This window comes from Mycolicibacterium neworleansense (assembly GCF_001245615.1).
Lineage (GTDB): Bacteria > Actinomycetota > Actinomycetes > Mycobacteriales > Mycobacteriaceae > Mycobacterium > Mycobacterium neworleansense.
In genome coordinates, this window is record NZ_CWKH01000001.1 from 3,025,866 (window position 1) to 3,080,594 (window position 54,729).

At 67.2% G+C, this 54,729-nt stretch carries 64 protein-coding genes (1 of these 64 cut by a window edge); 23 read left to right on the plus strand and 41 right to left on the minus strand.

The window, feature by feature from the left end; genetic code table 11:
• The 4 genes from BN2156_RS14455 to BN2156_RS14470 form a co-directional block, all read left to right on the plus strand.
• On the plus strand, positions 1-348 hold the 3' portion of the coding sequence (locus BN2156_RS14455) for an LLM class F420-dependent oxidoreductase (RefSeq protein WP_090514926.1). 504 nt of this gene lie to the left of the window's left edge; only the last 348 of its 852 coding nucleotides appear in the window; its start codon lies off the left edge, out of view; its stop codon occupies positions 346-348.
• 25 nt (positions 349-373) lie between these two features.
• Positions 374-1,369, plus strand: a complete 996-nt coding sequence (gene rfbB, locus BN2156_RS14460; protein WP_090514929.1) for a dTDP-glucose 4,6-dehydratase — start codon at positions 374-376, stop codon at positions 1,367-1,369.
• Positions 1,366-1,971, plus strand: a complete 606-nt coding sequence (locus BN2156_RS14465) for a dTDP-4-dehydrorhamnose 3,5-epimerase family protein (RefSeq protein WP_090514931.1) — start codon at positions 1,366-1,368, stop codon at positions 1,969-1,971. The genes rfbB and BN2156_RS14465 overlap by 4 nt, the downstream gene beginning before the upstream one ends.
• 92 nt (positions 1,972-2,063) lie before the next feature.
• Entirely contained in the window at positions 2,064-2,414 is a 351-nt protein-coding gene (locus BN2156_RS14470) for a hypothetical protein (RefSeq protein WP_235625309.1), read from the plus strand.
• Here the strand turns inward: BN2156_RS14470 and BN2156_RS14475 are convergent.
• Positions 2,408-3,526 (minus strand): DmpA family aminopeptidase, encoded by a 1,119-nt coding sequence (locus tag BN2156_RS14475; RefSeq protein ID WP_090514932.1) that lies wholly within the window; start codon positions 3,524-3,526, stop codon positions 2,408-2,410. The genes BN2156_RS14470 and BN2156_RS14475 overlap by 7 nt on opposite strands.
• Positions 3,527-3,624: 98 nt before the next feature.
• On the opposite strand from BN2156_RS14475, the gene BN2156_RS14480 reads away from it, so the two are divergent.
• Both BN2156_RS14480 and BN2156_RS14485 read left to right on the plus strand, forming a co-directional pair.
• Positions 3,625-4,245: a TetR/AcrR family transcriptional regulator gene (locus BN2156_RS14480; protein ID WP_090514934.1), complete on the plus strand. Its 621-nt coding sequence runs from the start codon at positions 3,625-3,627 to the stop codon at positions 4,243-4,245.
• Entirely contained in the window at positions 4,242-5,111 is an 870-nt protein-coding gene (locus BN2156_RS14485; RefSeq protein ID WP_090514936.1) for an EamA family transporter, read from the plus strand. Before BN2156_RS14480 ends, BN2156_RS14485 begins: the two co-directional genes overlap by 4 nt.
• Here the strand turns inward: BN2156_RS14485 and BN2156_RS14490 are convergent.
• A complete protein-coding gene (locus tag BN2156_RS14490) occupies positions 5,108-5,800 on the minus strand; it encodes an alpha/beta hydrolase (RefSeq protein ID WP_090515937.1) in 693 nt (230 codons plus the stop codon). The genes BN2156_RS14485 and BN2156_RS14490 overlap by 4 nt on opposite strands.
• Before the next feature lie 83 nt (positions 5,801-5,883).
• Here BN2156_RS14490 and BN2156_RS14495 point away from each other — a divergent pair, with 83 nt between their 5' ends.
• On the plus strand, positions 5,884-6,873 hold the full coding sequence (locus BN2156_RS14495; protein ID WP_090514938.1) for a cupin domain-containing protein: 990 nt from the start codon (positions 5,884-5,886) through the stop codon (positions 6,871-6,873).
• Here BN2156_RS14495 and BN2156_RS14500 read toward each other — a convergent pair.
• The 4 genes from BN2156_RS14500 to BN2156_RS14515 all read right to left on the minus strand — a co-directional run bounded on the left by BN2156_RS14500 (position 6,822) and on the right by BN2156_RS14515 (position 10,731).
• Entirely contained in the window at positions 6,822-7,901 is a 1,080-nt protein-coding gene (locus BN2156_RS14500) for an AAA family ATPase (RefSeq protein WP_090514940.1), read from the minus strand. The two genes, BN2156_RS14495 and BN2156_RS14500, sit on opposite strands and share 52 nt — an antisense overlap.
• A gap of 11 nt (positions 7,902-7,912) precedes the next feature.
• Positions 7,913-8,950 (minus strand): aliphatic amidase, encoded by a 1,038-nt coding sequence (locus BN2156_RS14505; protein WP_090514942.1) that lies wholly within the window; start codon positions 8,948-8,950, stop codon positions 7,913-7,915.
• 30 nt (positions 8,951-8,980) lie between these two features.
• On the minus strand, positions 8,981-9,610 hold the full coding sequence (locus BN2156_RS14510) for an AmiS/UreI family transporter (protein ID WP_090514944.1): 630 nt from the start codon (positions 9,608-9,610) through the stop codon (positions 8,981-8,983).
• A gap of 83 nt (positions 9,611-9,693) precedes the next feature.
• Positions 9,694-10,731, minus strand: coding sequence for a substrate-binding domain-containing protein (locus tag BN2156_RS14515; RefSeq protein WP_090515938.1), 1,038 nt, complete (start codon positions 10,729-10,731; stop codon positions 9,694-9,696).
• Between the two features lie 167 nt (positions 10,732-10,898).
• Between BN2156_RS14515 and BN2156_RS14520 the strand changes: the two genes are divergently transcribed.
• Positions 10,899-11,312 carry a MarR family transcriptional regulator gene (locus BN2156_RS14520; RefSeq protein ID WP_090514947.1) on the plus strand — a complete coding sequence of 138 codons (414 nt, stop codon included), beginning with the start codon at positions 10,899-10,901 and terminating at the stop codon, positions 11,310-11,312.
• A gap of 4 nt (positions 11,313-11,316) precedes the next feature.
• On the opposite strand, the gene BN2156_RS14525 is transcribed toward BN2156_RS14520, so the two are convergent.
• From BN2156_RS14525 to BN2156_RS14535, 3 genes are read right to left on the minus strand one after another with little or no spacing between them, the layout of a single operon-like run.
• On the minus strand, positions 11,317-12,066 hold the full coding sequence (locus tag BN2156_RS14525) for an Rv2686c family ABC transporter permease subunit (protein WP_276021672.1): 750 nt from the start codon (positions 12,064-12,066) through the stop codon (positions 11,317-11,319).
• A 5-nt stretch (positions 12,067-12,071) separates the two neighbouring features.
• A complete protein-coding gene (locus BN2156_RS14530) occupies positions 12,072-12,785 on the minus strand; it encodes a fluoroquinolone export ABC transporter permease subunit (protein ID WP_090514951.1) in 714 nt (237 codons plus the stop codon).
• The gene (locus BN2156_RS14535; RefSeq protein WP_090514953.1) at positions 12,782-13,654 is read right to left on the minus strand and encodes an ABC transporter ATP-binding protein; all 873 of its coding nucleotides are present in this window, start codon (positions 13,652-13,654) and stop codon (positions 12,782-12,784) included. Before BN2156_RS14535 ends, BN2156_RS14530 begins: the two co-directional genes overlap by 4 nt.
• A gap of 138 nt (positions 13,655-13,792) precedes the next feature.
• On the opposite strand from BN2156_RS14535, the gene BN2156_RS14540 reads away from it, so the two are divergent.
• The 5 genes from BN2156_RS14540 (at position 13,793) to mmsB (ending at position 18,868) form a co-directional block, all read left to right on the plus strand.
• Positions 13,793-14,239, plus strand: coding sequence for a GbsR/MarR family transcriptional regulator (locus BN2156_RS14540; RefSeq protein WP_090515940.1), 447 nt, complete (start codon positions 13,793-13,795; stop codon positions 14,237-14,239).
• A 75-nt stretch (positions 14,240-14,314) separates the two neighbouring features.
• Positions 14,315-15,139, plus strand: coding sequence for an MOSC domain-containing protein (locus tag BN2156_RS14545; RefSeq protein WP_090514955.1), 825 nt, complete (start codon positions 14,315-14,317; stop codon positions 15,137-15,139).
• Between the two features lie 158 nt (positions 15,140-15,297).
• Positions 15,298-16,818, plus strand: coding sequence for a CoA-acylating methylmalonate-semialdehyde dehydrogenase (locus BN2156_RS14550; protein ID WP_090514957.1), 1,521 nt, complete (start codon positions 15,298-15,300; stop codon positions 16,816-16,818).
• A 7-nt stretch (positions 16,819-16,825) separates the two neighbouring features.
• The gene (locus BN2156_RS14555) at positions 16,826-17,986 is read left to right on the plus strand and encodes an isobutyryl-CoA dehydrogenase (RefSeq protein WP_090514958.1); all 1,161 of its coding nucleotides are present in this window, start codon (positions 16,826-16,828) and stop codon (positions 17,984-17,986) included.
• Positions 17,987-17,995: 9 nt separating this feature from the next.
• Entirely contained in the window at positions 17,996-18,868 is an 873-nt protein-coding gene (gene mmsB / locus BN2156_RS14560) for a 3-hydroxyisobutyrate dehydrogenase (RefSeq protein WP_090514960.1), read from the plus strand.
• 81 nt (positions 18,869-18,949) lie between these two features.
• On the opposite strand, the gene BN2156_RS14565 is transcribed toward mmsB, so the two are convergent.
• Positions 18,950-19,744 (minus strand): HAD family hydrolase, encoded by a 795-nt coding sequence (locus tag BN2156_RS14565; protein WP_162839221.1) that lies wholly within the window; start codon positions 19,742-19,744, stop codon positions 18,950-18,952.
• A gap of 115 nt (positions 19,745-19,859) precedes the next feature.
• Between BN2156_RS14565 and BN2156_RS14570 the strand changes: the two genes are divergently transcribed.
• Together BN2156_RS14570 and BN2156_RS14575 are read left to right on the plus strand one after the other, a co-directional pair.
• Positions 19,860-20,522, plus strand: a complete 663-nt coding sequence (locus BN2156_RS14570; protein WP_090514963.1) for a response regulator — start codon at positions 19,860-19,862, stop codon at positions 20,520-20,522.
• Positions 20,519-21,730, plus strand: a complete 1,212-nt coding sequence (locus BN2156_RS14575) for a GAF domain-containing sensor histidine kinase (protein ID WP_090514965.1) — start codon at positions 20,519-20,521, stop codon at positions 21,728-21,730. Before BN2156_RS14570 ends, BN2156_RS14575 begins: the two co-directional genes overlap by 4 nt.
• On the opposite strand, the gene BN2156_RS14580 is transcribed toward BN2156_RS14575, so the two are convergent.
• Positions 21,731-22,315: a TetR/AcrR family transcriptional regulator gene (locus BN2156_RS14580; protein ID WP_090514967.1), complete on the minus strand. Its 585-nt coding sequence runs from the start codon at positions 22,313-22,315 to the stop codon at positions 21,731-21,733.
• 86 nt (positions 22,316-22,401) lie between these two features.
• Between BN2156_RS14580 and BN2156_RS14585 the strand changes: the two genes are divergently transcribed.
• Positions 22,402-22,785 carry a nitroreductase family deazaflavin-dependent oxidoreductase gene (locus BN2156_RS14585; RefSeq protein WP_090514969.1) on the plus strand — a complete coding sequence of 128 codons (384 nt, stop codon included), beginning with the start codon at positions 22,402-22,404 and terminating at the stop codon, positions 22,783-22,785.
• Here BN2156_RS14585 and BN2156_RS14590 read toward each other — a convergent pair.
• The 6 genes from BN2156_RS14590 to BN2156_RS14615 all read right to left on the minus strand — a co-directional run bounded on the left by BN2156_RS14590 (position 22,782) and on the right by BN2156_RS14615 (position 28,347).
• Positions 22,782-23,213, minus strand: coding sequence for a hypothetical protein (locus BN2156_RS14590; protein ID WP_090514971.1), 432 nt, complete (start codon positions 23,211-23,213; stop codon positions 22,782-22,784). The genes BN2156_RS14585 and BN2156_RS14590 overlap by 4 nt on opposite strands.
• 65 nt (positions 23,214-23,278) lie before the next feature.
• Positions 23,279-23,782, minus strand: a complete 504-nt coding sequence (locus BN2156_RS14595; protein ID WP_090514973.1) for a MarR family transcriptional regulator — start codon at positions 23,780-23,782, stop codon at positions 23,279-23,281.
• Between the two features lie 71 nt (positions 23,783-23,853).
• Positions 23,854-24,885, minus strand: a complete 1,032-nt coding sequence (locus BN2156_RS14600; RefSeq protein WP_090514975.1) for a pyridoxal phosphate-dependent aminotransferase — start codon at positions 24,883-24,885, stop codon at positions 23,854-23,856.
• Positions 24,885-25,934, minus strand: a complete 1,050-nt coding sequence (locus BN2156_RS14605; RefSeq protein WP_090514977.1) for a 3-oxoacyl-ACP synthase III family protein — start codon at positions 25,932-25,934, stop codon at positions 24,885-24,887. The genes BN2156_RS14600 and BN2156_RS14605 overlap by 1 nt, the downstream gene beginning before the upstream one ends.
• A 9-nt stretch (positions 25,935-25,943) precedes the next feature.
• Complete coding sequence (locus tag BN2156_RS14610) at positions 25,944-26,624, minus strand: SRPBCC family protein (RefSeq protein WP_090514979.1); 681 nt, start codon at positions 26,622-26,624, stop codon at positions 25,944-25,946.
• The gene (locus BN2156_RS14615; protein WP_162490801.1) at positions 26,605-28,347 is read right to left on the minus strand and encodes a thiamine pyrophosphate-binding protein; all 1,743 of its coding nucleotides are present in this window, start codon (positions 28,345-28,347) and stop codon (positions 26,605-26,607) included. The genes BN2156_RS14610 and BN2156_RS14615 overlap by 20 nt, the downstream gene beginning before the upstream one ends.
• Before the next feature lie 181 nt (positions 28,348-28,528).
• On the opposite strand from BN2156_RS14615, the gene BN2156_RS14620 reads away from it, so the two are divergent.
• Complete coding sequence (locus BN2156_RS14620) at positions 28,529-29,191, plus strand: class I SAM-dependent methyltransferase (RefSeq protein ID WP_162490802.1); 663 nt, start codon at positions 28,529-28,531, stop codon at positions 29,189-29,191.
• A 12-nt stretch (positions 29,192-29,203) separates the two neighbouring features.
• Here BN2156_RS14620 and BN2156_RS14625 read toward each other — a convergent pair whose 3' ends face one another.
• From BN2156_RS14625 to secY, 5 genes are all read right to left on the minus strand, one after another.
• Positions 29,204-29,938, minus strand: coding sequence for an anti-sigma factor family protein (locus BN2156_RS14625; protein WP_090514983.1), 735 nt, complete (start codon positions 29,936-29,938; stop codon positions 29,204-29,206).
• Positions 29,935-30,462, minus strand: coding sequence for a sigma-70 family RNA polymerase sigma factor (locus BN2156_RS14630; protein WP_090514985.1), 528 nt, complete (start codon positions 30,460-30,462; stop codon positions 29,935-29,937). Before BN2156_RS14630 ends, BN2156_RS14625 begins: the two co-directional genes overlap by 4 nt.
• Before the next feature lie 114 nt (positions 30,463-30,576).
• Positions 30,577-31,374 (minus strand): type I methionyl aminopeptidase, encoded by a 798-nt coding sequence (map, locus tag BN2156_RS14635; protein ID WP_090514987.1) that lies wholly within the window; start codon positions 31,372-31,374, stop codon positions 30,577-30,579.
• On the minus strand, positions 31,371-31,916 hold the full coding sequence (locus BN2156_RS14640) for an adenylate kinase (RefSeq protein WP_003883414.1): 546 nt from the start codon (positions 31,914-31,916) through the stop codon (positions 31,371-31,373). The genes map and BN2156_RS14640 overlap by 4 nt, the downstream gene beginning before the upstream one ends.
• On the minus strand, positions 31,913-33,238 hold the full coding sequence (secY, locus tag BN2156_RS14645; RefSeq protein WP_090514989.1) for a preprotein translocase subunit SecY: 1,326 nt from the start codon (positions 33,236-33,238) through the stop codon (positions 31,913-31,915). The genes BN2156_RS14640 and secY overlap by 4 nt, the downstream gene beginning before the upstream one ends.
• A gap of 312 nt (positions 33,239-33,550) precedes the next feature.
• Between secY and BN2156_RS14650 the strand changes: the two genes are divergently transcribed.
• The 4 genes from BN2156_RS14650 to BN2156_RS14665 are packed head-to-tail and all read left to right on the plus strand — an operon-like array spanning position 33,551 to position 37,233.
• The gene (locus BN2156_RS14650) at positions 33,551-34,465 is read left to right on the plus strand and encodes a class I SAM-dependent methyltransferase (RefSeq protein WP_090514991.1); all 915 of its coding nucleotides are present in this window, start codon (positions 33,551-33,553) and stop codon (positions 34,463-34,465) included.
• Positions 34,466-34,477: 12 nt separating this feature from the next.
• Positions 34,478-35,383 (plus strand): class I SAM-dependent methyltransferase, encoded by a 906-nt coding sequence (locus BN2156_RS14655; RefSeq protein ID WP_090514993.1) that lies wholly within the window; start codon positions 34,478-34,480, stop codon positions 35,381-35,383.
• A 7-nt stretch (positions 35,384-35,390) separates the two neighbouring features.
• Complete coding sequence (locus BN2156_RS14660) at positions 35,391-36,296, plus strand: class I SAM-dependent methyltransferase (protein ID WP_090514995.1); 906 nt, start codon at positions 35,391-35,393, stop codon at positions 36,294-36,296.
• 16 nt (positions 36,297-36,312) lie between these two features.
• Entirely contained in the window at positions 36,313-37,233 is a 921-nt protein-coding gene (locus BN2156_RS14665; protein WP_090514997.1) for a class I SAM-dependent methyltransferase, read from the plus strand.
• 3 nt (positions 37,234-37,236) lie between these two features.
• Here BN2156_RS14665 and BN2156_RS14670 read toward each other — a convergent pair whose 3' ends face one another.
• On the minus strand, positions 37,237-38,607 hold the full coding sequence (locus tag BN2156_RS14670) for an MFS transporter (protein WP_090515945.1): 1,371 nt from the start codon (positions 38,605-38,607) through the stop codon (positions 37,237-37,239).
• Between the two features lie 249 nt (positions 38,608-38,856).
• A complete protein-coding gene (gene sppA, locus BN2156_RS14675; RefSeq protein WP_090514999.1) occupies positions 38,857-40,641 on the minus strand; it encodes a signal peptide peptidase SppA in 1,785 nt (594 codons plus the stop codon).
• A gap of 84 nt (positions 40,642-40,725) precedes the next feature.
• Between sppA and BN2156_RS14680 the strand changes: the two genes are divergently transcribed.
• On the plus strand, positions 40,726-41,652 hold the full coding sequence (locus BN2156_RS14680) for an LLM class flavin-dependent oxidoreductase (RefSeq protein WP_090515001.1): 927 nt from the start codon (positions 40,726-40,728) through the stop codon (positions 41,650-41,652).
• 74 nt (positions 41,653-41,726) lie between these two features.
• Here the strand turns inward: BN2156_RS14680 and rplO are convergent, their stop codons facing one another.
• From rplO to BN2156_RS14750, 14 genes are all read right to left on the minus strand, one after another.
• A complete protein-coding gene (gene rplO / locus BN2156_RS14685; RefSeq protein WP_090515002.1) occupies positions 41,727-42,170 on the minus strand; it encodes a 50S ribosomal protein L15 in 444 nt (147 codons plus the stop codon).
• Entirely contained in the window at positions 42,170-42,355 is a 186-nt protein-coding gene (rpmD, locus tag BN2156_RS14690) for a 50S ribosomal protein L30 (RefSeq protein WP_029106891.1), read from the minus strand. Before rpmD ends, rplO begins: the two co-directional genes overlap by 1 nt.
• Before the next feature lie 2 nt (positions 42,356-42,357).
• On the minus strand, positions 42,358-43,014 hold the full coding sequence (gene rpsE / locus BN2156_RS14695; protein WP_090515947.1) for a 30S ribosomal protein S5: 657 nt from the start codon (positions 43,012-43,014) through the stop codon (positions 42,358-42,360).
• 25 nt (positions 43,015-43,039) lie between these two features.
• Positions 43,040-43,450 (minus strand): 50S ribosomal protein L18, encoded by a 411-nt coding sequence (rplR, locus tag BN2156_RS14700; RefSeq protein WP_090515004.1) that lies wholly within the window; start codon positions 43,448-43,450, stop codon positions 43,040-43,042.
• A gap of 3 nt (positions 43,451-43,453) precedes the next feature.
• Positions 43,454-43,993 (minus strand): 50S ribosomal protein L6, encoded by a 540-nt coding sequence (rplF, locus tag BN2156_RS14705; RefSeq protein ID WP_066901384.1) that lies wholly within the window; start codon positions 43,991-43,993, stop codon positions 43,454-43,456.
• A 13-nt stretch (positions 43,994-44,006) separates the two neighbouring features.
• Positions 44,007-44,405 (minus strand): 30S ribosomal protein S8, encoded by a 399-nt coding sequence (gene rpsH / locus BN2156_RS14710; protein WP_029106887.1) that lies wholly within the window; start codon positions 44,403-44,405, stop codon positions 44,007-44,009.
• 99 nt (positions 44,406-44,504) lie between these two features.
• Positions 44,505-44,690, minus strand: a complete 186-nt coding sequence (locus tag BN2156_RS14715) for a type Z 30S ribosomal protein S14 (protein WP_003883429.1) — start codon at positions 44,688-44,690, stop codon at positions 44,505-44,507.
• Between the two features lie 4 nt (positions 44,691-44,694).
• Positions 44,695-45,258 (minus strand): 50S ribosomal protein L5, encoded by a 564-nt coding sequence (rplE, locus tag BN2156_RS14720; protein ID WP_036441172.1) that lies wholly within the window; start codon positions 45,256-45,258, stop codon positions 44,695-44,697.
• Entirely contained in the window at positions 45,258-45,575 is a 318-nt protein-coding gene (rplX, locus tag BN2156_RS14725) for a 50S ribosomal protein L24 (RefSeq protein ID WP_003883431.1), read from the minus strand. Before rplX ends, rplE begins: the two co-directional genes overlap by 1 nt.
• Entirely contained in the window at positions 45,576-45,944 is a 369-nt protein-coding gene (gene rplN / locus BN2156_RS14730; RefSeq protein ID WP_003883432.1) for a 50S ribosomal protein L14, read from the minus strand.
• 256 nt (positions 45,945-46,200) lie between these two features.
• A complete protein-coding gene (locus BN2156_RS14735) occupies positions 46,201-47,073 on the minus strand; it encodes a formylglycine-generating enzyme family protein (RefSeq protein WP_090515005.1) in 873 nt (290 codons plus the stop codon).
• A gap of 35 nt (positions 47,074-47,108) precedes the next feature.
• Complete coding sequence (locus tag BN2156_RS31165; RefSeq protein ID WP_235625311.1) at positions 47,109-47,810, minus strand: hypothetical protein; 702 nt, start codon at positions 47,808-47,810, stop codon at positions 47,109-47,111.
• 11 nt (positions 47,811-47,821) lie between these two features.
• A complete protein-coding gene (locus tag BN2156_RS14745) occupies positions 47,822-50,185 on the minus strand; it encodes an arylsulfatase (RefSeq protein WP_090515007.1) in 2,364 nt (787 codons plus the stop codon).
• A 55-nt stretch (positions 50,186-50,240) separates the two neighbouring features.
• On the minus strand, positions 50,241-51,509 hold the full coding sequence (locus tag BN2156_RS14750) for an MFS transporter (RefSeq protein WP_090515009.1): 1,269 nt from the start codon (positions 51,507-51,509) through the stop codon (positions 50,241-50,243).
• A gap of 91 nt (positions 51,510-51,600) precedes the next feature.
• Here BN2156_RS14750 and BN2156_RS14755 point away from each other — a divergent pair, with 91 nt between their 5' ends.
• Positions 51,601-52,146, plus strand: a complete 546-nt coding sequence (locus tag BN2156_RS14755; protein ID WP_090515011.1) for a TetR/AcrR family transcriptional regulator — start codon at positions 51,601-51,603, stop codon at positions 52,144-52,146.
• A gap of 19 nt (positions 52,147-52,165) precedes the next feature.
• Here the strand turns inward: BN2156_RS14755 and BN2156_RS14760 are convergent, their stop codons facing one another.
• From BN2156_RS14760 to BN2156_RS14770, 3 genes are all read right to left on the minus strand, one after another.
• Entirely contained in the window at positions 52,166-52,870 is a 705-nt protein-coding gene (locus BN2156_RS14760; RefSeq protein WP_090515013.1) for a TetR/AcrR family transcriptional regulator, read from the minus strand.
• 78 nt (positions 52,871-52,948) lie between these two features.
• On the minus strand, positions 52,949-53,299 hold the full coding sequence (locus BN2156_RS14765) for a cupin domain-containing protein (protein WP_235625312.1): 351 nt from the start codon (positions 53,297-53,299) through the stop codon (positions 52,949-52,951).
• A complete protein-coding gene (locus tag BN2156_RS14770) occupies positions 53,296-54,720 on the minus strand; it encodes an NAD(P)/FAD-dependent oxidoreductase (protein WP_090515015.1) in 1,425 nt (474 codons plus the stop codon). The genes BN2156_RS14765 and BN2156_RS14770 overlap by 4 nt, the downstream gene beginning before the upstream one ends.
• Positions 54,721-54,729 lie beyond the last annotated feature (9 nt).

The following is a 54,729-nucleotide window of genomic DNA, read 5'->3' on the forward strand; positions in this document are numbered from 1 at the left end:
CTGGGCGAGACGGTGTTCCTGGCCCCCGAGCACAAGGTGGTGCTGACCACCGACGGTGCGGCCGCCCGCGCGATCGGACGCGAAACGGTCGACTTCTATCTGAACCTCAGCAATTACCTCAACAATTGGCGCCGGCTCGGCTTCACCGAGGACGACATCGCCAAGCCGGGTAGCGACAAGCTGATCGACGCGGTCGTCGCGCACGGCACCGCCGAGAACATCGCCTCGCGGCTGAGACAACACGTCGCCAACGGCGCCGACCATGTCGCGATCCAGGTCCTGGGCGGTCCGGACAAGCTGATCCCGACGCTGACCGAATTGGCGGGGCCGCTGGGTCTGAAAGGCTGACACTCCGGCCGGTTAGGGTTGGCCCATGCGGCTACTGGTCACCGGCGGCGCCGGGTTCATCGGCGCGAACTTCGTGCGCCTCGCCGTCGGCGAGGCGTTGACGACATCGGTCACCGTGCTCGACGCGATGACGTATGCGGGCAGCCGGGAATCGCTGGCGCCGGTGGCCGACCGGATCCGGCTGGTGCAGGGTGACGTCGCCGACGCCGGCCTGGTGCACCAGTTGGTCGGCGAGGCGGACGCCGTCGTGCACTTCGCCGCCGAGACGCACGTCGACAATGCCCTGGCGAACCCGGAGCCGTTCCTGCACAGCAACGTCGTCGGCACGTTCACGGTGTTGGAGGCGGTGCGCGCGCACGGCGCCCGGCTGCACCACATCTCCACCGACGAGGTGTACGGCGACCTCGAACTCGACGATCCGGCCCGGTTCACCGAGGGCACGCCGTACAACCCCTCGAGCCCGTACTCGTCCACCAAGGCCGCCGCCGATCTTTTGGTGCGGGCCTGGGTGCGGTCGTACGGGCTGCGCGCGACGATCTCCAACTGCTCCAACAACTACGGCCCGTATCAGCATGTGGAGAAGTTCATCCCGCGCCAGATCACCAATGTCCTCACCGGCCGGCGGCCCAAGCTCTACGGCACCGGTGCCAACGTGCGCGACTGGATCCACGTCGACGATCACAACCGTGCGGTGTGGCAGATCCTCACCGGCGGCCAGATCGGACGGACGTATCTGATCGGCGCGGAATGCGAGCGCAGCAACCTCACGGTGATGCGGACGTTGCTGCGGTTGATGGACCGCGACCCGGACGATTTCGACCATGTCACCGACCGCGAAGGCCACGACCTGCGCTACGCGATCGACCCGTCGACCCTGCACGACGAACTGGGCTGGGCACCGAAGCACACCGATTTCGACGAGGGCCTGGCGGCCACCATCGACTGGTATCGCAACAACGAATCATGGTGGGGCCCGCTGAAAAACAAAGTGGAAGACACGTATTCGGAGCGCGGCCGGTGACGGCGCGCGAGCTGGGCATCCCCGGCGCCTGGGAGATCACGCCACGGCTGCACGGCGACGCCCGCGGATTGTTCTTCGAATGGTTCACCGAGGCCGGGTTCGCCGAGATGACCGGGCACCGATTCGACGTGCGCCAGGCCAACTGCTCGGTGTCGGCCGCGGGGGTGTTGCGCGGGGTGCATTTCGCGCAACTGCCGCCGAGCCAGGCCAAGTACGTGACGTGCGTGCGCGGTGCCGTGCTCGACGTGGTGGTCGACATCAGGGTGGGTTCCCCGACGTTCGGGCAGTGGGATTCGGTGCTGCTCGACGAACACAGTCGGCGTTCGGTCTATCTGTCCGAGGGGCTCGGTCACGCCTTCCTGTCACTGCAGGACGATTCGACGGTGATGTACCTGTGTTCGGCGCCGTACAGCCCGGATCGGGAACACACCATCCTGGCCACCGGCCTGGGAATCGACTGGCCGATCGAGGGCGAGCCGGTGCTGTCCGAGCGGGACGCGGCCGCCCCGACGCTGGAGCAGGTGCGCGCTGCGGGGCTGTTGCCGACATGGGACGAGGCCCGCGCATTCGCCGACGAGCTGCGCGCCCGGGTCCGGGGCTGAATTGAGGTAGTCCGCTACTGCATCCGGGGACGGCCGGGCGGGTTGACGATGGTGGTATCAGCGCGACAAGCGCCCGACGAAACGAGACCACCATGAACCGAGCTTCGCAGTTGGCGGCGACCACGCTCATGTCCGCAAGCCTGGCCGTGGCCGGGCTGGCAGTCGGGGCGGGCATCGCCCACGCCGGCGGGCCGTATCAGTGGTGCCCCGGCGATGAACCCGGCGGCTATGGCGGCGGATTCAACACGCCGGCCGACGCCCGGCCGAACTGGGACTGGAACGTCTGCCACAGCTACCACTACGTGAACCAAGGTCAGGGCAACGTCTCCTCCACCGTGTGGGAAGGGGACAACCCGCCACCGCCCTACCCGTGGCAGCCGCCCAACATGTGCTGGTCGTTGTTCCTGCCGCGCCCCTGCGGACCTGCCGATCTGGGTCAGTGACCTTCCAGCACCAGGGCCGAGTGCAGCAGCTTGTGGTCCAGGGCGTGAGCGGTCAGCCCGCCCCGGCCGGTCATGGTCTCGGCCGCCACCAGGGCGTTGACGATGGCCTCCTCGGTGGCCTCGATCGCCAGGTCGAACAGCCGGGTCATCAGCTGCGGCGCGACCATGCGGACCGCGACCTCCGGGCGGTTGGCGTCGGGGTTCTCGTCCCATCCGTACGGCGGGATCCCCCGGTTCCCGGTGGAGAACGCCAGCATCAGATCACCGCTGTACTGCTCACCTGTTCCGCCGACCCGGCCGACGGCCAGTGCCGAGCGTTGCGCCAGCCGGGTGCACTGATGCGGCAGCAACGGCGCGTCGGTGGCGATCACGACGATGATCGAACCGGATCCCGCCGGATAGGGGACCGGAAGATCAGGGGTCGGCACCAGCTCGGGGCCGACCATTTCCCCCACCGGCACCCCGTTGACCCGGAGCCGTTCCCGCCGACCGTGGTTCGCCTGCACCAGCACGCCCACGGTGTAGGGCCCGGCCGCGGTATCGGTGACCCGCGAAGCGGTACCGATGCCGCCTTTGAAGCCGTGGCAGATCATGCCGGTTCCGCCGCCGACGTTGCCCTCGGCGACCGGTCCGCCGGTGGCATCGGCCAGGGCCGCGACCACGTGCTCGGGGCGGACGTGGTGGCCGTTGATGTCGTTGAGCAGCCCGTCATAGGTCTCCCCCACGACCGGCAGGGACCAGTAGAGGCCCTCACCGCGGGCCGCGACCTGGGCTTGGACGAGCGTGTCCCGGACTACGCCGACGCTGTGGGTGTTGGTCAGGCCGATGGGCGTGGTGAGTTCGCCGGACTCGCGGATCCACTCCAGCCCGGTGAGTTCGCCGCTGCCGTTGAGCCGGTGCGCGCCGGCGAACACCGGTTCGGTGAAGATGCCGGGGTGGGGCACCACGACGGTCACACCGGTGTTGACCGGGTTGGGGCCGGGCCGGTGGATGGTGTTGTGCCCGACGCGGACGCCGGCCACGTCGGTGATGGCGTTGTTGGGGCCGGTGCGGTGCTCGCCGATGACTACACCGATATCGCGGGCGCGCGGCCGCGAGGAGCAGTCCAGCATGCATCCTCCGGAAAGTTGTGACGGAATTCTTTTCAAGATTGGAAAATAATGGCGTCGGGTAACCACCCGCGTCAACCGAAGTGGCGGATTCGTGAAGGATGGGACCCGTGGGACGGCCGAACCGACAGGCTCAACGGCGCGAGGAGATCCTCGACGCCGCGATCGCACTGATCGAACGCAACGATCTGACCACCCTGCGGATCGCCGATGTGGCCGCCGAGCTTCAGCTGACCCCCAACGCCGTGCGGTACTACTTCCGGGAGATGGACCAGCTGCTCTCGGCGCTCGCGCAACGCTCGGACAGCAAGTTCTACGACGACCGGCTTGCGGTGGTGGAACGCACCGCCGACGCGCGCGACCAGATCGCGTTCATGATCGCCGCCGGGCTGCCGTCCGGGCCTGAGGACGCCGAATGGCGCGCCATCTGGCGGGCGGTGCTGGCCGCGGGATTCGTGCTCGACCAGCGTCCAGACGTCCAGCACATCTTTCACCGGCAGGTGGGCCTGTACGCCAGGATCCTTGAAAATGGCTCGGCTGCAGGCATTTTCACATTGTCAGCACCCGCGCGGGACATCGCCACGACGCTGATGACCATGGAGGACTATCTCGGGTACCGCATCGTGGCACGAGATCCCGACCTGGACCGCGCCACCGCGCTGCGGCTGATGCGGGGCTATGCCGAACTGGCGACGGGGGCTGCGCTTTCGGTGGCGGTGTGACCACCCGCGCCCCGCTCGGGGCCGCACTGCTGGTGGTGATCGCCGCAATCAGCCAGGAGGTCGGTGCGGCGTTCGCGGTCGGCCTGTTCGCCGCGGTCGGCACCGTGGGGGCATTGTTCGCGCGCTTCGCGGTGGCCGGTGTCATCCTGTGCGCGGCGGTGCGGCCGTCGGTGCGGGGACTGACGCGACAGGCCTGGGGTGCGGCCATCGCGCTGGCCGTGACGCTGGGCACGATGAACTTCTGCTTCTACCTGGCGATCGAGCGGATTCCACTCGGCAGCGCGGTGACCATCGAAGCCCTTGGTCCGCTGATCCTTTCGGTGGTGACCAGTACCCGCCGGGTCGCGTGGCTGTGGGCGCTGCTGGCCTTCGCCGGGGTCGCGCTGCTGGGCCTTCCGGGTGGGGCCGGCGGGCACTTCGAAGCCACCGGATTCGCCTTCGCCGCCGCAGCGGGGGTCGCCTGGGCCGGCTATATCCTGGCCTCCGCGCGTACCGCCGCGGAGTTCCGTCGGGTCGACGGCCTGGCCCTCGCCACGGTCATGGGCGCCCTGGTCGTCGCCCCGTTCGCGGTGGCCTCGGTAGCCCTGGACGCACTCGACTGGCGCGTGGTCGGGCTGGGCGCGGCGGTCGGGGTGTTGTCGTCGGTCATCCCGTACTCACTGGAGCTGATCTCCCTGCGCCGCCTGCCGCCCGCCACCTTCGCCGTGCTCACCTGCCTGTCACCGGTCACCGCGGCACTGGCCGGGCTCGTGGTGCTCGGCCAGCAGATCGGACTGCTCGGCTACCTGGGCGTCGCCCTGGTCACCGCCGCCAGCATCGGTGCCGTGCGGTCCGCGCATGCCGGCCCGGCCGAACCACTGGGTTAGCCGAGTTCGGCCACCGCCTCGTCGATCAGATCCGCAATCGCGGTGGGTTGCGAAGCCAATGACGCGTGACTGGCCTCGAGTTCGACGATCTTGCGGGGGTTCATCCGCTGCGCCATCCGGCGTTCGTTGTCCGGGTGGATCATGCGGTCCTCGGTCGACACCTGATACCAGGTGGGTTTGGTCTTCCACGCCGGAACGGTCACGGTATCGCCGAAAGTAGAACCGAGCGGCGCCTTTTGGGTCACCGCCATCACCAGGGTCTCGTCCTCGGGCAGGTCCTGGGCGAAGCTCTCGCCGAACTTGTCCTGCTTGATCCACAGGTAGCCGTCCGAATCCGGGGCGATGTTCTCGAATGCCGCGGGCGGCGTCTGCTCGCTGATCTGACCCGGACTCTCCCCCGCGTCCGGCGCGAAGGCCGCGACGTAGACGAGGCCGACCACGTTGGGCAGGTCCCCCGCTTCGGTGATGACCGCACCACCGTACGAGTGGCCGACGAGCAGCACCGGGCCGTCGACCTGCTTGACCATCTGCTGGGTGCGGACCGCGTCGTCGCGCAGGGACGTCAGTGGGTTCTCCACCGCATACAACTTGTCGTAGCCGCGCTTGCGCAGTTCCACTATCACTTTCGCCCAGTGCGCCGCACCACCCCAGAACCCGTGCACCAGAACAATTGCCGGCTTGTCGGTCATCTTCGGACCCTCCTCGGTCTCAGAACCCCAGGTGTTGACCACCTGCAATGGCTCCACCATATTTGGAGGATGAGGCAACAGCCATGATCGATTCAGCGGAAAAATTTGCCGATCCTCTGAGTGCGGCCACCGACGCCCTGTCAGAGATCCTGCGCACCGTGCGCCTGCACGGGGACACCGTCACCCGGTGGGCACCCACCGGGTCCTTTCACGTCGCCGTTCCGGGGGCGATCCGCGTGTTGCACATCGCCGAGACCGCGGGACTCACGTTGCACATCGACGGCCGGACCGTGTCGATGAATGGCGGCGACATGGCGCTGCTGGCCCGCGGCGATGCACACGGCATCTCCCATGGCGATCCCGCCCGCCCGCGCACACTCTCCGACGATGACCGTAATCTCGATGCGCGGCAGGATCATTCGCTCTCACCACGCTGGCTCAGCGGAATCTTCGCCGTCGACAGCGCGGTTGCCGGCCCGCTGCTGTCGGTACTGCCGCCGGCCATCGTGATCCGGGCCGGCGCGCCCGGTCACGAGTGGTTACCGCTGAGCCTGCAGCTGTTGCTGGCCGAGACCACCGAACCGCGGCCGGGCGCCGGGGTGATGATCTCCCGCATCCTCGATCTGCTGTTCATCCATGCCCTGCGCGAGTGGTCCAGGTCTGCCGACGCCAGCCCGGGGTGGCTGACCGCTGCGATGGACCCGCAACTGGGTCCGGTGCTCACGGCCGTGCACAACGACCCGGCGCATCCGTGGTCGGTCACCGAACTCGCCGACCTCGCCCGCCATTCGCGGTCAACCTTCGCCGAACGGTTCACCCGGCTGTTCGGGCAGTCACCGGCCGCCTACGTCACCGAGCGCCGGCTCGACCGCGCCGCCGACCTGCTCCGGTCCACCACCACCTCGGTGAGCAAGATCGGACAGGCCGTCGGCTACACATCCGATTCCGCGTTCAGCCGGGCGTTCCAGCGCCGGTACGGCGCACCGCCGCTGCGGTGGCGCAACGGGCTGAGCTCTGACCCTCAGGGTCGGCTGTCTGCCGGCCCTGAATCGACAACGGAGATGCACACCTGATCCCTCTCCACAAGGTCCGCCCTCAGGGCAAGCGGACGGGGCGAGGACCCGGTGGTGAGGACCGTGTGTGCGACGGGTTCGGCCAGCTCGATGCGAATCGCCCGCCGCAGTCCCCTTGCCCCGTACACCGGATCGAATCCTTTGCGCCGCACGAATTCGATGACATCGTCCGCTACTTGGAGCCTCACCCCGCGACGTTTGAGCCGGCCAACCAGGTCGTGAACTTCCTTGCGGGTCACGCGTTCTGCGGTGTCGTCGTCGAACGCGTCGAACACGACCATCTCGTCGATGCGATTGAAGAGCTCCGGATCGAAGAACGACTCAACCGCCTCGCGTCTCAGATCGGCGGTCTTGGCCGCCGGCCTCCGCCCGATGCGTTGCCATCGTTTCCGCCTGGACCGCTGCAGCGCAGCGCCTTCCAGCGAGCCGAGGTTGGAGGTCAGAAATATGTAGCTGTTGCGGAACGAGATCTTCTGCTGGCCGTTGGCCAACCGCAGTTCACCGGTGTCCAGCACGTGCAGCAGCGCCCGCAGCACGGTTGCGTCGGCCTTTTCGACTTCGTCGAACAACACGATCCCCGGCAGATACGGCCCGCCCTCGATCTTGGCCTTGTCGAACAGCGTGAACGATTCTTTGCTGCCCGCGTAGCCCGGCGGCGCACCCGACAGCGACGCGGCGTAGTGCTCCTGGGCCAGTGCACTCATGTCGATACGGCACATGTCGTCGGGGCCGGTCCGCAGCACCGCCGCGACCTGGCGCACCAGTTCGGTTTTCCCGACTCCGGTCGGCCCCACCAGCAGCACGCTGGACAGGGGCCGACCGGGATCGGCCACACCGATGTGCGCGATCGAGACCGCGCGCACCACCGCGTCGACCGCGGGACGTTGTCCCAAAATCGCCTCGTTCAGTTTCCGTGACAATTCGTCGGGGTCGAAACGGCAGGCGGAATCGGCCTGGGCGGCAGGCTCTTCGGCCACCTTGGTCGAGTTGCGGTTCTGCTCGTGGTACATATCGGTCAGGTATGGCAACGCGTGCCCCTTCAGGCTTCGATGGTCTGTTCGACCGGAAGTGAACCGACCCGGCAGTCAGCGACCCCGACCGTGGTCCTCGTGATCGACTCCACCCGCTCCTGGGCCTTCTGCGCATCGGTCACCCACAGCTTGTAGAACTCGAATGGGCAGTCGGCGACGCCCTTGTCGCCGTCGCCGGCCGCATGCACGCCGGAATAGCCGCGGTGCAGCAGCTTGAACAGATGATTCTGCGACTGATCGTTCTCTCGCGCATCGCGGATGGCGGCCAAGGACAGCTGCGCGTACTGGATTCCGTACTCTTCCTCGCCGGTCTCGCCGAGCGTTCGCCCGTCGAAGCCGATGATCGCCGAGTGGCCGAAGTAGGAATAGACCCCGTCGAAGCCGGCCGCATTGGCAACTGCCACATAGCAATTGTTGGCCCAGGCCATGGCCTTGGCCATCAACACCTGCTGGTCCTTGGCCGGGTACATGTAGCCCTGGCAGCGCACGATCAGTTCGGCGCCCTTCATCGCACAGTCCCGCCAGATCTCCGGGTAATTCCCGTCGTCACAGATGATCAGGGAGATCTTGAGACCCTTCGGGCCGTCGGTGACGTAGGTGGTGTCGCCCGGGTACCAACCCTCGATCGGGCACCACGGCAGGATCTTTCGGTACTTCTGGACGATGTCGCCCTTGTCGTCGATCAGCACGAGGGTGTTGTACGGGGGCTTGTTCGGGTGGTCCTCGTGGCGCTCACCGGTGATCGAGAAGACGCCCCAGGTTCCGGCTTCCCGGCAGGCAGCCGAGAAGATGGCGGTTTCGTCGCCTGGGACGGTGGCCGCCGTGTCGTACATCTCCTGCTCGTCGTACATGATTCCCTGCGTCGAATACTCAGGGAACACAACGAGATCCATGCCGGGCAGACCCGACTTCATGCCGATCAGCATGTCCGCGATCTTGCGGGCGTTGTCGAGCACTTCGGCCCGGGTGTGCAGCCGGGGCATCTTGTAGTTCACCACGGCGACGCCGACGGTGTCGTTGCTGGACGAGATATCTCCGTGCCTCATTGATTACTCCTTGATGTGGGTGGTGGTGATTCAGCTGTATGCGGGTTCATTTGTGGTCGCGCGGGTTTGATGCGATCGGTGAGAGGCGAGCGCCCTCGCGACGAAGAACAGGGCGACGAGTCCCACCGCCCAGATCGCCGCGACGCCGGGCGAGGTGTGATAGTTGCCGCTGAGCATGAGAAATGCGGGAAGCGTGCATGTCGGCTGGCTGAGCAACACCACCGACCAGCCGGTGAAGCGGGCCAGCCGGTCCCGGTGAAGCCCCAGCACCAGGAAGAACAACAGCCACAGCGCCGCCCAGGCGAGCCAGATGACCCCGAACACGGGATCGTTGACGACGGCGAAGGACAGGGCGGAATAGACCACCGCTCCTCCCACGACGAACAGCGAAAACCAGCCGATGCCTTCGGGTTCCAGTCCCGCCAGGTTGACGATCCCGACGTACAGATAGGTGAATCCGAACAGGTACAGACCTGATGCCGCCAGGGTGGCAGCGGGGTCCCCGGCGGCCATCACCAGCATGACGGTTGGCAGCACGCACTGCAGGGCTCCGACGAACAGGTTGAGCACCGCCGCGGACCGCGCGGGCACCACGTTCAACAACATCAACCCGTTGACGAAAAGCACCGCACCGACGTAAAGGAGACCGACGTTGCCCATCGAGGCACCTCAATTACTTCCAGATGGAATATGTCCAAATGAAAGTAAGTGACGGCCGCCACACTGTCAACAGCCGGCGCGGATCAGTCCCGCAGATGGGCCGGTAGCGTTGTGACGATCTCGAAATCGACCCCGTCGGCAACCGCGAGGTGAACCGGTTGGCGGGTGCGGTGTGCGCTGAACTCCACCGTGCCGCGCGGACTGTCGTATGCGGCGCCGTCGGCGACCGCCTCGATATCCACCCTGTCGCCCGACCGACGGATCATCTCAGCGAGGAAATAGGCTCCCTCATAACAGGATTCGGCCGCATTGCCCAGCGCGGGGGCTCCCGAGCCGTTCACCGCCAGGTATCGGTCGAGCAGTTCCATCGAGTTGCGGCCCACCATCGAGCGAAAATAGGACGCCGCGACGAACAACCCCTTGGTCGCGTCGTGGCCGCTGGCGATCAACATGTTCTCGTCCATCAGGGGACTGAACCGCAGCAGTTCCTCGTGCAGCCCCCGTTGCGCGAACGCTCGATTGAACTCGACCGCATCCTGGCCGACGAGCAACATCAGCACGGCCTCACACCGTGACCGCGCGACCTTGTCGACGAGACGGGCGATGTCGCCCTGACCCAGCGCCACGAACGAGCCGCCGACCAGATCCAGTGACAGCTCCTGGACATACCGGCGGACCTCGGACAGTGACGTCCGCGGCCACACGTAGTCATCGCCTACGACGAACCATTTGCGGATGCCGAGGTTGTCGCGCATCCAACGCAGCGCGGGCGCCAGCTGCTGGTCGGGTGTCTCACCGCAGCAATAGATTCCGCGCCTGCGCTCGCCGCCTTCGTACAGCGCGGGGTAGGTGTAGGGCACCCGGCCGGCCACCACCGGCGCCAGCGCGTGGCGCACCGACGAGATGTGCCAACCGCTCACGGCATCGATACGCCCGTGGTCGATCAACCGCTTCACCTCGGCCGCCACGGCCGTCGGATGCGCGCCCCCGTCGACCACCTCGATGTGGACCTCGCGGCCCATCACTCCGCCGGCCGCGTTGAGATCGTGCGCGACCAGGTCTCCGACCGCCTCGCATGACGGCCCGAAGATTCCGGCGGGCCCTTGCAGCGGCACCACCATCGCCAGCCGCCATTCGGCATCGCGGCCGACGGTGCGTACTCCTACGTTCACCCCCGCAGTCCAATCCTCGTTACCGGGCAGACGAGATGGTCGGCTAGAATCATTCCACTTGGAAGTATCCTCGCGTGAGCGGTGCGAGGCAATCGCCAGTTGGGAGGGTGGCCGCGATGACAGAGGTGCTCCCACCGGATGGCAGCGCCACGCCGTCGAGCAGCGAGCTTCTGCGCGCCGCACGCATGCTCGGCGCCGTCATCGAACGCCAGGTCAGCGGCGAGGACCTGACGCTCGACGACTGGCTGGTCTTGGCGGCACTGGCCCAATCCCCGGGCCTGACCATGGCGGAGTTACGCACCCAGACCCAGGCCGCCGCGCCCACGTTGACCCGCGTGGTCGACCGGCTGGCCGGCCGCGCCCTGGTGTTCCGGGAGGTCGACGCCGATGACCGCCGCAAGGTGCGGGTGAACTTGAGCAAGCGCGGCTCTGCACTGCATGCTCGCCTGCTCACCACGGTCGGCCCGGCAGAACAGGCCTGGTTCGACGAGTACGGTGGCGTCACTCCGTGGGTGCGAGCCGGGCGCTGACCCGTCAGCTGCTCTTGGCCAGGAATCGGCGGAACAGCGGCCAGGCGATTGCCACGTTGTACAGCAGCCCGCCGGCCAGGTAGGGCCACCACGCGCCGTGCGCGCTGGCCACCCAGAACGCCTTGGCCGCCCAATACGGCGGCAGCACACCGAACGCCAGGTTCCACGGCGAGTCGATGAACCAGGGCAGACACGGCAGCCCGGCGATGAGCATGCCCAGCGCGCGCAACATGGCGATGCCTTGGATCTTGTTGCCCGCCAGGGCGATTATCAGCAGCAATGTCACCACCGCGGACAACCCGGCGACCAGCCCGATCGGGATCAGCGCGCCGGTCAAGCCGGGCTCCAGCAGGCCGCTGAACGACAGCGTCGCGATCACATAGACCGTGGTGACCGCCATGACGGTGCCCGCGCGGTAGGCGAAGAAGGTCGACATCGGCACCGGGGTCACGCGCAGTGCGGCCATCGTGCCGGCGTCGACCTCGTCCAGCATCAGGAACGCACCCAGTCCGCCGGCGATGATGATGCTGGTGAGCAGCAGGAACGCGGTGAGCACCAGCGGGTAGTACGGCACCAGGTCGAAGTTGTAACGCTGCGCGAGCATCTCGGTGACCTTCGGCGTCAGGATCGCCACGCCGCTGGTCCAGATCACCGGCGCGAGCACCACCATGACGAGCAACGGATCTCGGTACGTGCCGCGAATGTCGTTGCGGCCGAAGGCGGCCAGGGCGCGGCCCGTGGCGGAATTCAGCATCGCGGTCACAGCACACCCGACCTTTCGACGACGTAGCGGCCGAACAGCACATGGGCGGCCCGCCACAGAACGACAAGCGACAGCACGGGATAGAGCACCGAATAGAGCCACTGCCCGCCCGTCAACGTGACCTGGTCGAACGCGGCACCCAACAACAGCAGGGGCCCTTGGGTCGGCACGACATGGAGCACGGGATGCGGCCATAGGCCCGAGTAGTAGATCAGCGGCGGCACCAGCATGATCGCCAGCGGGATGGTCGCGGCCAGAAACCAGTCGGTGACCGAGGCGAACGGCAGCGAAGTGATGAACCCGACCAGCAGCATCAGCAGCGTGCCGAGCACCACCCCGAGGATCAAAGGCACCGGGTGATAGGCGAATCCGTCTGCGACAGTTGACACGACAATCGCCACGAACAGCGAGATGGCCACCAGCACCACGAGTTTGGCGACGAGGTACTCCCAGAACCGCAGCGGCGTGGCGATGATTGCGCCGAGCGTGCGTTCCTGCTTCTCGAAGAACACCGAACCGCCGACGAAGAAGAACCCGATGATCGCGATGTCGCCGGCCAGCACATAGGGCTCGGCGACCGGGCGCAGATCGCGCGGCATCGGCAACAGCACCGCCAACCAGATCAGGCCCGAGAACACCCCCGCGTGCAGGAACTTCTGCCGGGTCGCAATGGTCAGTTCGAGCCGGGTCGCGGTGAGCAAGCGGGTCACGACAGCTGCCGCCCGGTGACCTCGACGAAGACGTCGTCGAGACTGGCTTCACGGCTGTGGATGGTCTCGACGTGCTGATTGCGCAGGACCGCATGGAATTCCGGGTCATCGGCCAGCCCGTCCATCCCGTATTCGGCCGTGGTGAGCCCACCGGGCGTGCGGTACTGCACCCGTACGCGGCGTTGGCTACGGGCGATTTTCAGTTCGGCCGGGGTGTCGAGCGCGACGATGTTGCCGTCGACGACGAAGGCCACCCGGTCGCACAGCTCGTCGGCGGTGGACATGTCGTGCGTGGTGAGAAAGATCGTGCGGCCGCGGGCTTTCAGGTCCAGGATGATGTCCTTGACCTTGCGGGCGGTGACGGGGTCGAGCCCTGAGGTGGGCTCATCGAGGAACAACAGCTCAGGGTTGTTGATCAGCGACCGCGCGAACGTCAGCCGCATCTGCATTCCCTTGGAGTACTTGGCAACTCGGGTGTTGGCGGCGTGGGCCAGGCCGACCGCGTCCAGCAGTTCCATCGGGTCGGCCGTCGCACCACCATAGAGAGAACCGAAGAACCTGAGGTTCTCCAGACCGGTGAGCTTGTGATAGTGGTTGGGCAGTTCGAAGGAGACGCCGACGCGCTGGTAGTAGTCCGGCCCCCAGTCCACCGGGTCGCGCCCCCACACCGTGGCTTGGCCGCCATGGCCGCGCAGCAGTCCGATGAGCAACTTCTGGGTGGTGGATTTCCCGGCGCCGCTGGGGCCGAGGAATCCGAATATCTCACCGTTTCCTACGGCGAAGTCCATTCCCCGCACCGCCGGTTCGGCGGCCTTGGGGTAGGTGAATGTCAATCCTCGAACGTCGATGACCTCGGTTGCCGTGCTCATCAGTGCCCTTTCCGCGCAGACGAAAACCACATCTCCGACCAGACTTCCCGGAACACCGGATCAGACTGTACTAAACTTTCAGAAATAATTGAAGGCTATTTCGGGCGAGGAGGTTTCACGGTGGCCAGATCGACCGACCTGCAGCAGGCAGCCGAGCAGCTCGCCCTGGTACTCAGCAGTCACGGCATGCAGCGGATGACCGCGCGCGTACTCGCCGCCCTGCTGTTCAGCGAGCAACCGAGCGTCACCATGACCGAGCTGGCCGACACCCTGCAGGCCAGCGCCGGATCCATCTCCGGCTCCCTCAAGATGCTGACGTCGGTGGGCCTGGCCGAGCGGGTTCCCGCCCCGGCCAGCCGGCGCGATCACTTCCGGCTGCGCGACAACGCGTGGGCGATCCTGTTCACCAACCAGAACGAGACACTCGCAGCCATGCAGGCCGCCGCAGACGCCGGGATCACGGCCACCGACCGCAACGGCCCGGCGCATCACCGGCTGACCCAGATGCGCGATTTCTACGCCTTCCTGATGGCCGAGATCCCCGCAGTGCTGGAACGCTGGCAGCAGCAGAACGGCAGGACGTAGCGATTCCGATGCACGGATGGCCGACCGCGGATCCATAGGCCCCGCACCCTCGCCACGCACGGTTATCTTCGATCCATGAGTGCCGAGGCAGTTGAGCACATGCGGGTCGAGCGCCTGTACCGATATCCGGTCAAGTCGATGCTCGGGGAGAGCGTGGACACGTTGTTCGTCAACGCCGGCGGAGCCGAGGGCGACCGCCAGTTCGCCCTCATCGATGAATCCAGCGGCCGGGTGGCGAGCGCGAAGCAAGCCCGACTGTGGCGGGAGCTGTTGTCGTGCGGGGCCGTCACCGAAGACCGCCGCGTACGAATACACCTGCCGGACGGCAGCACGACGACAACCGATGACGACGACGTCGATGACCTGTTGTCACAGCTTGTGGGACGTTCGGTTCACCTGATCGACAACAGGCCCGCCGGAGCCTCGATCGAACGCGCAGACCCCGATCAAGTGCTCGACATGGGTGTCGAGGCAGAAGTCGACGCTCCGATCCTGGAACTGGCCTTGGCAACTCCAGGGAGCTCGTTCACCGATCTGGCCCCCTTGCACGCGATCACCACGGCGACCCTGGAGCGCATCGGCGTCGAGGCCGCGCGGTATCGACCCAATCTGGTGATTGCGACGCCACCGGGTTATCCCCCGTACGCCGAGAACGAGTGGACCGATCAGATTCTCAGCGTGGGTGGAACGCAGCTACGCGCCATGGGCCCCACCCCCCGCTGCATCATTCCGACCCTCGAGCACGGTCACCTCCCCCGGGCGCCACACGCGCTGCGCACACCCGCCGCCGAGAATCGCGTCGATGCCTTCGGGCTCGGCCTTTTGCCATGCGCCGGCACGTACCTACAGGTGCTTTCCGAGGGCGCCATACAGATCGGCGACCGCGTCTCGCTCGATTGACGCGACTTCGCCCGTAGCACGCCCGGTTCAGCACCCGAGACCGCACGAGCAGCCCGTCAGAACCCTTGCCAAACCCTCCGACCAATTACTAGGATATCCAAGTATCTCGGGTATGCCCCGAGTCATACCACCGCGCATACCTCTCTGGACGGAACGCCATGACCACTCAGATTCCCCACTTCATCAACGGCCAGCGCACCACCGCCGGGTCGACCCGTACCGCCGATGTGCTCAACCCCAGTACCGGCGAAGTGCAGGCGCAGGTGGTCCTGGCCTCGGCCGCCGATGTCGACGCCGCCGTCGCCGGCGCCGCCGAGGCCCAGAAGGAATGGGCCGCCTACAACCCGCAGCGCCGCGCCCGCGTGCTGATGAAGTTCATCGAGCTGGTGGGCCGGCACGCCGACGAACTCGCCGAGATGCTCTCCCTGGAGCACGGCAAGACCGTCGCCGACTCGCACGGCGACATCCAGCGCGGCCTTGAGGTCATCGAGTTCTCGGTCGGCATCCCCCACCTGCTCAAGGGCGAGTTCACCGAGGGCGCGGGAACCGGCATCGACGTGTACTCGATCCGCCAGCCACTGGGCGTGGTCGCCGGCATCACCCCGTTCAACTTCCCCGCCATGATCCCGCTGTGGAAGGCCGGCCCCGCGCTGGCATGCGGAAACGCGTTCGTGCTCAAGCCTTCCGAGCGTGACCCCTCGGTTCCGCTGCGACTGGCCGAACTGTTCATCGAGGCCGGGCTGCCCGCCGGCGTGTTCCAGGTGGTGCAGGGCGACAAGGAGGCCGTCGACGCCATCCTCGAGCATCCCGAGATCAAGGCGGTCGGCTTCGTCGGCAGCTCCGACATCGCGCAGTACATCTACTCGGGCGCGGCCGCGCACGGCAAGCGCGCCCAGTGCTTCGGCGGCGCCAAGAACCACATGATCGTGATGCCCGACGCCGATCTGGACCAAGCCGTCGACGCGTTGATCGGCGCCGGATACGGCAGCGCGGGCGAGCGTTGCATGGCGATCAGCGTCGCGGTCCCGGTGGGCGAAGAGACAGCGCAACGGCTGCGCAACCGGCTCGTCGAGCGGATCAACCAGCTGCGGGTCGGCCACAGCCTCGATCCCAAGGCCGACTACGGGCCACTGGTCACCGGCGCGGCACTCGAGCGGGTGCGCAACTACATCGGCCAGGGCGTCGAGGCCGGTGCCGATCTGGTGATCGACGGTCGCGAACGCGCGAGCAACGAGCTGACCTTCGGCGACGCCAGCCTCGAAGCCGGCTACTTCATCGGCCCCACCCTGTTCGACAACGTCACCACCGACATGTCGATCTACACCGACGAGATCTTCGGTCCGGTGCTGTGCATCGTCCGGGCTCACGACTACGAAGAGGCCCTGCGCCTTCCGTCTGAGCACGAGTACGGCAACGGCGTGGCGATCTTCACCCGCGACGGGGATGCCGCCCGCGACTTCGTCTCACGGGTGCAGGTCGGCATGGTCGGCGTCAACGTGCCGATCCCGGTACCGGTCGCCTACCACACCTTCGGTGGTTGGAAGCGGTCCGGCTTCGGCGATCTCAACCAGCACGGGCCGCATTCGATCCTGTTCTACACCAAGACCAAGACCGTCACCGAGCGGTGGCCGTCGGGCATCAAGGATGGCGCCGAGTTCGTCATCCCGACCATGAAGTAGCGCACCGGTGAATTTGCACGACCTAGATGAGGATGAACGCGTCATCGCCGAGACGGCCGCCGCGTTTGCCGAAAAGCGCATCGCGCCATACGCGTTGGAGTGGGACGAGACCCACCACTTCCCCACCGACGTGTTGCGTGAGGCGGCCGAACTCGGCATGGGCGCCATCTACTGCGGTGAGGACGCCGGTGGCAGCGGGCTGCGCCGACTGGATGCGGTACGCATCTTCGAGCAGCTCGCGGCCGCCGACCCCACGCTGGCAGCGTTCCTGTCCATCCACAACATGTGCGCGTGGATGGTGGACAGCTTCGGCACCGAGGAGCAACGAAAGACCTGGGTGCCCAGGCTGGCCTCGATGGACGCCATCGCCAGCTACTGCCTGACCGAACCGGGCGCCGGCTCGGATGCCGCGGCACTGCGCACCAGGGCCGTTCGGGACGGCGACGATTACGTCCTCGACGGGGTCAAGCAGTTCATCTCCGGTGCCGGTAGCTCCGATGTGTACGTGGTGATGGCCCGCACCGGTGCTGAAGGCCCGAAAGGCATCTCGGCGTTTGTCGTCGAGAAGGATGCTCCGGGGCTGAGTTTCGGCGCCCAGGAACAGAAGATGGGCTGGAATGCCCAGCCCACCGCGCAGGTGATCTTCGAGGGTGTGCGGGTTCCGGCCGACGCCCTGCTGGGCGGCACAGAGGGTACCGGCTTCGGGATAGCGATGAACGGCCTCAACGGCGGCCGGATCAACATCGCCGCCTGTTCGCTCGGTGGAGCACGGACCGCCTACGACAAGACGCTGAGCTACCTGGCCGACCGCCAGGCGTTCGGGGCGGCGCTGCTCGACGAGCCGACCATCCGATTCGCCCTGGCCGACATGGCCACCGGCCTGGAGACATCACGAAACATGTTGTGGCGAGCGGCGTCCGCACTGGATGCCGATCACCCCGACAAGGTGACGCTGTGCGCGATGGCCAAGCTGTATGTCACCGACACGTGCTTCGAGGTGGCCGATCAGGCGCTGCAGCTGCACGGCGGCTACGGCTACCTGCGTGAGTACGGTCTGGAGAAAATCGTCCGGGATCTGCGGGTGCACCGCATCCTTGAGGGAACCAACGAAATCATGCGCGTGGTCATCGGCCGCTCCGAAGCGGCTCGGTCTCGCGCCACCGGGTAGGGAGAGACAGTGAGCACGATCGCGTTCTTGGGACTGGGCCACATGGGTGGGCCGATGGCGGCGAACCTGGTGACCGCCGGGCACACCGTACGCGGCTTCGACCCGGTGCCGGCCGCGCAGGAGTCGGCAAAGGCCAACGGCGTCAACGTGTTCGGCACCGGCCCCGAGGCCGTCGCGGGTGCCGACGTGGTGATCACCATGTTGCCCAACGGTGCATTGGTGAAGAGCTGTTACGCCGAGGTGCTGCCCGCCGCCACCGAGGGTGCACTGTTCATCGACAGCTCGACCATCTCGGTCGACGATGCCCGCGAGGTGCACAAGGTCGCGCTCGAGCACGGCTTCGCCCAACTCGACGCCCCGGTGTCCGGCGGGGTCAAGGGCGCGGTGGCCGGGACGCTGGCCTTCATGGTCGGCGGTGAGGACGACGCCGTCGAGCGTGGCCGCTCGGTGCTGGAGCCCATGGCTGGCAAGATCATTCACTGCGGCGCCGCCGGTGCCGGCCAGGCCGCCAAGGTGTGCAACAACATGGTGCTGGCCGTACAACAGATCGCCGTCGGCGAGGCGTTCGTGCTGGCCGAGAAGCTGGGCCTGGACAAGCAGTCGCTGTTCGACGTGATCACCGGCGCGACCGGCAACTGCTGGGCCGTGCACACCAACTGCCCGGTCCCCGGCCCGGTTCCGACGTCTCCGGCCAACAACGATTTCAAGCCGGGGTTCGCCACCGCGCTGATGAACAAGGACCTCGGCCTGGCGATGGCGGCCGTGGAGTCCACCGGTTCGTCGGCCCCGCTGGGCACGCACGCCGCCGAGATCTACGCGAAGTTCGCCGTCGACCACGCCGACAAGGACTTCAGTGCGGTGATCGAGACGCTCCGCGACTGATCCACTCGGCGTTCGTAACGTGGCGGCGCCAGAAGCCGCGTTTCGCCGCCACCAGGTTACGAACGTGGCCGCTCAGAAGACTTACGCCGCAGTCGGGCTGCGTTGAGCCCACCACTGGTTGTGCAGACGCTGGCAGGCCGCCAGGCGCAGGGCGTCGGCACCGGCGAAGTCGGGCCGCACCGCGATCGCCGTGGACGAAGCAGCGGCGTCGGGGTCGATGAGGACGCCGGCCATCCCGGCGGTGTTCGCCGCACGCAGACCCGCGGCCGAGCCCGCCATCGCCAGCGCGTCGGGGCCGGCCACTCCCAGTTCGACCAGGGCGTGCCGGTACAGCTCGGCCCCGGTGGCGCTCACGTCGTCGGCCGTGACGACCGTTTCCACCAAGCCTTCACCGACGAGCTGGCGGACCAGAGGTTCGGCCCAGCGCCGGCGACCGGAGGCGACGACGCCGACCGGCAGACCGGCCAGGAACGCGTCGTTCACCAGATCCTCCAGACCCGGCCGCGGCGTCAGGCCGGCGTCGAGGATCATCTCGTCGAACATCATGTCCTTGGTCATGCAGATCTCGTCGGCGAGCACCTCGGTCAGCACGTCGCAGTCCGGGCCCACACACCGCTTGCGCAGCTCGGCGGTGACCCGTTGGCGCTCGTCGTGCAGGGCCAGCAACTGCCGATATCGCGCGACGCCCCACTCGATGGGCAGACCGTGCGCGGCGAAGGCGGCATTGAAGACCACGCGATGACCGTCGACGTCGAGATCGGACAACGCGTCAAGGTCGAAGATCACCGCACGCAGCGGATGCGCGCTGTTATCGGGCTGCGAACAGTCCCACCAGAACCGCCCGGCCCGCCATGACTTCTCTTGAGGTGACGACACCCCATGAGAGTGGCCCACGTCACATCGCCCGCGCGTCCCCCGTAGGGGGGATTAAAGGAGTTGGTGTTGATCTGCCCTGCCCTCGCAATGCCGTCTCCACCTCTAGGGTGATGCCATGGCGCCCTCCACACCGGTGCGCCTTGTGCTGGTCGACGACCATGAAATGGTCATCGAGGGTCTCAAGGCCATGCTTGCTGCGTTCAACGACCGGGTCGAGGTGGTCGGCCAGGCGGTCGGCGCCGAGCGCGCGCTGAACGTGATCGAGACGCTGGATCCCGACATCGTGCTGTGCGACGTACGCATGGAAGGTTCCAGCGGCCTGGACCTGTGCCGGACGCTGCGGGAGCGGGATCCGGACCGCAAAGTGGTCATGCTGTCCGTCTATGACGACGAGCAGTACCTGTTCCAGGCGCTGCGGGTGGGTGCGGCCGGATATCTGCTCAAGAGCATCAGCAGCGACGAGCTCGTGCGTCAGCTCGAATTCGCCCACAGCGGCCAGACCGCGATCGATCCGGGGATGGCCGCCCGCGCGGCCGGTACCGCCGCCCGGCTGCAGCGCGACGAGTTCTGGCCCGGGGTGCGGCAGGGGCTGACCCAGCGCGAGAGCGAGATCCTGTCGTTCGTCGTCGCCGGCCTGTCCAACCGCGGAATCGCCAACAAACTGGTGATCGGTGAGGAAACCGTGAAGACCCACCTACGCTCCATCTACCGCAAGCTCGGGGTCAGTGACCGGGCCGGCGCGGTGGCGACCGCGTTGCGGGAAGGCATCTACCAATGACCGACCGGCCCGCGCGCGAACTCGGCCCGATCGATCTCACCGCCGACCGGGAGCTGGCCCTGCTGCGTGAGCTGATCCGGGCTGCCTCAAGCGGCCCGGGGGTCGAGCCGCTGGCGGCAGCCGCAGCCCGGATGATCACCGAGGCCACCGCCACCGACGTGTGCTTCGTGCACGTCCTCGACGATTCGGATCGGGCCCTGACGCTGGCCGGGGCCACACCGCCGTTCGATGCAGAGATCGGCAAGATCCGGCTGCCGCTCGGCCAGGGCATCTCCGGTTGGGTGGCCAGCCACCGCCAGCCCGTGGTGATCAGCCACGACAAGGAATCCGACCACCGCTACAAGCCGTTCGAGTCGCTGCGCGGACGCGACTTCACCTCGATGGTGTCGGTCCCGATGGAGACCGGCCCGGGTGGGCTGGTCGGGGTGCTCAACGTGCACACCGTCGAACGCCGCGAGTTCACCCCGCGCGACGTGGAGTTGCTGCTGGTGATCGGGCGGCTCATCGCCGGGGCGTTGCACCAGGCCCGGTTGCACCGCCAGCTGGTCGCACGCGAGCGGGCGCACGAGAACTTCGTCGAGCAGGTCATCCAGGCACAGGAGATCGAGCGACGCCGGTTGGCCGGCGACATTCACGACGGCATCTCCCAGCGGTTGGTGACACTGTCCTACCGGCTCGACGCCGCGGCCCGCGCGGTCGAGCCGCAGGCGGTGGCCGAACAGCTCGCGGCCGCGCGTGAGCTGGTCGCGCTGACGTTGCAGGAGGCGCGGGCCGCGATCAGCGGGCTGCGGCCGCCGGTCCTCGACGATCTCGGCTTGTCCGGCGGGCTGGCGAGCCTGGCCCGCTCGATCCCGCGCATCCCGATCGATGTCGATCTCGCCGAGACCCGGGTGCCCGACCACATCGAGCTGGCCCTGTACCGGATCGCCCAGGAGTGCCTGCAGAACGTGGTCAAACACGCCGAAGCAGACCGGGCCCGGCTCACCTTCTCCGTCGAGGACGGAGTGGCCCGACTCGAAATCGTCGATGACGGAAAAGGTTTCGACACGTTCGAGCATCCGTTGGGTAGTGACGAGATGGGCGGGTACGGGTTGCTTTCGATGGCGGAGCGGGCCGAGATCGTCGGTGGCCGGCTGCACATCCGGTCGCGGCCGGGTGCGGGGACCACGGTGACGGCGGTCATTCCGCTGCCCTCGGTGATCGAGTAGTCAGCCGTGCTCACCCAAGTGCACGCGCACGGCGGGCACCGCGTGCGCGATCAGCTCCTCGGTCGACTGCGAGGCGATCGGTTCGATCCGCAGGATGTGGCGCAGATAGGCGATGCCGAGCAGCTGCCCCATCGCGAGGTCGACCCGTAGTTCGGCGTCGGCACCGGTGAGCGCGGTGGCGATCTGCGGGTAGAGCCGCTGCTCGATGAACTGGCGGACCAGGGCGGCCGATTCCTCGTGGGTAGCCGCGCCGCGCAGGATCGCAAGCAGGGGCGCGCGGGTTTCAGGATCCTCCCAGAGTTCGAAGAAGGCCCGCGTGAGCCGTTCGGCCAGGCCGGACGGGCCGTCGTCGAGGATGCGTCCGCGGAGCTGCCCTGGGTCGAAGGGCCAGCCCACGGTGGCCCGGAACAGCTCGGCCTTGCTGCCGAAATAGTGCCGGATCAGGGCCGGATCCACGCTCGCGGCGGCCGCGATGTCGCGCAGGGAGGTCTTGTCGTACCCGCCCGCGGCGAACATGCGCCGGGCAATGGCGACCAGCTCCGCACGGGTGCCGGGCCGGCCCGGGCGTCGTCCACGTGGCGGCATAGTCCCGAAATTCTACAGCCGTTGACTTCTTGATCTGGCCAGGTCTAGGCTCGAAATCATTAATTCCACACTTGAGGAGTTATCCGATGCCCGCTCCGCGCTGGGTCGCCCGAGCCAACAAGATCGGCCTGAATCAGCTCACCCGGTTCATCGCCCCATGGGCGCCCGGCTGGGCCGTCGTCATCCACCGGGGACGCAAGTCCGGCCGGACCTTCCGGACACCGCTGTGGGCCTTTCGCCGGCCACACGGATTCGTCATCGCCCTGACCTACGGCTCACAGGCCGACTGGGTGCGCAATGTGCTGGCCGCCGGCGGGTGTGAACTGGAGGCCCGACGCCGTCGGTACCAGCTCACCGCACCTGAGGTCTACCGCGACGAGAACGCCACGGACATGCCGGCGTTCATCCGGTTCATGCTGCGCCGGGTCATCAAGGCCCCGGAGTTTCTCAGCCTGAAGACCCTGGACTAACCGCCGAGTTTCCCGGCCAGCTCCGGGCACTCGTACTTGAGCGCCACGTTCACGATCGTCATCAGTGCATCGGGCGGGAGCTTGCTGCCCATCTGGGTCAGCACATCCACGACATCCTGTTTGGTCTTGTTGAAGCTGCCGCCGGCCATGATGCAGGCCATCATCAGCTGATCCCCGATGGCGCTGTCGGAACCCTGAATGCCCGCGGCCCGGACCTCGGCGAACGCTTCCGGCGGCAAGCCGGCCGAACCGCGCGGGGATCCCGGCTTGGGACTCTGCGCGGCAGTTCGCTTGGGCGCCTTCGACGCTGACGTGAACGGCGTGACGTCATCGGGTGCGGTGGCAACCCCCGCCGTCGTGCTACTGCAGGCCGCCATCAACACAACAGCGACGGCGCCCAGCGCCGCACCCGCCCGCTTGGCGTTCATACGGCTCTCCCCTCAGCTGGTTTCGAGGGTAGTGGTGTCCACACCGGGCGGATCGGAAACCCGCCTCAGAAATCCCCGGAATGTCGGCGCAGCGTCTCGATCGACGCCACGAGGGCCTGCGACTCCTCATCCGACATCCCGACGTCGGCGAACACCTGCTCGTTGAGGGTCACGGTGGCGTCCTCGACGGTCGAGCGCCCCAGCTTGGTGATCTGCACCAGCGTGGTGCGACCATCGGTGGGGTGCGGGATCCGCTCCACCAGACCATTGGCCTCCAGGCGGCGGATGGCGTGCGTGACGCTGGTGACGTGTACCTGCAAACGATCGGAGGCCTTGGTGATCGGCAGCGCACCGGCCCGGCTGAACGCCAGCAGACGCAGCAGTTCGAACCGCGAGAAGCTCAGATCGTAAGGCCGCAGTGCGGACTCCACCCGGGCCAGCAGGATCTGGTGGGCACGCATCACCGACGTCACCGCGACCATGCCGCCGGCCACATCGCCCCATCCGGCGGCCTCCCAGTTCGCGCGGGCCTGCGCGATGGGGTCACGCTTGTCTGTTGGCGAGGGCACGCCTCTTCTTACCGCATCGCCGCGCGGCGCCGGGCAGCGATGCACGCATCGACCCCGGCCGCGCCTGCGCTTCAGGCGGCCGCCGTCACCGCCCCCAGCACCGCACGGGTGGACTGCCTCGATCCGACGGTGATCCGCACTCCGCCGTCGGCGTAATGGCGGACCTGAAGTCCGGTGCCGTCGAACACCTCCGGCCATCGCCGGTACCCGCCGGGCAGGTAGAGGAAGTTGGCCTGCCCGTCGGTGCTGTACACGCCGAGCGCCCGCAATCGCATCTGCAGATAGCGCCGTTCCGCGGCGATCATCCGGATACGTTGGCGTAGCTGGTTTTCCGCATCGTAGGAGGCGGCGACGGCCACCTGGGCGCTGAGCCCAATGCCGAACGGCAGCTGCATCTGCCACAGCTGACGGGCGAGATCGGGGGCGCAGAACCCGTAGCCGATCCGCAGGCCGGCCAAGCCGTAGGCCTTCGAAAAGGTCCGCACCACCACGACATTGCCGAACCGGGCCACCAGGCTCGGTCCGTCGATGCGCTGTTCGGCGGTCAGGAATTCCACGTAGGCCTCGTCCAGCAACACAACGGTGTCCTCGGGAAGCCTGGTCAGGAAGCGCTCGATCGCACCAGACGGTTCGACGGTGCCCGTCGGGTTGTGCGGCCGGCAGACCGCCACCACCCTGGCGCCCTTCGCGGCCTCGGCCATCGCATCCAGATCGTGGTGGCCGTGCGCATCGAGCGGAACCGTCACCGTCCGCAACCGCGCCATCTGCGCGAAGATCGGATATCCGTCGAAGGTGGGCTCCGCCATCACCATGGTGTCGCCCGGACTGGTCACCGCATGCAGCACCTGCATGATCACCCCGGTGGCACCGGCGCCGACGATCACCTGCTCCTCGGCCACGCCGTCGTGACCGGCGATCAGCGAGCGCAACCGCTGCGGGAGGAATTCCGGGTACCGGTTCGCGGCCTCGTCGCACGCGCGCAGCGCCGAGCGCACCGCGGGCAGCGGCGGGAACGGGCATTCGTTGAGCGACAGCGCCAACGGGTTCACCGCCTGCGGCAGCGCGCCGACCACGTCAGACAGTGCGGTGCGCGGTGCCACCATCACACGTTCCCCAGGTCGGCGGTGTTACCGGCCCGGCCACCCCACCGGACGGCGGCGGCCCCGGCGAAGTCACCGGCGTGGGCGAAGGCGGCCATCAGCACGGTGTCGCCGGCCTTCACCCGCCCGCCGGTGACGGCCCGGTCGAGATTGACCGGAATGCCTGCGGCGAAAAGGTTCCCACATTCGTCAAAGGTGTCGACGTGACGCTCGGCGGGCAGTTCCAGCGCGTCGCGCCAGTTCCGCAGGAACACCCGGTTGGGCTGATTGGTGACGAACAGGTCGATGTCCTTGGGCTGCACACCGATCCGGTCGCAGACGGTATAGGACACCTCGGGGACCTGCCGGTTGCCCCGGGCCAGCACCTTGGTGATCTTGCTCTCGGTGAAGCCGATGCACGCCTCCCCCGGGCCGGCCTGCCACCATTTGCGCGGCGGATCCATCACGACGGTCATGTCACCCGCGTACTCCCCGTAGGTACGGCATTCGATGTCGAGGATCGGGGACTGGTCAGACAGCGTCACCAGCGCCACCGCAGCGCCGTCTCCGGGAACCGCCGCCTGCGCCTTGCGCCGGATGGTCTCCTGATCGAAGACCTGGCCGGCGGAGTTCTGGGCGATCGCGATCACCGCGGTCCGGCCCTCTCCCGCGCTCAACAGCGTGCGGGCCACCTTGAGCCCGAGGACGAAGGCCGCGCACCCGCCGTTGTGCAGGTCGATCACCCAGTTGGGTTTCATCCCCAGCCGGTGCGCCATGCCGCCACCGCCGCCGTAGAACGGCATGTCGGGCAGTTGGGTATGGGTGATCAACACGTCTGCCCCGGTGATGGCGTCGGCACCGTGCCGCTCGATCAACCCGGCGGCGGCCCGCTCGACCATGTCGATCGCGGTCTCCTCGGGCCCCACATGATGGCGGAACCGCGGTGCCCGGAACATCACGTTGTCGGCCAGCTCATCGGTCTCGGCGAACCCCGCGTAGTACTCGGCGCTGATCGGGTCGCCGGGCAGATAGGTGGACAGGTCGATGAGGCTGACGGGAGTCGTCTCGATCATGGTGGGGCCTCACTTCATCCAGGCCGGGGTGACCGGCAGACCGTTGCGGTGCCGGTATTCGGCGATCGCCTTGAGGTTTCGCAGTTCCAGCAGGTGGCCGGGGCCGAACATGTCCCAGAAGTCGCCCACCCAGACCGGCCGCGCCGGGGGCGCGGTCTCCGGGTAGGGGTTCTCGTCGTAGAACGGATGGTGGCAATTCGTCCACAGCACAACCGATCCCGGCTTGTCCAGCACCACCTGCGCGTCGACGATGCGCATCAGGTAGATCATCCACAGATGCTTGCCCTGATCCCAGGCGCAGTGGTAGTCCACGGTGAGTGCGTCGCGGTTGGCCACGGTGCGGGTGTAGATCTCGCTGCCCGGTCCCGACGGCCCGGCGCCGAGCCGGTCGTGGGCCAGCCACAGCCCGGGCTCCTCGGTCTGGGTGAAACCGCGCAGGCTGTAGGTCCACTCCTCCAGGCAGCGGGTGTCGGACAGGTAGTCGAACAGCTCTTCGGGTGGGCACTCGATGTAGTCGTTGACCGTGCAGTACTCACCGAACACCTGGTCGTGCGGGTAGACCGACCGCATCATGTCCATGATGATCGGAGTGGCCTGCTCCTTGGGCGAGGTCTCGATGCGGATCAGTCCGTCCAGCGGGGTGCGGGTGGCCCGATGGGCCGTGATGTCTTCAAGTGCGGGCAGTGACATGGGACCTGTTCTCCTGTGCGATCGAAGGGGTGCTGTCAGCGGGGGTGAGAAATGCTGCGAACGGCGGGATTTCGTCGGCTGAACATTCGATGCTGAGCACCGACGGACCGTCGGTGTCCAGCGCCATGCCCAGCGCCTGGGGCAGGTGCCGGGACTCGGTGACGTCGTACGCGGGAAGGCCGGGGAACATCGCCGCCAGGCCGGCGCCCAGCCGGCTCGGGCCGAACCTGTTGTAGGAGTATCGATCGTCGTAGAACAGCTGTTCGCGGGTGACGCACATGGCGTGCGCGTGGTTGTCGAACAGCACGAAGGTGATCGGCAGCCGGTACTGCAGTGCGGTGTGAATCTCCATGCCGTGCATGAAGAATGAGCCGTCACCGGCGATCACCACGGTGCGGCGGTTGGGCACAGCGCCGACGGCCGAGGCTCGGTGAAACGTCATCCCGATGCCGGCACCGAAGCTGTAGCCCATCCCGCCCATGCCGAGCGCGACCATGAAGCGGCCGTCGCGCCGGGCCGGCAGATAGTGGATGGCCGAGGCCCCGACGTTGCCCGCGTCGACGACGATGTCGGTGCCGTCGGGCAGGGCACCGTCGAGCACGGCCATCGCGTCGCGGTAGCGGATTCCCGGCCCGTCGTGCGCCGGTGGTCGCAGTTCGGTGTGCGGCACCGTATCCGGCACCCTGACCTGGGTGGGGCGCCCGGGACCGGACAGCGCCCGGGTCAGTTGCGCCAACGACTCGCGCAGGTCGCCGGAATGCACGTGGGCGCACGACGGGTAGGGCACCTGGGCGCCGATCGAGTAGGTCGCCACCGCACCCAGCACGCTGTCGAGACCTGCCCGGGCGGTCACCGTCATGCGGGTGCCGACGAGCAGACACAGTGCGCTCTGCGCTGCGGCGACGGACACTCCGGGATGGCCCATCACGCCGGCTACCCCTAGTGCCGAGGATGAGCCGAGCCCCGGGGTGCCCGCCACGTCTTTGGCATCGGGCACCGTGGCCACCCGCGCCCGCAGGGTGGCCCGCAGCTGTTCCAGTTCGGCACGGGCATCGTCGCGCGCCACCTGCTCGCCGGCGATGATGGTGATCGAGCCGTCGACCCGGCGCAGGGCCTGCTCGAGCACGCCGAGATCACCATGCCGTACCGCCTCGCTCCTGGCGACACCGCTGCCGTTGCGCGCAGCCGGCTCCCCCAGATCGGCCTGCTGAATGTTCTTGGGCAGTAACAACACCGCGGGCCCGCCGGTGCGAGCGGCGGCCAGCGCGTCGGGCAGCGCGGTCAGGATGTCCGCGGGTGTCAGCACCCGGCGGCAGTACAGCGAGACCGCCGAGAACAAGGCGTGCCCGTCGAGGCTTCCGTTTTCACCACTGGTGTCCTGGAAGGCGCCGCGGCCGTCGAGTGTCGTCGGCGCCTGCCCGATCAGGGCCAGCACGGGCACCCGGCTGGCCAGCGACTCGGCCAGTCCCGGCACGGTGTTCAGGCAGCCACCGCCTGACGTCGCCGCCACCACGCCGATCCCGGCGCCGCTGCGGCTGTATCCGTCCGCCATTGTGGCAGCGGAGAATTCGTGCTTGGCCAGAACCGCGGTGAGGTCGTCACAGAAGTGCGCCGCGTCGTACAGATCTTCGATGTTGGCACCGTCGACACCGAAGATGTGCGAGACGCCATTGGCGGCCAGATAGCCGACGATGTGGTCCACCACCCTGTGCGCCTTGACCATGTGTCACCTACTTCCGTGCTCTGCAATTGACACGACCGGTGGGATTCCCGGGTTCACCGCGGGCACGGATTTTTGGAAACTCCCTGCCACACCCCAGGAGACGCCCAGCCGGTCTCGGTAGAACTGGGCATAGTGGAGGGAAAGGCCCAGGGGCCGGCTCGACCACGATCGGAGGCATCAGGTGACACAGCCGTATATGGATTGGGACGCGGCCTACCGGCAGGACACCCCGCCGCCGTGGAGCATCGGGGAACCACAGCCCGAGCTCGCCCGCCTGATCGAGCAGGGCAAGGTGCACGGCGAGGTCCTCGACTCGGGCTGCGGCCACGCTGCCTTGTCCCTGGCGCTGGCGGCCAAGGGGTACCACGTGGTGGGGCTCGATGCCAGCGCCACGGCGGTGGCCGCGGCGGCCGCCACCGCGGCCGAACAGGGCCTGACCACAGTTACTTTCGCGCAGGCCGACATGACCGACTTCGGCGGTTACGACGGCCGCTTCGACACCGTGCTGGACAGCGGGCTGCTGCACGCCCTGCCGATCGAGGGGCGCCAGTCCTACATCCGGGCGATCCACCGCGCCTCGGCACCGGGCGCGGTGCTGTTCATCCTGGCCTTCGCGACCCGGCCCTTCGGCGGCACCACCCCGGGACCGACCGGCTTCACCGCCGACGAGTTGCGCGATACGGTGGCCACCTGCTGGACCGTCGACGAGGTGCGCCCGGCCAAGCTGTACGGCAACGACACCCCGGCCGCCGGCGGGCCGGCGTCACTGCCCGGCGTGGAGCGGGACGGTGCCGGGCACATCACCATGCCCGGCTTCCTGCTCAGTGCCCACAAGGACGGCTGAGCGCGATATCCCTCAGAGCTGCTTTTCCAGCAGCACCTTGCCTTCAGGGGAGGTAACCAGTTGCACCGCAGCGATATCCGCCATCGGCATCTGGGTGTTGCCGCTGGGCAGCGCGGTGGCGCCGGACAACCCGAGCCACGTCGCGACCTCGTTGCGGCTACCGTCCCGGCCGATCACCACCATGCCCAGGTTCTGCGGGGGCGCATCCTGCTTGCCCCAGCTCCCGTAACTGCAGGCCATGTCGATCCGGGTGCCCCAGGAGTAACTGGTCATCGCGATGCTGGCGTTGATCGGCGTATCGGAGACCTTGTTCATCGCCAGCATCTGCGCGCTCTGCTGATCGGTGCCGCTGTGTAGGCCGAACACCTCGGGACGGATACCGACCACCACGGCGAGCGCCAGCAGCGCCGCGGCCACACCCACGGCCGCGGTGGTGATCCACCGCGAGCGGCGCCGCCGCCAGCTGACCTTGGCCAGCACGGACTCCAGCACCTCGGGCCGCAGCGGCGGATCCGGCTGTTCGGATTCCAGGGCCAGCACCTCGTCGAGGTCGAGCATGGCCAGCAGCGCGGGCATCCCGCTCAACTCGGCCACCGCGGAGCGGCACCGCTCGCAGCCCTCCAGATGGGCCTCATACTCGCGTCGCTCGGAGCTGTCGAGCGATCCCAGAACGTAGGCCGCATCCCAGGTCCGGTAGCGGTCGAATTCAACCGGATCGGGGACGTGGGGTACACCGAACTGTGTCATCGTGTCACCCCCATCTCTTGCAGGTTCAGTCGTAACGCGCGGACCGCGTAGTGCAGCCGTGATTTCACGGTTCCCTCGGGTATGTGCAGGTCGTCGGCAATCTGGCCGGTGGTCCAGCCCTGGTAGTAGGCCCGGCGGACCACGGCCCGATGTTCGTCGGACAGTTGGCTCAGCGCCGTGCTCAGCAGTATTCGGTCCAAGGCGTTGTCCACCTGGTCGGGAGTGGCGGCAGCCCCGGAGTGGTCTGCCACCTGCTCGGGATCGGCCACCCCGGTCTCATTGCGAAACCGAGCACTCCGGCGTTCATCAATGATCATGTTTCGCGCCACGGTAAACAACCAGGCCCGCGCGGACCGGTCGGTATCGGCGGTGACATCGGGGTGACGCCATGCACGCAGCAGCGTCTCCTGCACCACGTCCTCGGCGCGCGCACGGTCACCCGTGAGTCGCAGGGCGTAGCGCCACAGCGCGGCAGCGTGCTCGTCGTAGAGCACCCGCATCATGGCGGCCTCCGGATCATCCATTCCCAACCTCCGCCTGTGATACGACGTGGGTGGCAATCCGGTTCAATTACTACCTTTGCGCGCAGGCTTGCACCAGAGTTGGCGCGCGTTTCAGGTAGTGATTGCTGGCGTTAATTACTGTGTGAGGATTCGCGGGCCGTCTTCGGTGACGGCGACGGTGTGCTCCCAGTGCGCGGCGCGGGTGCCGTCGGCGGTGACGACGGTCCAGTCGTCGTCGAGGATCACGGTCTCGGTGGTGCCGAGGGTGAGCATGGGTTCGATCGCCAGGACCGAACCCGGCTGCAGGTACGGGCCCCGCCCGGGTGAGCCCTCGTTGGGCAGGAACGGGTCCATGTGCATCTGCCGGCCGATGCCGTGGCCGCCGTAGCCGTCGACGATCCCGTACTTGCGGTCGTGGCGGGCCTCGGCAGCATGGGTCTCGACCTCGATCGCGTGCGAGACATCGGTGAGCCGGTTTCCGGGCAGCATCGCGGCGATACCGGCCTCCATGGCGGATTTCGTTGCCGCAGAAAGGGCTTCGTCGGCGGCGATGAGCGCACCGATCCCGAAGGTGACGGCGGAGTCGCCGTGCCAGCCGTCGACGATCGCGCCGCAGTCGATGGACACCAGATCCCCGGCGGCCAATTTCTCGCCGGCCGACGGAATGCCATGCACCACACGGTCATTGACCGATGCGCAAATACTGGCCGGGAATCCATGGTACCCGAGGAACGACGGGGTGCCGCCACCGTCGCGGATGACGGATTCGGCGATCTGGTCCAGTTCGAGTGTGGACACTCCCGGTGCGGCGGTGTCGCGCACCGCGCGCAGCGCCGAGGCGACGAGTGCCCCGGCCACCGCCATCGCGTCCAACTCTCCGGCGGTGCGCTGCGCAACGACCTTGCGCTTGCGCAACCCCGGCAATCCGATCACTTACCCAGTGCGTGCAACGCGCGGGCGAACACCTCGTCGAGGGCGCCCACCGCATCCACGGTCTTCAGGTCGTCGCGGTAGTACTCCAGCAGCGGCTCGGTCTCGTCGCGGTAGACCTTCATGCGGTTGCGGATGACCTCGTCGGTGTCGTCGGCGCGGCCGCGGCCCTTGAGGCGGGTCAGCAGCTCGTCCTCGGACACCTGGAACTCCACCACGGCGTCGAGCTTGGTGTTGCGGGCGGCAAGCATGTCCTTGAGCGCGCCGGCCTGCTCGACCGAGCGCGGGTAGCCGTCGAGGATGAATCCGTCGGCCGCGTCAGCCTGATCGATGCGGTCTTCGACGAGGCGGTTCGTCAGCTCGGCCGGCACCAGATCGCCGGCGTCCAGGTAACGCTTGGCCTCCAGGCCGAGCGGGGTTCCGTCACCGATGTTCTTGCGGAACAGGTCCCCGGTGGAGATTTGCGGGATGCCGAGCTTCTCGGACAGCTTCTCTGCCTGCGTGCCTTTGCCCGCGCCGGGCGGTCCGAGTAGAACGACTCTCACTTCAGGAACCCTTCGTAGTTGCGTTGCATGAGCTGGCTCTCGATCTGCTTCACGGTGTCCAAACCGACACCGATCATGATGAGAACCGCGGTTCCGCCGAACGGCAGATTCTGTACCGAGCCCGTGTTGCCGATCTGCAGGAACACGTTGGGCAGAACGGCGATCACACCCAGGTAGATCGAACCGGGCAGGGTGATCCGGCTGAGCACGTACCGCAGATAGTCGGCGGTCGGCTTGCCGGGACGGATGCCCGGGATGAATCCGCCGAACTTCTTCATCTCGTCGGCGCGCTCGTCGGGGTTGAAGGTGATCGACACGTAGAAGTACGTGAAGAAGATGATCAGGCCGAAGTAGATCGCGATGTAGACGGGGTCCGCCGGGTTGGTCAGATAGTCGGCGACGAACTTGTCCCACCAACCGGTCCCCGGATTGGAACTACCGCTCTGGATCAGCTGGGTGATCAGGTGCGGGATGTAGATCAGCGACGACGCGAAGATCACCGGGATGACACCGGCCTGGTTGACCTTGAGCGGCAGGTAGGTGGAGGTGCCGCCGTACATCTTGCGGCCCACCATGCGCTTGGCGTACTGCACCGGGATACGGCGCTGACCCTGCTCGACGAACACCACACCGACGATGATCAGCAGCGTCGCGGCAACGACAGCGGTGAACACCAGGCCGCCACGGCTCTCCAGGATGGTCTGGCCCTCGGACGGGATCCGGGCCGCGATGCCGGCGAAGATCAGCAGGGACATGCCGTTGCCGATGCCGCGTTCGGTGATCAGCTCACCCATCCACATCACCAGTGCCGCGCCCGCGGTCATCACCAGCACGATGACGATGAGGCCGAAGACCGAAGTGTCCTGGATGATGTCGAGGCTGCAGCCCTGCAGCAGCCCACCGTTGGCGGCCAGTGCCACGATGCTGGTGGCCTGCAGGATGGCCAGCGCGATCGACAGATAACGCGTGTACTGCGTCATCTTCGCCTGGCCGGCCTGACCTTCCTTCTGCAGCTGCTCGAACCGCGGGATCACCACGACCAGAAGCTGCACGATGATGCTTGCGGTGATGTAGGGCATGACGCCCACCGCGAACACCGTCAGCTGCAGCAGCGCACCACCTGAGAACAGGTTGATCAGCGAGTAGATCTGCGCCGAGTCACCGCCGCTGACCTGCTCGATGCACTTCTGGACGTTCGGATAGTTGACACCCGGAGACGGGATCGACGCGCCGGCCCGGTACAGGATCACCAGGCCCAACGTGAACAGGATCTTGCGTCTGAGGTCGGCCGTCCGCAGCGATGAGATGAAAGCCGAAAGCACTCTTCCTCCTGCGCAGCCGACCTCTCAGCGCGGCGTGCCAAATGGGGCTGGTGGAGCCAGCGTCAATGGTCAAGTCGTGTACGACCGCCCTGCAGGCGCGCAGCCTGCGGACTCAGCCGTCAAATCAGTCTACGAGAGTAACAGTTGCCGCCGAACACCCCCGGCATGCACCCGCGTCGACCCTCCTCCGCCCGTCCGGGATCTGGCCGGGCCGCGGAGCAGAGCTTCTCTTCAGAATCGGAGCGTACAGTCGGCGGCAGCTCATTACATCACCTAACTAACACGTTGATTTTGACTGAACAAGGGGGATTCATGGCCCGGACTGCTGACGATTCGTGGGACCTCGCGTCCAGCGTGGGTGCCACGGCGACGATGGTTGCGGCAGCGCGCGCGATGGCCACCAACGCCGATGATCCGGTGATCGACGACCCCTTCGCCGCTCCCCTGGTGCGCGCCGTCGGGATGGACTTCTTCACCAAGCTCGCCGACGAGAACTTCACCACCGAGGGTCTGGACGAGGAAGCCGCGACAGGCCTGATCCGGTTCGCCAACGGGATGGCCGCCCGCACCCGCTTCTTCGACGACTTCTTCCTCGGCGCATGCCGCGCCGGCATCCGGCAGGCCGTGATCCTGGCGGCCGGGCTGGATTCCCGGGCCTACCGGCTGCCGTGGCCGGCGGGCACCGTCGTCTACGAGGTCGACCAGCCCGAGGTGATCGAGTTCAAGGGCGCCACCCTGGCGAACCTGGGTGCGGTGCCGACGACCGACCGCCGCACGGTGGCGATCGACCTGCGCTTCGACTGGCCCGCGGCGCTGGCCGAGGCCGGCTTCGATCCGTCCCAGCCGACGGCGTGGATCGCCGAGGGGTTGCTGGGTTACCTGCCGGGCGATGCCCAGGACCGTTTGCTCGACCAGGTCACCGCGCTCAGCGCGCCCGGCAGCCGCCTGGGTGTCGAGGGCGTGCCCGCGACCGAGACCAATGACGAGGAGACGATCCGGGCCCGCATGCAGGAGTTCACCGACCGCTGGCGGGCCCACGGCCTGGACATGGACCTCAACGAGCTGATCTTCCTCGGCGACCGCGCCGATGTGACGACCTATCTGGAGGGCCACGCCTGGAAGACCACCGGCATCTCGTCGAACGATCTGCTGATCCGCACGGGCCTGCCCCCGGTCGAGGACGAGGCCCACGCGGCGTCGGTGCTCTACATCAGCGCCGAGAACTGAGGGAGGCGCGCGATGGCACGGTCTGACACCGACAGTTGGGATCTGGCTTCCAGCGTGGGCGCGACGGCGACGATGGTCGCTGCGGCCCGCGCGATCGCCAGCGCCGAACCCGACCCGCTGATCAACGATCCGTATGCGGCGGCGTTGGTGCGCGCGGTCGGGGTGGAGTTCTTCACCAAACTCGTCGACGGCGAGATCGCGCTCGATGGCGAGTTGGCCGCCGGCGCCGAGTTGATGATCGGGATCATGGCGGTCCGGACGAAGTTCTTCGACGACTTCTTCCTCGCCGCCGTAGGCGACGCCGGGATCCGGCAGGCGGTCATCCTGGCCTCCGGTCTGGATTCGCGCGCCTACCGCCTGCCCTGGCCCGACGGCACCGTGGTGTACGAGATCGACCAACCCGAGGTGATCGGCGCCAAGACGGCCACGATGACGCAGATCGGGGCCACCCCCACCGCTGAACGCCGCACCGTGGCCATCGACCTGCGTGAAGACTGGCCCACGGCCCTGCAGGCTGCGGGTTTCGATCCGACCGCACCGAGTGCGTGGAGCGCCGAGGGCCTGCTGGCCTATCTGCCACCCGACGCCCAGGACCGGTTGTTCGACGACATCACCGCACTCAGCGCTCCGGGCAGCCGCCTGGCCACCGAGTTCCACCCCGATATCGCGGCAAATCTGCGCGAGCGCGGCAACGAGATGAGCGAGCAGTGGCGTCGACACGGCCTCGAACTCGACCTGGCCAACCTCTGGTACGACGGCGAGCGCAATTCGGTCGTCGGATACCTCGCCGGCAGCGGATGGTCGGTCACCGCCCGGCGGCGACCCGAGCTGTTCACCGAATACGGACGCCCCTTCCCCACCGGAGAAGCCGCTGCCCCGCAACGCAACTCGCAGGCCGTCATCGCGATACGAGAATAGGAGCACCATGACACGCACCGAAGGCGACAGCTGGGATCTGGCCACGAGCGTCGGCGCCACCGCGACGGGCGTCGCAGCCTCGCGCGCACTGGCCTCCAAACAGCCCGACCCGCTGATCAACGACCCGTACGCCGACGCGCTGGTGCGGGCGGTGGGTCTGGAGCACAGCATCCGGCTCGCCGACGGTGAGGTATGCGTCGAGGGCGACGTAATGCTCGACCGGCAGCGGATGTGCGAGCAGATCGCAGTTCGCACGCGGTTTTTCGACGACTTCTTCACCGCCGCGGGCGAGGCCGGGATCCGGCAGGCGGTGATCCTGGCCTCTGGGCTGGACACCCGCGCGTACCGGCTGGCCTGGCCGGCGGGCACCGTGGTGTTCGAGGTGGACCAGCCCGCGGTGCTGGAGTTCAAGGCCCGCACGCTGGCCGGCCTCGGGGCCCAACCGGCCGCCGACCTCCACACCGTGCCGGTCGATCTGCGCGACGACTGGCCGAAGGCCCTGCGTGACAACGGCTTCGATCCAGGGGTCCCGACCGCCTGGATCGCCGAGGGGCTGCTGATCTATCTGCCGCCTGAAGCCCAGGACCGGTTGTTCGACAACATCACCGCGCTCAGCGCTCCGGGCAGCCGGCTGGCCACCGAGCACATGGACGCCGCCTCGCTCACGGACAAGTGGTCCGAGCGGGTCAGCCAGTGGTCGAAGAAAGTCGGGTCCGACGTGGATCTGATGGACCTGTTCTACTCGGGTGAGCGCACATCGGCCCGCGACCACCTCACGACGCTGGGGTGGGACGCGACCGTGCAACCCAGCCGGGCGGCCTACGAGTCCCACGGCTTCGACTATCCCGACGAGCTTGCCGATCTCGCCGGCGATTCTGGTTATCTGTCGGCGACACTGAAGACACCGAACTAGACGACCGGGAGACACGATGGCACGTACCGATGGCGACAGCTGGGACCTGGCCTCCAGTGTCGGCGCAACCGCAACGCTGGTGGCGACCGGGCGGGCGATCGCCAGCCAGGATCCGCACGGCCTGATCGACGATCCGTTCGCCGCGCCGTTGGTCCGCGCGGTCGGCATCGAGGTGTTCACCAAGATGGTCGACGGTGAGCTGAGCCTGGAATCGCTGACCCAATTGGCACCGGATGCCGCCGACCGGGCGCGTGCCAACATCGACGAAATGGCCGTACGCACACGGTTTTTCGACGACTACTTCGTCGCCTCCGGCAAGGCAGGCATCCGACAGGCGGTGATCCTGGCCTCCGGATTGGACTCCCGCGCCTACCGCCTGCCCTGGCCCGAGGGCACCGTGGTGTACGAGATCGACCAGCCCGAGGTGATCGAGTTCAAGACCCGCACGCTGGCCGATCTCGGTGCCGAACCGACCGCAGAACGGCGCACCGTTCCGGTCGACCTGCGCGACGACTGGCCGGCCGCCCTGCAGGCGGCGGGATTCGATCCGGGCGCCCCGACCGCATGGTGCGCCGAGGGTCTGCTGATCTATCTCCCACCAGAGGCTCAGGACCGGCTGTTCGACAACATCGCGGCGCTCAGCGCACCCGGCAGTGCGGTGGCCACCGAATTCGTACCCGGTCTCAAGGATTTCGACCCGGAGAAAGCGCGGGCCGCAACCGCGACGTTCAGCCAGCTCGGTTTGAACCTGGACATGCCGTCGCTCATCTATCACGGCGAAAGGCATTCGGCCGCCGATTACTTGAGCGCCAAGGGCTGGAAGATGACCGGGGCCGTGCGATCCGAGCTGTTCGTCCGCCACGGCCTGCCGGTGCCCGCCCGCGACGACAGCGATCCGATGGGCGAGATCGTCTACATCAGCGGAACGCTGGGCTGAAACTCAGGCGGCCCGGCCGGAGGTGTCGGCACCGCTGCCCAACTCGTCGTACTCGAGCGGCGGCGGGGCTTCCGGTGTGCCGGGGATCTCGGTGCCGTTGATCGGACATCGGGCGGTCTCGGGAACGCCCACCAGCGCCACCGCGCCGATCACGCAGGCCCCCATCATGTAATAGGCCGGCACCAGGTTCTCGCCGGTGAGGTTCACCAGCCAATCGTTGACCGCCGGTGCGGTACCGCCGAATATCGACGTCGACACGTTGTAGGCGATCGCGAAGCCCGCATACCGGACCTGGGTGGGGAACATGGCCGGGAAGGTCGCCGAGATGGTGGCCAGCTGGGGCACGTACAGCAGCCCCAGCACCGCGAAACCGATCACCGCGCCGGCCACACTTGTGCCCATCAGCAGGAACATCGGCACGCCCGCCACGAACAGCCCGATCAGCGAGAACCACCACATCGGTTTACGCCCAACGCGATCCGAGATGTGGCCGGCGAACGGCACGAACAGCATCATCGCCAGCATGCCGATGATCGGCACCACCAGCGACATATCGGTGGACAGTCCGATGGTGCTCTTGAGGTAGGTGGGCATGTAAGTCAGCAGGGTGTAATTGACCACGTTGAGCGCCACGACCAGACCGCCCAACCGCAGCACCGGCCCCCAGTACCGCAGCAGGAGGTCCTTGAGTTCGGTGGAGGGTTGCGGCTCCTCCTCCCCCGCTTCGGACAGCTCCCGGAATACCGGGGTCTCGGACAGCCGGGTGCGCAGGTAGACACCGATCAGCCCCAGCGGCGCGGCGACCAGGAACGGCAATCGCCAACCCCACGAACCCATCTGGTCCTCGGCGAGCACCACCGAGAAGCCCAGCATCATCAACGCGCCCAACGAGAATCCGGCCAGGGTGCCGAACTCAAGGAAGCTTCCGAGGAATCCGCGCCGGCGAGACGGGGCGTACTCCGCCATGAAAGTCGCTGCGCCGCCGTACTCTCCGCCGGTCGAGAAGCCCTGGATCATCCGCAGCAGCACCATCAGCACGGGGGCCCAGATACCGATGGAGGCATACGTCGGGACCAGCCCCACGCACAGTGTGGAACCGGCCATCAGCAGAATTGTTATGGCCAGCACATGTTTTCGGCCGATCCGGTCCCCCAGCGGACCCCAGACGAATCCGCCGAGGGGGCGGACCAGGAAGGACACCGCGAACGTCATGAGCGCCAGCAGCGTCGCGTTCTCGGTGTCGCCGGGGAAGATCGCGGCGGATATGTAGGTCACGCCGTAGGCGTAAATGCCGTAGTCAAACCATTCGGTGGCGTTACCGATCGCGGAAGCCGCGACGGCACGCCGTTGAACTTCGGGAGGAGTTTCCTCCACCGTGGCCGGCTCTTCTGACTCCGGCGAATCTGGCGTCTTGCCCGTACTGTCCGAGTGCGCGGTGCCCACGGGAACCCTCCTCGTGTCTGACGACACTGCTCCCGTCGGATCACATCTTCGACGTCGGCTGATTCAGATCAACACCGCAGGGCCAGACCGTAGTTTTATTGGCTACCTTCTGCTCCGGGGCCCGACGTTACCGCGCGACGCGCCACGATGCGAATCACCGCTGTCGCCGGCGGGTCCGCATCAGAACCGGTGCTCCCCCAGCCACAGTGCGTTGACACCGGTCACGGTGCGCCCGGCCTGGTCCAGCATGCCGAGCAGGGACTGACCGAGCACACTGCCGACAGCCTGCGGCAACGAGGCGGCGGCCGGCTGCGAGGAAGGCTTGGGCCGCAATATGTCGAGCCAGGTCGAACCGGGGTAGCTCAGCACCCGCACCTTGGTGTCCGGATCCAGCCCGGCCAGCACCTTGGCCCGGGTGATCGCAGTGCGCAGGCCACCCAGTTCGTCGACCAGGCCGTGATCCTTGGCATCAGCGCCGGTCCACACCCGGCCCCGGGCCACCGCATCGACCTGCTCGACCGACAACTTTCGCCCGTCGGCCACTCGTGAGATGAAATCGGTGTAGTACAGGTCGGTCTCGGCTTCGATCTGAGCGTGCTGTTCGTCGGTGAACGGCGCATTCGAGGACCAGGCGTCGGCATTGGGGTTGGTACGTAGCGAATCCGAACCGATCCCGAGCTTGTCCTTGAGCTCCCGCGAGATCAGCTTGCCGGTGATCACACCGATGGAACCGGTGATGGTACCGGCGTTGGCCACGATGGCATCGGCCGCCATCGACACGTAATAGCCACCCGACGCGGCGACCGCACCCATCGACGCGACAACGGGCTTGCCGCGCTCGCGGGCCCGGATCACCTCGCGCCAGATGGTTTCCGATGCGGTGACCGATCCGCCGGGACTGTCCACGCGCAGCACGATCGCCGACACCTCGTCGTCGGCGGCCGCCTCGCGCAGGGCTGCGGCGATGGTGTCCCCGCCGGCGTTGGAGTTACCCACCGGCAGCACCTGCGGCCCACCGCGCCCGCTCACGATCGGACCGTGCAGGGTGACCACCGCGACGGTGGGCTTGGACTTGCGGCCCGGCAGCTGCGGCGTCGGCACCTTGGGGGTGGTGCGTGCGTAGCGCGAAAGGTAAAGCCGCGGAAGGGCATCCGGGTGACTGTCGGCATCCGCGCCCGCTTCGGTCGGGCCTCCGGACAGCTCGCCGATCCGCGAGTAGGCCTCGTCGCGGAACCCGATCCGATCGACCAGCCCGGCGGTGATCGCGTCGTCACGCAGCACCGGCGCGGTGTCGGCCAGTGTGTTGATCGCCTCGGTGCTCAGGTGCCGCGACTCGGCGATGCCCTGCCACACCTGCGATCGCAGGCTTTCGATCATCCGGCCGTCGGCCTCGCGCTGCGCGTCGGTGTACCGGGCTTCGGTGAAAACGTTTGCCGCGGACTTGTATTCACCACGCGCGACGAACTGCGCCTCGATACCCACCTTGTCGAGCGCGTCACGAAGGAACATCGCGTTGGTGGCGAATCCGACCAGGCCTACCGTGCCCGACGGCTGCATCCACACCTCGCGGAACGCCGATGCCAGGTAGTAGGACAGCGTGCCCGGATAGGTCTCGGCCCAGGCCAGCGTGGGCTTGACATCGCTGAACGCCGCGATGGCGTCGCGCAGTTCCTGGACCGGGCCGGGCGCGGCGGCAGGCAGCTGCACCCGCGCGATCAGACCGGCCACCCGATCGTCCTCGGCGGCCCGGTGGATCGCCGCGACGGCCTGCCGCAGCGTCAGCGGGCGGCCCCCGCCGGCGATCACGGCGAGCGGGTCGAAGCCGGTGGTCTCCGGCGGCATCGACTGCAGGTCCAGCTCCAACACACATCCGTTGGGAACTCCGTTGTGCCGGGCGGTGTCAACGCGCCGGACCAACGTCTTCAGATCGTCCTGGCCGGGAAGCCCCGGGAGAAACGCGAACATGAAACGAGCCTACCGATCCGCCGATTCTGCGCGCGCCGACGAGAAGTCTCCGCCCACCGGGCCCACCGTCGTACCGTGAGACGGGTGACGTTTTCCATCTCCCTGCCGCAGCTCGATCACGACGGCTTCGACGACGCCGGTTTCAAGGCCTACCTGGCTCGCGCCGAGGAACTCGGATTCGAGGGAGGTTGGACGATCGAACAGACGGTGGGCCCGGCACCGACGATCGCCCCACTGGAGCTGCTGTCCTATGCCGCGGCGGTCACCACGACGTTGCGGCTGGGGGTGGCGGTCCTCATCACGTCACTGCACGACCCGCTGCAACTGGCGTCCGCGATCACCGCGGTGGACCGGCTCAGCCACGGCCGGCTCGACGTCGGTGTGGCCCCCGGCGGGGCCTCCCGCCAGTTCCCCGCCTTCGGCGTGGACCGCTCGACGTTCATCTCCAGCTTCACCGAAGGCCTGGAGTTGATGAAGGCCGCCTGGTCGGATGAACCGCGGATCACCTTCCACGGCCGCTTCCGTGATGTCGACGATCTGGCGATCAGCCCCAAACCCGTGCAGCGCCCGCATCCGCCGATCTGGTTCGGCGCGAACGCCCCGGCGGCACTGGCCCGGGCGGTGCGACATGGCGACGCGTTTCTCGGGGCCGGCTCCTCGACCACGGCGGCCTTCGCCGAGGCAGTGCGCACGGTGCGCCGCGAGCTCGACGAACAGGGCAAGGACCCGGACGGCTTCCGGATCGGCAAGCGCGTGTATCTGATCGTCGACGACGACAGCGCCCGCGCGCGGGAACGGGTGGACGCGGGGTTGGGGCGGATCTACGGGGACCGGTCCGGGTTGGGCGAGGTGGCCGTGGCCGGCACGGCGGACGAGGTCGTGCGGGGCCTGCGCGAGGTTCTCGATGCGGGCGCACAGACTGTCGTGCTCAACCCCACCGGGGCCACCATCGCCGAGGACCGCGAGCAGTTGGAGCGCCTGGCCGCCGACGTGATCCCGCGGCTCACCTGATACTGGTGAGCAGACGCAAATGTCCCCGACACGCCGGGCGTGCGGGGACATTTGCGTCTGCTCGTGCAGAGAGATTACAGCTCGGTGGCCGAACCGCCGGCGGCGGTGATGGCCTCACGGGCGCTACCGCTGAACTTGTTGGCGGTCACGTCGACCTTGACGGCCAGCTTGCCGTCGCCGAGCACCTTCACCAGGCTGTTCTTGCGAACCAGGCCCTTGGCGACCAGCTCGTCGACACCGATGGTGCCGCCCTGCGGGAACGCCTTGGCGATGTCGCCGACGTTGACGACCTGGTACTCGGTCCGGAAGCGGTTCTTGAAGCCCTTGAGCTTCGGCAGCCGCATGTGGATCGGCATCTGGCCACCCTCGAACGTCGCGGGGACGTTCTTGCGGGCCTTGGTGCCCTTGGTACCACGACCGGCGGTCTTACCCTTGGAGCCCTCACCACGACCGACGCGGGTCTTGGCGGTCTTCTCCCCGGGAGCGGGCCGCAGGTCGTGAAGCTTGATAACGGACATCAGGACTTCACCTCCTCCACCTCGATGAGGTGATGAACGGCCTTGATCAGACCGCGGGTCTGTGCGTTGTCCTCACGCACCACGGACTGACGAATCTTCTTCAGCCCCAGGGTCCGCAGGCTTTCGCGCTGCTTCCAGCGTGCGCCGATGGTTCCGCGCACCTGGGTGATCTTGAGTTCTGCCATGGTTATGCCGATCCCTCACGCGCTGCTGCGGCAGCCAGCGCTTCGCTCTCACGCCGGGCCTTCAGCATGCCGGCCGGCGCAACGTCCTCGAGGGGCAGACCGCGACGGGCTGCCACCTCTTCCGGCCGCTGGATCTGCTTCAGCGCGGCAACGGTGGCGTGAACCACGTTGATCGCGTTGTCGCTGCCCAGCGACTTGGCCAGGATGTCGTGCACGCCGGCGCACTCCAGCACCGCGCGAGCCGCACCACCGGCGATCACACCGGTACCGGGGCTGGCCGGACGCAGCATCACGACACCGGCAGCGGCCTCGCCCTGAACCGGGTGCACGATGGTGCCACCGATCAGCGGAACGCGGAAGAAGCCCTTGCGAGCCTCCTCGACGCCCTTGGCGATAGCGGCCGGAACTTCCTTGGCCTTGCCGTAGCCGACGCCGACCATGCCCTTGCCGTCACCGACGATGACCAGTGCGGTGAAGCTGAAGCGCCGACCACCCTTGACCACCTTGGAGACGCGGTTGATCGACACCACGCGCTCGATGTAATTGCTCTTCTCGCCGCTGTCGCGGCCGCCACGGCCACCGCGGTCGTCGCGGCGGCCACGGCCACCACGGTTGTCGGAAGCGCCTGGGCCGCCGGCACCAGTTGCCTGCTCGGCCATCATGCAGTCCTCTCGTTGACAGTCATCAGAATTTCAGCCCGCCCTCGCGCGCGGCATCCGCCAGCGCGGCGATCCGGCCGCCATAGGTGTAGCCACCACGGTCGAACACCACGGTGTCGACGCCGGCAGCCTTGGCACGCTCGGCGATCAGCTGACCGACGCGAACGCTGTGCGCCTTCTTGTCACCCTCGACGGCGCGGACGTCGGCCTCGATCGACGAAGCAGCCGCCAGCGTGACGCCCTGCAGGTCGTCGACGAGCTGCACGTGGATGTGCCGTGCCGAGCGGTTGACCACCAGACGCGGGGTCTGGGCGGTGCCGGAGACCTTCTTGCGCAACCGGGCGTGCCGACGCAGCCGGGAGTTGCGGCGGGTCTCAGAGATGTTCTGCCCCACCGGCTTGCGGGCGGCGGCAGCGTCAGTCTTTGTAGTAGCCATGACTTACTTACCTGTCTTTCCGACCTTGCGGCGGATCTGCTCACCCTCGTAACGCACGCCCTTGCCCTTGTACGGGTCGGGACGGCGCAGGCGGCGGATGACCGCGGAGATCTGACCGACCTTCTGCTTGTCGATACCTGAGACCGAGAACTTCGTGGGCGTCTCGACGGCGAACGTGATGCCCTCGGGCGCCTCGATCACCACGGGGTGGCTGTAACCGAGTGCGAACTCCAGGTTGGAACCCTTGAGCTGGACGCGGTAGCCGACGCCGAAGATCTCCATCTTGCGGGTGTAGCCCTCGGTGACGCCGGTGACCAGGTTGGCCACCAGGGTGCGGGAGAGCCCGTGCAGGGAGCGGCTGCGCCGCTCGTCATCGGGACGGCTGACCACAATGGCGCCATCCTCGTTGCGCTCGACGGTGATCGGCTCTGCGACATCCAGGGTCAGGGTGCCCTTGGGGCCCTTGACCGAGACGTTGCGGCCGTCAATCGTCACATCGACCCCGGCGGGAACCAGGACCGGCTGCTTACCAATACGCGACATGTTCTGCTGCCCCCTACCAGACGTAAGCGAGGACTTCGCCGCCCACGCCGCTTCGTGCCGCCTGACGGTCGGTGAGCAGACCCGAGGACGTGGAGATGATCGCCACGCCCAGGCCGCCGAGCACCCGAGGCAGATTGGTGGACTTTGCGTAAACCCGCAGACCGGGCTTGCTCACGCGACGCAGGCCGGCGATGCTGCGCTCACGGCTGGGGCCGTACTTGAGCGAGACCACCAGGGACTTGCCGACGCGGGCATCCTCGGTGCGGTAATCGGAGATGTAGCCCTCTTTCTTGAGGATCTCGGCGATGTTCGCCTTGATCTTCGAGTGGGGCAGAGTCACCTCATCGTGGTACGCCGAATTGGCGTTGCGCAGACGTGTCAAAAAGTCTGCGATCGGGTCAGTCATCGTCATGACAACCGGCTCACCTTCCTCGCGGCGGTTCCCTCTTCAGGGCCTTCCGCAACCTGTTTGGATTGGTCTGTGTGGTCTACTGCGCAGCGGTCCGCTGGATTACCAGCTGGACTTCTGCACGCCGGGCAGCTCACCCGCGTGCGCCATCTCGCGCAGGCAGATACGGCACAGCCCGAACTTGCGGTAGACCGAGTGCGGGCGACCGCACTTGTTGCACCGCGTGTACGCGCGAACCGCGAACTTGGGCTTCTTGTTGGCCTTGTGGATCAACGCCTTCTTTGCCATGTGCTCAGTTCTCCTTGAAGGGGAAGCCCAGCGCCTTCAGCAGCGCACGGCCTTCGTCGTCGTTGGTCGCCGAGGTGACGACGGTGATGTCCATGCCGCGGGGACGGTCGATGGAATCCACGTCGATCTCGTGGAACATCGACTGCTCGTTGAGGCCGAAGGTGTAGTTGCCGGTGCCGTCGAACTGCTTGCCGTTCAGGCCGCGGAAGTCGCGGATACGGGGCAGGGCGATGGAGATCAGCCGGTCCAGGAACTCCCACATCCGGTCGCCGCGCAGGGTCACGCGGGCGCCGATGGGCATGCCCTCACGCAGCTTGAACTGTGCGATGGACTTGCGGGCCTTGCGGATCTCCGGCTTCTGGCCGGTGATCAGCTGCAGGTCACTGACCGCGCCGTTGATCAGCTTGGCGTCACGGGCGGCGTCACCGACGCCCATGTTGACGACGACCTTGACGACGCCAGGGATCTGCATGACGTTGTCGAACTCGAACTGCTTGTTCAGCGCTTCGCGGATCTCTTCGCGGTAGCGCTGCTTCAGCCGGGGCTGAACCTTCTCTGGTGCAGTCATCAGATGTCCTTGCCATTGGTCTTGGCGATGCGGACCTTCTTGCCGGTCTCCTCATCGACGCGGTAACCCACGCGGGTCGGCTTGCCGTCGGAGTCGACGACCATCACGTTGGACACGTGGATCGCGGCTTCCTGGGTGACGATGCCGCCCGACGACGCGCCACGCTCGTTCTGCGACTGCGCGGTGTGCTTCTTGATCCGGTTGACGCCCTCGACCAGAACCTTGTCGCGGGTCGGGTAGGCCTCGATGACCTTGCCCTTCGCGCCCTTGTCCTTGCCCGAGACCACCAGCACGGTGTCGCCCTTGTGGACCTTCATTTACAAAACCTCCGGCGCCAGCGAGACGATCTTCATGAAGCGCTTCTCGCGCAGTTCCCGGCCGACGGGCCCGAAGATGCGGGTACCGCGGGGGTCGTTGTCGGCCTTGATGATGACGGCCGCGTTCTCGTCGAACTTGATGTAGCTGCCGTCGGCGCGGCGACGCTCCTTGACGGTGCGCACCACGACGGCCTTGACGACATCGCCACGCTTGACGTTGCCGCCGGGGATGGCGTCCTTGACGGTCGCGACGATGACATCACCGATGCCTGCGTAGCGTCGCGATGAGCCACCGAGCACGCGGATGCACAAGATCTCCTTGGCGCCCGTGTTGTCGGCGACCTTCAACCGCGATTCCTGCTGAATCACTCGATCTCCTGACCTGGTTTTGTATGCACGCCAGATACCGACCTGGACGTGCGCGGTCTTTGTTTCCGAAGGGCACGCGGGGCTGACTCAATACAGCAGTCAACCGAGGTCTGCCCAAGGCAACCCCTACATACTAGGTGAGCACGGCGAATGCGCCAAATCGTCGCGCTTTCCTCGTCGAGCGTGCGGTGAGATCACCGCTGAGCTGGGAAACGCGATCTGTGTGCACCCTCGGCGCGGGCGCGCGTCCCGGCCCTCAGCTGACCACGCAGCGAAATCCGATGTGGGTGGTCGCGCTGTCCTGCGACTGCGGCGACCGTGCCGCCGGACGGTAACGGTGACAGTACTCGGGCGCGCAGAGGTGCGAACCACCCTTGAGCACCTGGTTCACCGTGGGATCCGCCCCGGCGGGCGGGCAGCACGCCGGCGCGTCGGTCCCTGGCCGGTGCTGACCGGTGAACCTCGTGGTGGTCCACTCCCACACGTTGCCGATCATGTCGGACAAGCCGAACCCGTTCACCGGGAAGGCTCCGATCGGCGAGGTGCCGTGCCAGCCGAGGGCGCCGTCGTTGCGATACGGGAACCGGCCCTGCCAGGTGTTGGCCATGAGCTGCCCGCCGGGAGTTGCCTCGTCACCCCAGGCATAGATGCCCTCGACTCCCCCGCGGGCCGCGTACTCCCACTCGGCTTCGGTGGGCAGCCGGCGGCCCGCCCAGGCTGCGTACGCCGCGGCGTCCGGATAGGCCACCTGAACGACGGGATGATCGGGTGCGGCCGGGTCCCGGTCTGGCCCGAACGGGTGACGCCAGTTGGCTCCGGGCGCCCAGTCCCACCATTGCCGCCAGTCCCTCAGGTCGACGGGGCCGTCGGTGGGCTTGAACACCAGGGCCCCGGGCACCAGATCGGCCTCGTCCACCCCGGGGTACAGCGCCGGGTCCATCGGCTGTTCGGCGATCGTGAGGTATCCGGTTGCCTCGACGAATGCGCCGAACTCGGCGGTGGTGACCGGGTACTTCTCGATGGCGAACGGGGCCACGGTCACCGGATGAACCGGGGTCTCTTCGGGGTAGAACGCCGTCGAACCCATCTGGAAGGTCGCGCCGGGAAGCTCGATGAGTTCGGAGACCACGGCACCGAGGCTAGTCGGGTTGAGGATCGTCCCGGTCAGCCCGGCATGGTGATTCCGAAGTCGGCGAGCATCTTCGAACTGGCCTCATCGAATCCCGGTGTTCCGCTCGGAGCCTCGAGACGCACGACGGCCAGGAAAGCGCCGTCATTGGTCCACACGTGAACGATGCGGTCGGCGTATTCGATGGATTTCCCAGGCTGCTCGGCCAGCATGCCCATCAGCTTCTGCCCGCTGTAACCGCACAGGTCACCGGGCAGCACGCTGACACTGTTGATCGGGTATTTCGCGACGCGCTCGTCGGCGTAGTGCTCGAAGTCCGCCCGGGCGGTCCGCGTCGTCGGGGTGAGCGTGATCTCGGCGGTCATCTCCGCCGGGCCGGTCAGCCGTACCGCTGCCGCATGTGGGGTCACCTCGGTGAACCCTTCGGGCACCGCGACCGTCAGCGACGGCGAGCCGGGCGCTTGGCTGTCGGCGGTCACGGTCGGCCCAGCCGGCGGCGGGCAGGTGATCTCGCCGGCAGCCAGCACCCGCGTGGTGGTCGGCTCGACCCCGTAGGCCGGCATGGCGAACTCCGGCGGCCGTTCGCGCTGAGGGGTGGTCACCGGCAGTGTCGTGACCGGCGCCGCCGACATCGTGGTGTCGGCGAGCGGGTCGGCGACGTGGACCGTGCCCCCACAGCCTGCCAATGCCAGCAGCGCCAATGCGCCGATGGCCACCGGAACCGCTTGCACTGCCATTGATCTGCCCTTCAGTCCTTGGCGAACGCGACGGACAGGGATCGTTCGAGGTCCTGGTACGGCTCGCCGGACAGGTCGACGGTGACCTGGCCGATGGTGCCGCCGGTGAAGGGGAACGGCGCCCGGTATTGCCGGGACACGGCCGATCCGGTGTTGCGGCCGATGCAGATGCCGCCACCGGCGAGCGCGAACATGCCGGGGTGGGTCTGCATTCCGGCCAGGGTGGCCACCGCGGCGTCGTCGACGTACAGCACGGTGTCCCCGAGTGGGGTGTGGCTGCCCTCGACGGTTCCGGTGCGCTGGTACTGCACCCCGAAAATGTGCCGCCCCAACGCAATCGGGTCTGGTGAGACCAGCGACTGCTCCTGCTCACCGAGGAAGTTGTAGACATAGTGCAGTCGCCCGCCGGCGAGGAACAGCACGTGACCGCCGTGCGCGCCACCCTGTTTGAACAAGACGCCCTGGGTGTCGGCATGCTCGACGGTGACGTCTGCGAGCACGGTGAACGACTGCCCGCGCAGTTCGGCTGCCGCGCCCAGCCCGACCTCCGCGGTGTGCGGATAGTAGGTGTATCGGGACCGCTCCCCCACCAGGTACGGCCGCCACCGGGTCATGGTTTCCAGGATGTTCAGATCGGCCAGCGGCAGGCCGTTGTACTTGCCGGCCTCGCTGAACCACAGCTCCTTGAGTTCGGCGAGTTTGTCCGGCTCTTCGTCGGCCAGGTCGTGGCACTGGCTGCGGTCGGTTTCGATGTGGAACAGCTCCCAGCGGTCGGCATCGAAGTGCGACCAGCCCGAGGGGGTCGCGGCGTGGACCGTGTTGGCGAACCAGCCCTTGTGCCAGATGCCCCGGGTACCCAGCATGGTGTAGAACTGGGTCTCCTTGCCCGTCGGCGCCTCCGGATTGTCCAGTGCCACTTTGAAGCTCACGCCGTCCAGTGGTTTCTGCGGCACCCCGCGCACGCTGGCCGGCGGCGTGATGTCGAGCAGGTCGTAGACGGTCGGGGTGATGTCACAGACGTTGACGTAGTTGTCGCGGACCGCGCCGTGGGCACCAATGCCGTTGGGCCAGGAGATGATTGCGGTGTCGGCGATTCCCCCTTCGTGCGACGCGTAGCGCTTGAACAGCTTGTAGGGCGTGTTGAACGCCATCGCCCACCCGATCGGGTAGTGGTTGTAGGTCTCCGGTGAGCCCAGCCGGTCGAAGAACTTGAGCCCTTCCTCGGCCGTGTCGATATACCCGTTGAAGAACTTGGTCTCGTTGACCGAGCCGTTGGGCCCGCCCTCGCCGCTGGCCCCGTTGTCGGAGATCACCACGATGATCGTGTTGTCGAGCTGCCCCGTCTCCTCCAGGAAGTCCAGTACGCGGCCGATCTGGGCGTCGGTGTAGGACAGGAACCCGGCGAACACCTCCGCCATGCGCGTGAACAACCGCTTCTCGTCGTCACCCAGGCCGGCCCACGGCCGCACGGTGTCCTGCGCGGGCCACGGTTCACCGTTGGGTCCCTTGACATCCGCGTACGGGTTCACCGGCGACAGTTCGGTGTCGGGCGGCACGATGCCCAGCCGTTTCTGATTCTCCAGCACGATGTCGCGGTAGGCCTCGTAGCCCATGTCGAACCGCCCGGCGTACCGGTCTGCCCATTCCTTGAAGACATGGTGCGGGGCGTGGCCCGCGCCTGGACACAGGTAGGTGAACCAGGGTTTGTCCGGGGCGATCACCTTGGCATCCCGGATGAACTCGATGGTCTTGTCCGCCAGGTCCTGTGAGAGGTGGTAGCCCTGCTCGGGTGTGGCCGGCGGATCGACCGGATGGTTGTCGTACACCAGATCCGGGTACCACTGGTCGGTTTCGCCGCCCATGAATCCGTAGAACCGTTCGAACCCGCGTGAACACGGCCAATGCCGTTTGGTGGCAGCGAGATTGGACTCCTCCAGCGGGGTCAGGTGCCACTTGCCCACGCAGTAGGTGTTGTAGCCGTTCTCGGCGAGCACCTCCGACAGCAGGGCCGTCTCATACGGAATCCGGCCGTTGCAGTTGGGGAATCCGTCGGTGAACTCCTCGATGGTGGCCATCCCGACCGTGGTGGCGTTGCGACCGGTGAGCAGTGACGCCCGGGTGGGCGAGCACAGCGCGGTGGTGTGAAATTGCGACAGCCGAACTCCGCGTTCGGCGATCCGGCTCATCGCGGGCATGTCCACCAAGCCGCCGAAGCAGTCCCAGGTGGCGATTCCGGTGTCGTCCCACACCAGGTACAGAACGTTCGGCGCGTTCTCGGCGGCAGTGGGTGCTGCGTAGGGAGCCCAATCCGGTTCGGAATCCCTGATGTCCAGTTCAATCTTGCCGTTGAACGCTGGGTTGAACGCGCTAGCCATGGCGACCTCACTCCGGTTGGCGATTCGACACCGGTAAGACTGATCGCGGAGGAGATTACACCTGCTCGCCGGTGTTTGCTGGGGAAACTGACGCTGCCTTCAATCCCGGCCCTGACGTCGAGGGCCATTGCTCCGTCGCGCCCGCATCGGTTCGCACGGCCGGTTGATCGGTGAGACCGCTCAACGGACCGGCCAGACGCGCGGCGACGGGGGTGCCCGCCGCGACAAGGGCGAGCACCGTCGATACCACGATCGGACCGGCCGCGCCGTGCGCATCGGCCGCCACGCCGGCGATGGCGGTACCCGTCGCCCCGCCCACGAGTGCGGCGCTGTTGAGCCAACCGAACGCCTCCGTCGCGGAGTGATCCGCGATTTGTCTCGACACCATCAGATACAGCGCGGACATCGCCGGGGCGAAGCCCAGCCCGGAGACGAACAACGCGACGAATTCCCACACGCGGTTGTCGACGACCCCGAACACTCCCGTCCCGATCGCCACGGTTGCCAGTGCGGCTACCAGACCCGCGAGCCCAAATCGGCGGTGCCCGAACGCCAGACCACCGAGCAGCGATCCCACGCTGGCCACCGCGATGGCCAGGCCGGCGGTCAGACCCGTGCGACCGAAAGCGGCGACGATGCCGACCTCCAGTGCCATGAAGGAGGCGACCAGCGCGAGGCTGGCGACCATCGCAAGGATGACCGCCCGGTTCGCCATCACCCGGCCGAAAGCCGTGGCGCCCTTCGGCGGCACCGGTCGAAGATGCCTGGCGCTCAGCAGGAACCACCCGGTCCCGGCCACAGTGACCACCGCGGACGCGACCAACGGGATCGCGGTCGACAGCATCGAAGCGAGGAAGGTCGTGGCCAGCGGACCGACGACCCAGATCAATTCCTGCGCAGTGGTATCGAACGCGAACAAGGCCCGCACCCCATCGCGGGGAACCAACTGCGGGTAGAGCGCGCGGACCACCGGCATCAGCGGCGGCACGGAGGCACCGATCACCACACCCAGGGTCAACAGCACCGCCGGTGAGGGGCCGGCAACGGCGAGGGCCAGCATGGCAGCGCCGTTCACCACGGCCGCGGCGACAAGGGTTGCCGTCATGCCCCGGCCGGCCAGCCGGGCGGTTACCGGCATCGCGACGGCTTCCCCGACGCTGAGGCAGGCCACCGCGGCGCCGGCCAGCGCATAAGAGCCGGTCTTGGATTGGACGTGCAACAGGATCGCGAGGTTGAGCATGCCCAGCGGCAGCCGGGCGAACAGCTGAGAGGCGGTCATGTTGAGCACGCCCGGCGCCGCGAGCACGTCCCGGTACACCCGCATGACCCACCCCTTTCCACTTTCCGAGTCGACCGTCCGATAACTATACCGTCCAGACGGTACAGTTCCTTGCCCGTTGTCGTAGGCTCTGGGCATGGCTTCGTCGCGGGACCGCATCCTCGACGCCTATGAGGACGTCCTCGCCGTCGAAGGCGAGCGGTACGCCACCCTCGATGCGGTGGCCGCCAAGGCGGGCGTATCGAAAGGCGGTCTGCTGTACCACTTCCCATCGAAGGACCGCCTCGCCGGCGCCCTGTGCGACCGGCTGCTGGCGCTGGCCGCCGACGACGTGGAAGAGATGCGGACGGCTCCGGACGGACCGGCGCGGTACTACATCCGGTCATCGCACTACGCGGGCACGCCGCTCGACCGGACCCTGGTGGCGGTATCGCGGTTGCAGCAGGCCGGCGACAACCATGCCCGGTCGGTCATCGAGACGGTTTCGGCCAACTGGTTGAACCTCCTTCACGAGGCGCTCGGCGATCTCGACGTGGCCCGCGCGGTGAAGTTGATCGGTGACGGCCTGTACTACAGCGCCCTGCACCGTGCGCTGGGCGGCCACGCGGTGCAGGCACAGCAGGACGACGGATTGCTGGCGATCATCGATCGGATCACGGCCAACTCGGACACCGCTCGATGACCCAGGAACTTCCTGCCGATCAGCGGGCGGTGTCCAACCTCAGCGCGATGCCGTCGAGAAGGAGATCCAGGGCCGATTCACAAGCGCTGCGCCGCATCGATTCGTCGAGCAGACCGCTCGTGGCCGCGATGTTCGGATGGCTCTCGGCGGGCAACCGCGCGTAGGTGTCACGCCACTTGTCGTCGTCGCGCTTCTTGTGTTCGGCCGGCAACGCCTCGAAGGCGGCGTCCAGCGCGGCAAATCCCAGCATCTGGTCGATGAAGGCGTGATACACCTCCACCGCCTCGCGCTCCGGGAATCCCGCCGCGCGCAGTGAACCCAAAACCGTCTCGATGATCTGGATCTCGTGGGCACCACCGGTCACCCGGCTCGCGGCGAGCACGCCCGCTTGCGGATGCGCGAGGTAGACGCGGTGCACGCGCAGCCCGAGTTCCCGCATGTCCTCCCGCCAGCCGCCAGTCGGCTCCCACCCGTCGACCACTCGCCGTAGCAATTCGTCGGTGATGGCCAGCACCACGTCCTCGATGCCGTGGAAGTAGCGATACAGGGCGGTGGGGTCGGCCCCGAGTGCCACGCCGAGGCGTCGCACGGTCAGTCCGGCGGCACCGTGATACTGCAATACCCGCAGCGCCGCCTCGACGATGAGCTCCTCGGACAGCACCACCCCCTGCTTTGTCTGCCGCCGCCGTCGCTTCGGCGACTCCGACTTCAATGTTCGGCTCATCCGACTGCCTTCTCCGCGCTTACGTCAACGCCTTCGTGCCATTGTGCGGCGTGGACCGGCCCCGGCGCCCGGGAACGGTTATGCGATGAAGACTTTTCGCAGCGTCTCGCGGACCGTCCAGGTGGTGCGCTGCCCTTCGCGCAACCGGACCACGCTGCCCGGACGGAGATCGATCGGTGGGGAGCCGTCGTCGAAGGAGACGGTCGCGTGGCCGCACAGGACCACGAACACCTCGTCGGCCTCCACGTCACGCGAGACCCCGGGCGTGTGTTCCCAGACCCCGATCGTCACGTCCGAGAACCCGGTCAGATCACGGTGGGCCGTCATCGGCGCTCCATCGACCACCAGCTCATCGGGAAGCCGGGTGTGGTCGAGCGCCAGCGCCGCGGCGTCGACGACGCTGCCGGGCGCAGCGAGGTACTCGCTCACGAGTCGAATCCCAATCCCACCGAATCAAGCGCTTTCAAGAGCACATTGCGCCGGCCCTCACGATGGTCGGCCCGGTCCAGCGACCAGCGAGTGGCCTGAATCCCGGCCGAGGCCAACGGTTCCGGCGGAAACGGCATCGGCATGGACTTGACCATGCCGAGTTCGGTGCGGACCGTCGGGGTGCCGGCGAACCGGTCGAGCATCACCTCGGCGGCGAACCGGGTGGCCGCCACGCCGAGCCCGGTGAACCCGGCGGCGTATCCGACGCGGTCGCCGTACGCGGATCCGAAGAACGCGCAGAACCGCGTCGACGTGTCGATCACGCCGGCCCACCGGTGGCTGAACCTCACGTCCTCCAGCTGCGGGAAGGTGGTGAAGAAGTGGCCGGCCAGCCGGCGGTAGGTGGCATCTCGGTCTTCGTACTCGGGCCGGATCCGGCCGCCGAAGTGATAGATGGCGTCGTACCCGCCCCACAGGATCCGGTTGTCTTTCGACAACCGGTAGTAATGGAACTGATTCGACATGTCGCTGATGCCTTGCCGGTTCCCCCAGCCGATCTCGCCGAGCTGGGCGTCGGTCAGCGGTTCGGTCATCAAGGCGTAGTCGTACACCGGCACCGTGTGGTAGCGGTAGCGCTTCAGCAGTGATGGAAATCCGTTGGTCGCCAAGATCACCCGGTCGGCCTGTACGGACACACGCTCGGTGCGCACGGACAGCGGCCCACCTCGGTGCTCCTGGTCGAGACCGAGAACCTTGCTGTTCTCGTAGATCTCCACGCCGAGTTCACCTGCGGCGCGGGCGAGTTCACTCGCAAGCTTGGCGGGGTGAACCAACGCGGCGGCGTCCTTCGACCACACCCCGGCCAGATATGTGGGCGAGTGCACCTCGGCACGGATTCCCTGCTGGTCGAAGTAGACCTGGCCGGGCCGCAACGCGGCGTCGGCCAGTTCGGCTGCCTGGTAGGGCTCCAGCGCCACCGCGATCGAACCGGTCCGCTCGAAGTCGCAATCGAGCTTCAGCGACTCGACGGCCTTCTCGATGCCGTCGAGGTTCTCCGCGCCCAGCCGGTCGAGCAGTTCGATCTCATCCGGCCAGCGGCTGCGTCCGTTCTCGGCGCCGTGGGTGAGCGACGCCTCGACGAAACCGCCGTTGCGACCCGAGGCCGCCCATCCGATGGTCTGCCCCTCGATGAGAGCAACCCGGGCGCCCGGGTCCCGCTGCTTTGCCAGCAGCGCTGACCACAGGCCGGTGTACCCGCCGCCCACGACGACCAGGTCGTAGCGCGACGACGGCTTGGTCAGCCCGGGATGGCCAGGCCCGCCAGGAATGTCGTCGAGCCAGAAGGGCTGAAGGGCTGTCGACGCCAACGCGCGCTCGATCAGGCCGGGGGCGGGAGTATTTCGTTCGAAAACGGTTTGCACGGGTATCTT

Excerpts from the sequence above, each read along its gene's own strand:
- rfbB (WP_090514929.1), top strand. The coding sequence starts at position 374 with ATGCGGCTACTGGTCACCGGCGGCGCCGGGTTCATCGGCGCGAACTTC.
- BN2156_RS14470 (WP_235625309.1), top strand. The coding sequence starts at position 2,064 with ATGAACCGAGCTTCGCAGTTGGCGGCGACCACGCTCATGTCCGCAAGC.
- BN2156_RS14475 (WP_090514932.1), bottom strand. The coding sequence starts at position 3,526 with ATGCTGGACTGCTCCTCGCGGCCGCGCGCCCGCGATATCGGTGTAGTC.
- BN2156_RS14480 (WP_090514934.1), top strand. The coding sequence starts at position 3,625 with ATGGGACCCGTGGGACGGCCGAACCGACAGGCTCAACGGCGCGAGGAG.
- BN2156_RS14490 (WP_090515937.1), bottom strand. The coding sequence starts at position 5,800 with ATGACCGACAAGCCGGCAATTGTTCTGGTGCACGGGTTCTGGGGTGGT.
- BN2156_RS14495 (WP_090514938.1), top strand. The coding sequence starts at position 5,884 with ATGATCGATTCAGCGGAAAAATTTGCCGATCCTCTGAGTGCGGCCACC.
- BN2156_RS14505 (WP_090514942.1), bottom strand. The coding sequence starts at position 8,950 with ATGAGGCACGGAGATATCTCGTCCAGCAACGACACCGTCGGCGTCGCC.
- BN2156_RS14510 (WP_090514944.1), bottom strand. The coding sequence starts at position 9,610 with ATGGGCAACGTCGGTCTCCTTTACGTCGGTGCGGTGCTTTTCGTCAAC.
- BN2156_RS14515 (WP_090515938.1), bottom strand. The coding sequence starts at position 10,731 with ATGGTGGTGCCGCTGCAAGGGCCCGCCGGAATCTTCGGGCCGTCATGC.
- BN2156_RS14520 (WP_090514947.1), top strand. The coding sequence starts at position 10,899 with ATGACAGAGGTGCTCCCACCGGATGGCAGCGCCACGCCGTCGAGCAGC.
- BN2156_RS14525 (WP_276021672.1), bottom strand. The coding sequence starts at position 12,066 with ATGCTGAATTCCGCCACGGGCCGCGCCCTGGCCGCCTTCGGCCGCAAC.
- BN2156_RS14535 (WP_090514953.1), bottom strand. The coding sequence starts at position 13,654 with ATGAGCACGGCAACCGAGGTCATCGACGTTCGAGGATTGACATTCACC.
- BN2156_RS14545 (WP_090514955.1), top strand. The coding sequence starts at position 14,315 with ATGAGTGCCGAGGCAGTTGAGCACATGCGGGTCGAGCGCCTGTACCGA.
- BN2156_RS14550 (WP_090514957.1), top strand. The coding sequence starts at position 15,298 with ATGACCACTCAGATTCCCCACTTCATCAACGGCCAGCGCACCACCGCC.
- BN2156_RS14570 (WP_090514963.1), top strand. The coding sequence starts at position 19,860 with ATGGCGCCCTCCACACCGGTGCGCCTTGTGCTGGTCGACGACCATGAA.
- BN2156_RS14575 (WP_090514965.1), top strand. The coding sequence starts at position 20,519 with ATGACCGACCGGCCCGCGCGCGAACTCGGCCCGATCGATCTCACCGCC.
- BN2156_RS14580 (WP_090514967.1), bottom strand. The coding sequence starts at position 22,315 with ATGCCGCCACGTGGACGACGCCCGGGCCGGCCCGGCACCCGTGCGGAG.
- BN2156_RS14585 (WP_090514969.1), top strand. The coding sequence starts at position 22,402 with ATGCCCGCTCCGCGCTGGGTCGCCCGAGCCAACAAGATCGGCCTGAAT.
- BN2156_RS14590 (WP_090514971.1), bottom strand. The coding sequence starts at position 23,213 with ATGAACGCCAAGCGGGCGGGTGCGGCGCTGGGCGCCGTCGCTGTTGTG.
- BN2156_RS14600 (WP_090514975.1), bottom strand. The coding sequence starts at position 24,885 with ATGGTGGCACCGCGCACCGCACTGTCTGACGTGGTCGGCGCGCTGCCG.
- BN2156_RS14605 (WP_090514977.1), bottom strand. The coding sequence starts at position 25,934 with ATGATCGAGACGACTCCCGTCAGCCTCATCGACCTGTCCACCTATCTG.
- BN2156_RS14610 (WP_090514979.1), bottom strand. The coding sequence starts at position 26,624 with ATGTCACTGCCCGCACTTGAAGACATCACGGCCCATCGGGCCACCCGC.
- BN2156_RS14615 (WP_162490801.1), bottom strand. The coding sequence starts at position 28,347 with ATGGTCAAGGCGCACAGGGTGGTGGACCACATCGTCGGCTATCTGGCC.
- BN2156_RS14625 (WP_090514983.1), bottom strand. The coding sequence starts at position 29,938 with ATGACACAGTTCGGTGTACCCCACGTCCCCGATCCGGTTGAATTCGAC.
- BN2156_RS14630 (WP_090514985.1), bottom strand. The coding sequence starts at position 30,462 with ATGGATGATCCGGAGGCCGCCATGATGCGGGTGCTCTACGACGAGCAC.
- BN2156_RS14650 (WP_090514991.1), top strand. The coding sequence starts at position 33,551 with ATGGCCCGGACTGCTGACGATTCGTGGGACCTCGCGTCCAGCGTGGGT.
- BN2156_RS14655 (WP_090514993.1), top strand. The coding sequence starts at position 34,478 with ATGGCACGGTCTGACACCGACAGTTGGGATCTGGCTTCCAGCGTGGGC.
- BN2156_RS14660 (WP_090514995.1), top strand. The coding sequence starts at position 35,391 with ATGACACGCACCGAAGGCGACAGCTGGGATCTGGCCACGAGCGTCGGC.
- BN2156_RS14665 (WP_090514997.1), top strand. The coding sequence starts at position 36,313 with ATGGCACGTACCGATGGCGACAGCTGGGACCTGGCCTCCAGTGTCGGC.
- sppA (WP_090514999.1), bottom strand. The coding sequence starts at position 40,641 with ATGTTCGCGTTTCTCCCGGGGCTTCCCGGCCAGGACGATCTGAAGACG.
- rplO (WP_090515002.1), bottom strand. The coding sequence starts at position 42,170 with ATGTCCGTTATCAAGCTTCACGACCTGCGGCCCGCTCCCGGGGAGAAG.
- rpmD (WP_029106891.1), bottom strand. The coding sequence starts at position 42,355 with ATGGCAGAACTCAAGATCACCCAGGTGCGCGGAACCATCGGCGCACGC.
- rpsE (WP_090515947.1), bottom strand. The coding sequence starts at position 43,014 with ATGGCCGAGCAGGCAACTGGTGCCGGCGGCCCAGGCGCTTCCGACAAC.
- rplR (WP_090515004.1), bottom strand. The coding sequence starts at position 43,450 with ATGGCTACTACAAAGACTGACGCTGCCGCCGCCCGCAAGCCGGTGGGG.
- rplF (WP_066901384.1), bottom strand. The coding sequence starts at position 43,993 with ATGTCGCGTATTGGTAAGCAGCCGGTCCTGGTTCCCGCCGGGGTCGAT.
- rpsH (WP_029106887.1), bottom strand. The coding sequence starts at position 44,405 with ATGACGATGACTGACCCGATCGCAGACTTTTTGACACGTCTGCGCAAC.
- BN2156_RS14715 (WP_003883429.1), bottom strand. The coding sequence starts at position 44,690 with ATGGCAAAGAAGGCGTTGATCCACAAGGCCAACAAGAAGCCCAAGTTC.
- rplE (WP_036441172.1), bottom strand. The coding sequence starts at position 45,258 with ATGACTGCACCAGAGAAGGTTCAGCCCCGGCTGAAGCAGCGCTACCGC.
- rplX (WP_003883431.1), bottom strand. The coding sequence starts at position 45,575 with ATGAAGGTCCACAAGGGCGACACCGTGCTGGTGGTCTCGGGCAAGGAC.
- BN2156_RS31165 (WP_235625311.1), bottom strand. The coding sequence starts at position 47,810 with ATGGCAGTGCAAGCGGTTCCGGTGGCCATCGGCGCATTGGCGCTGCTG.
- BN2156_RS14745 (WP_090515007.1), bottom strand. The coding sequence starts at position 50,185 with ATGGCTAGCGCGTTCAACCCAGCGTTCAACGGCAAGATTGAACTGGAC.
- BN2156_RS14750 (WP_090515009.1), bottom strand. The coding sequence starts at position 51,509 with ATGCGGGTGTACCGGGACGTGCTCGCGGCGCCGGGCGTGCTCAACATG.
- BN2156_RS14755 (WP_090515011.1), top strand. The coding sequence starts at position 51,601 with ATGGCTTCGTCGCGGGACCGCATCCTCGACGCCTATGAGGACGTCCTC.
- BN2156_RS14760 (WP_090515013.1), bottom strand. The coding sequence starts at position 52,870 with ATGAGCCGAACATTGAAGTCGGAGTCGCCGAAGCGACGGCGGCGGCAG.